58 protein-coding genes, 1 other RNA gene and 1 riboswitch (2 of these 60 cut by a window edge) are annotated in these 57671 nt (G+C 48.3%); of the genes, 15 read left to right on the top strand and 44 right to left on the bottom strand.

The window, feature by feature from the left end; all coding sequences use genetic code 11:
- Positions 1 to 123 carry the 5' portion of a hypothetical protein gene (locus tag LPW40_RS03210; RefSeq protein ID WP_230820781.1) on the bottom strand. The gene continues 63 nt to the left of window position 1, outside the view, so the window shows 123 of its 186 coding nt (coding positions 1-123); its start codon is at positions 121 to 123; its stop codon lies off the left edge, out of view.
- A gap of 256 nt (positions 124 to 379) precedes the next feature.
- Between LPW40_RS03210 and pepF the strand changes: the two genes are divergently transcribed.
- Positions 380 to 2185 carry an oligoendopeptidase F gene (gene pepF / locus LPW40_RS03205; protein WP_230820780.1) on the top strand — a complete coding sequence of 602 codons (1806 nt, stop codon included), beginning with the start codon at positions 380 to 382 and terminating at the stop codon, positions 2183 to 2185.
- A 135-nt stretch (positions 2186 to 2320) separates the two neighbouring features.
- Positions 2321 to 3784 carry an MDR family MFS transporter gene (locus tag LPW40_RS03200; protein WP_230820779.1) on the top strand — a complete coding sequence of 488 codons (1464 nt, stop codon included), beginning with the start codon at positions 2321 to 2323 and terminating at the stop codon, positions 3782 to 3784.
- Between the two features lie 99 nt (positions 3785 to 3883).
- Here the strand turns inward: LPW40_RS03200 and LPW40_RS03195 are convergent, their stop codons facing one another.
- Both LPW40_RS03195 and LPW40_RS03190 read right to left on the bottom strand, forming a co-directional pair.
- Positions 3884 to 4747, bottom strand: a complete 864-nt coding sequence (locus LPW40_RS03195) for a CvfB family protein (protein ID WP_230820778.1) — start codon at positions 4745 to 4747, stop codon at positions 3884 to 3886.
- A 23-nt stretch (positions 4748 to 4770) separates the two neighbouring features.
- Positions 4771 to 5496: an NAD-dependent protein deacylase gene (locus tag LPW40_RS03190; RefSeq protein ID WP_230820777.1), complete on the bottom strand. Its 726-nt coding sequence runs from the start codon at positions 5494 to 5496 to the stop codon at positions 4771 to 4773.
- An 82-nt stretch (positions 5497 to 5578) separates the two neighbouring features.
- Between LPW40_RS03190 and LPW40_RS03185 the strand changes: the two genes are divergently transcribed.
- The 8 genes from LPW40_RS03185 to lysA all read left to right on the top strand — a co-directional run bounded on the left by LPW40_RS03185 (position 5579) and on the right by lysA (position 14321).
- Positions 5579 to 7183, top strand: a complete 1605-nt coding sequence (locus LPW40_RS03185) for an ABC-F family ATP-binding cassette domain-containing protein (protein ID WP_230820776.1) — start codon at positions 5579 to 5581, stop codon at positions 7181 to 7183.
- Between the two features lie 47 nt (positions 7184 to 7230).
- A riboswitch (Lysine riboswitch) is annotated at positions 7231 to 7411 on the top strand.
- Between the two features lie 92 nt (positions 7412 to 7503).
- Positions 7504 to 8484 carry an aspartate-semialdehyde dehydrogenase gene (locus LPW40_RS03180; protein ID WP_230820775.1) on the top strand — a complete coding sequence of 327 codons (981 nt, stop codon included), beginning with the start codon at positions 7504 to 7506 and terminating at the stop codon, positions 8482 to 8484.
- An 18-nt stretch (positions 8485 to 8502) separates the two neighbouring features.
- Entirely contained in the window at positions 8503 to 9393 is an 891-nt protein-coding gene (gene dapA, locus LPW40_RS03175; RefSeq protein WP_230820774.1) for a 4-hydroxy-tetrahydrodipicolinate synthase, read from the top strand.
- Positions 9390 to 10115 (top strand): 4-hydroxy-tetrahydrodipicolinate reductase, encoded by a 726-nt coding sequence (gene dapB / locus LPW40_RS03170; protein WP_230820773.1) that lies wholly within the window; start codon positions 9390 to 9392, stop codon positions 10113 to 10115. The genes dapA and dapB overlap by 4 nt, the downstream gene beginning before the upstream one ends.
- Before the next feature lie 3 nt (positions 10116 to 10118).
- Entirely contained in the window at positions 10119 to 10835 is a 717-nt protein-coding gene (dapD, locus tag LPW40_RS03165) for a 2,3,4,5-tetrahydropyridine-2,6-dicarboxylate N-acetyltransferase (RefSeq protein WP_097039055.1), read from the top strand.
- Positions 10828 to 11970, top strand: coding sequence for a M20 metallopeptidase family protein (locus LPW40_RS03160; RefSeq protein ID WP_230820772.1), 1143 nt, complete (start codon positions 10828 to 10830; stop codon positions 11968 to 11970). The genes dapD and LPW40_RS03160 overlap by 8 nt, the downstream gene beginning before the upstream one ends.
- A 10-nt stretch (positions 11971 to 11980) precedes the next feature.
- A complete protein-coding gene (locus LPW40_RS03155; RefSeq protein ID WP_230820771.1) occupies positions 11981 to 13054 on the top strand; it encodes an alanine racemase in 1074 nt (357 codons plus the stop codon).
- Entirely contained in the window at positions 13044 to 14321 is a 1278-nt protein-coding gene (gene lysA / locus LPW40_RS03150) for a diaminopimelate decarboxylase (protein ID WP_230820770.1), read from the top strand. Before LPW40_RS03155 ends, lysA begins: the two co-directional genes overlap by 11 nt.
- A 140-nt stretch (positions 14322 to 14461) precedes the next feature.
- On the opposite strand, the gene cspA is transcribed toward lysA, so the two are convergent.
- Together cspA and LPW40_RS03140 are read right to left on the bottom strand one after the other, a co-directional pair.
- Positions 14462 to 14662 (bottom strand): cold shock protein CspA, encoded by a 201-nt coding sequence (gene cspA / locus LPW40_RS03145; RefSeq protein WP_017548994.1) that lies wholly within the window; start codon positions 14660 to 14662, stop codon positions 14462 to 14464.
- A gap of 150 nt (positions 14663 to 14812) precedes the next feature.
- Positions 14813 to 15124, bottom strand: a complete 312-nt coding sequence (locus LPW40_RS03140; RefSeq protein WP_230820769.1) for a DUF1033 family protein — start codon at positions 15122 to 15124, stop codon at positions 14813 to 14815.
- Positions 15125 to 15230: 106 nt separating this feature from the next.
- Between LPW40_RS03140 and LPW40_RS03135 the strand changes: the two genes are divergently transcribed.
- The 3 genes from LPW40_RS03135 to LPW40_RS03125 are packed head-to-tail and all read left to right on the top strand — an operon-like array spanning position 15231 to position 17455.
- Entirely contained in the window at positions 15231 to 15500 is a 270-nt protein-coding gene (locus LPW40_RS03135) for an acylphosphatase (protein ID WP_230820768.1), read from the top strand.
- A 19-nt stretch (positions 15501 to 15519) separates the two neighbouring features.
- Positions 15520 to 16278, top strand: coding sequence for a 5-bromo-4-chloroindolyl phosphate hydrolysis family protein (locus tag LPW40_RS03130; protein ID WP_230820767.1), 759 nt, complete (start codon positions 15520 to 15522; stop codon positions 16276 to 16278).
- A complete protein-coding gene (locus LPW40_RS03125; RefSeq protein ID WP_413775981.1) occupies positions 16262 to 17455 on the top strand; it encodes a toxic anion resistance protein in 1194 nt (397 codons plus the stop codon). The genes LPW40_RS03130 and LPW40_RS03125 overlap by 17 nt, the downstream gene beginning before the upstream one ends.
- A 49-nt stretch (positions 17456 to 17504) precedes the next feature.
- Here LPW40_RS03125 and LPW40_RS03120 read toward each other — a convergent pair whose 3' ends face one another.
- The 34 genes from LPW40_RS03120 to LPW40_RS02955 form a co-directional block, all read right to left on the bottom strand.
- Positions 17505 to 18437, bottom strand: coding sequence for an AEC family transporter (locus tag LPW40_RS03120; protein ID WP_230820766.1), 933 nt, complete (start codon positions 18435 to 18437; stop codon positions 17505 to 17507).
- A 133-nt stretch (positions 18438 to 18570) separates the two neighbouring features.
- Positions 18571 to 19884 carry a branched-chain amino acid transport system II carrier protein gene (brnQ, locus tag LPW40_RS03115; RefSeq protein WP_230821064.1) on the bottom strand — a complete coding sequence of 438 codons (1314 nt, stop codon included), beginning with the start codon at positions 19882 to 19884 and terminating at the stop codon, positions 18571 to 18573.
- 124 nt (positions 19885 to 20008) lie between these two features.
- Positions 20009 to 21760, bottom strand: coding sequence for a vWA domain-containing protein (locus tag LPW40_RS03110; RefSeq protein ID WP_230820765.1), 1752 nt, complete (start codon positions 21758 to 21760; stop codon positions 20009 to 20011).
- A gap of 10 nt (positions 21761 to 21770) precedes the next feature.
- Positions 21771 to 22562, bottom strand: a complete 792-nt coding sequence (locus tag LPW40_RS03105; protein WP_230820764.1) for an ATP-binding protein — start codon at positions 22560 to 22562, stop codon at positions 21771 to 21773.
- 1 nt (position 22563) lies between these two features.
- Positions 22564 to 22770 (bottom strand): DUF6501 family protein, encoded by a 207-nt coding sequence (locus LPW40_RS03100; RefSeq protein ID WP_230820763.1) that lies wholly within the window; start codon positions 22768 to 22770, stop codon positions 22564 to 22566.
- Between the two features lie 88 nt (positions 22771 to 22858).
- The gene (gene odhB / locus LPW40_RS03095; protein ID WP_230820762.1) at positions 22859 to 24151 is read right to left on the bottom strand and encodes a 2-oxoglutarate dehydrogenase complex dihydrolipoyllysine-residue succinyltransferase; all 1293 of its coding nucleotides are present in this window, start codon (positions 24149 to 24151) and stop codon (positions 22859 to 22861) included.
- 2 nt (positions 24152 to 24153) lie between these two features.
- A complete protein-coding gene (locus LPW40_RS03090) occupies positions 24154 to 26937 on the bottom strand; it encodes a 2-oxoglutarate dehydrogenase E1 component (RefSeq protein WP_230820761.1) in 2784 nt (927 codons plus the stop codon).
- 92 nt (positions 26938 to 27029) lie between these two features.
- Entirely contained in the window at positions 27030 to 28385 is a 1356-nt protein-coding gene (locus tag LPW40_RS03085) for a HAMP domain-containing sensor histidine kinase (RefSeq protein WP_230820760.1), read from the bottom strand.
- A gap of 11 nt (positions 28386 to 28396) precedes the next feature.
- On the bottom strand, positions 28397 to 29071 hold the full coding sequence (locus LPW40_RS03080) for a response regulator transcription factor (protein ID WP_230820759.1): 675 nt from the start codon (positions 29069 to 29071) through the stop codon (positions 28397 to 28399).
- 75 nt (positions 29072 to 29146) lie between these two features.
- Entirely contained in the window at positions 29147 to 29767 is a 621-nt protein-coding gene (locus LPW40_RS03075) for a GNAT family N-acetyltransferase (RefSeq protein WP_230820758.1), read from the bottom strand.
- 100 nt (positions 29768 to 29867) lie between these two features.
- On the bottom strand, positions 29868 to 30491 hold the full coding sequence (locus LPW40_RS03070) for a phosphatase PAP2 family protein (protein WP_230820757.1): 624 nt from the start codon (positions 30489 to 30491) through the stop codon (positions 29868 to 29870).
- Positions 30488 to 31570 carry an undecaprenyldiphospho-muramoylpentapeptide beta-N-acetylglucosaminyltransferase gene (locus LPW40_RS03065; protein ID WP_230820756.1) on the bottom strand — a complete coding sequence of 361 codons (1083 nt, stop codon included), beginning with the start codon at positions 31568 to 31570 and terminating at the stop codon, positions 30488 to 30490. The genes LPW40_RS03070 and LPW40_RS03065 overlap by 4 nt, the downstream gene beginning before the upstream one ends.
- Positions 31571 to 31664: 94 nt before the next feature.
- Positions 31665 to 33230 (bottom strand): S41 family peptidase, encoded by a 1566-nt coding sequence (locus tag LPW40_RS03060; protein WP_230820755.1) that lies wholly within the window; start codon positions 33228 to 33230, stop codon positions 31665 to 31667.
- Between the two features lie 123 nt (positions 33231 to 33353).
- Complete coding sequence (gene deoD, locus LPW40_RS03055) at positions 33354 to 34067, bottom strand: purine-nucleoside phosphorylase (RefSeq protein ID WP_230820754.1); 714 nt, start codon at positions 34065 to 34067, stop codon at positions 33354 to 33356.
- 18 nt (positions 34068 to 34085) lie between these two features.
- A complete protein-coding gene (locus LPW40_RS03050) occupies positions 34086 to 34307 on the bottom strand; it encodes a YozE family protein (RefSeq protein WP_230820753.1) in 222 nt (73 codons plus the stop codon).
- A complete protein-coding gene (locus tag LPW40_RS03045; protein ID WP_230820752.1) occupies positions 34307 to 34810 on the bottom strand; it encodes a PTS sugar transporter subunit IIA in 504 nt (167 codons plus the stop codon). Before LPW40_RS03045 ends, LPW40_RS03050 begins: the two co-directional genes overlap by 1 nt.
- Positions 34811 to 34824: 14 nt before the next feature.
- Entirely contained in the window at positions 34825 to 35253 is a 429-nt protein-coding gene (gene msrB / locus LPW40_RS03040) for a peptide-methionine (R)-S-oxide reductase MsrB (protein ID WP_230820751.1), read from the bottom strand.
- Complete coding sequence (msrA, locus tag LPW40_RS03035) at positions 35250 to 35774, bottom strand: peptide-methionine (S)-S-oxide reductase MsrA (protein ID WP_230820750.1); 525 nt, start codon at positions 35772 to 35774, stop codon at positions 35250 to 35252. Before msrA ends, msrB begins: the two co-directional genes overlap by 4 nt.
- Positions 35775 to 35791: 17 nt before the next feature.
- A complete protein-coding gene (locus LPW40_RS03030; RefSeq protein WP_230820749.1) occupies positions 35792 to 36340 on the bottom strand; it encodes a DUF2140 family protein in 549 nt (182 codons plus the stop codon).
- An 11-nt stretch (positions 36341 to 36351) separates the two neighbouring features.
- On the bottom strand, positions 36352 to 36831 hold the full coding sequence (locus LPW40_RS03025; protein ID WP_230821063.1) for a dihydrofolate reductase: 480 nt from the start codon (positions 36829 to 36831) through the stop codon (positions 36352 to 36354).
- A gap of 11 nt (positions 36832 to 36842) precedes the next feature.
- Complete coding sequence (locus tag LPW40_RS03020; RefSeq protein WP_230820748.1) at positions 36843 to 37796, bottom strand: thymidylate synthase; 954 nt, start codon at positions 37794 to 37796, stop codon at positions 36843 to 36845.
- Positions 37797 to 37982: 186 nt separating this feature from the next.
- Positions 37983 to 38420, bottom strand: a complete 438-nt coding sequence (locus LPW40_RS03015; RefSeq protein WP_230821062.1) for a BrxA/BrxB family bacilliredoxin — start codon at positions 38418 to 38420, stop codon at positions 37983 to 37985.
- Between the two features lies 1 nt (position 38421).
- Positions 38422 to 39228 (bottom strand): virulence factor, encoded by an 807-nt coding sequence (locus tag LPW40_RS03010; protein WP_230820747.1) that lies wholly within the window; start codon positions 39226 to 39228, stop codon positions 38422 to 38424.
- Positions 39229 to 39245: 17 nt separating this feature from the next.
- Entirely contained in the window at positions 39246 to 39533 is a 288-nt protein-coding gene (locus LPW40_RS03005) for a NifU N-terminal domain-containing protein (RefSeq protein ID WP_230820746.1), read from the bottom strand.
- Between the two features lie 11 nt (positions 39534 to 39544).
- A complete protein-coding gene (locus tag LPW40_RS03000; protein ID WP_230820745.1) occupies positions 39545 to 39718 on the bottom strand; it encodes a zinc-finger domain-containing protein in 174 nt (57 codons plus the stop codon).
- Between the two features lie 60 nt (positions 39719 to 39778).
- Positions 39779 to 40174: a ribonuclease HI family protein gene (locus tag LPW40_RS02995; RefSeq protein ID WP_230820744.1), complete on the bottom strand. Its 396-nt coding sequence runs from the start codon at positions 40172 to 40174 to the stop codon at positions 39779 to 39781.
- A 9-nt stretch (positions 40175 to 40183) separates the two neighbouring features.
- Positions 40184 to 41056, bottom strand: coding sequence for a 5'-3' exonuclease (locus LPW40_RS02990; RefSeq protein ID WP_230820743.1), 873 nt, complete (start codon positions 41054 to 41056; stop codon positions 40184 to 40186).
- A gap of 12 nt (positions 41057 to 41068) precedes the next feature.
- Positions 41069 to 41896, bottom strand: a complete 828-nt coding sequence (locus LPW40_RS02985) for a sulfurtransferase (RefSeq protein ID WP_230820742.1) — start codon at positions 41894 to 41896, stop codon at positions 41069 to 41071.
- Complete coding sequence (locus LPW40_RS02980; protein ID WP_230820741.1) at positions 41897 to 45271, bottom strand: dynamin family protein; 3375 nt, start codon at positions 45269 to 45271, stop codon at positions 41897 to 41899.
- The gene (locus LPW40_RS02975) at positions 45272 to 46393 is read right to left on the bottom strand and encodes a THUMP domain-containing class I SAM-dependent RNA methyltransferase (RefSeq protein ID WP_230820740.1); all 1122 of its coding nucleotides are present in this window, start codon (positions 46391 to 46393) and stop codon (positions 45272 to 45274) included.
- 99 nt (positions 46394 to 46492) lie between these two features.
- Positions 46493 to 46881: RNase P RNA component class B (gene rnpB / locus LPW40_RS02970), an RNA gene on the bottom strand.
- 11 nt (positions 46882 to 46892) lie between these two features.
- A complete protein-coding gene (gene gpsB, locus LPW40_RS02965; RefSeq protein WP_097038985.1) occupies positions 46893 to 47219 on the bottom strand; it encodes a cell division regulator GpsB in 327 nt (108 codons plus the stop codon).
- 11 nt (positions 47220 to 47230) lie between these two features.
- Positions 47231 to 47773 carry an SLOG family protein gene (locus tag LPW40_RS02960; protein WP_230820739.1) on the bottom strand — a complete coding sequence of 181 codons (543 nt, stop codon included), beginning with the start codon at positions 47771 to 47773 and terminating at the stop codon, positions 47231 to 47233.
- A complete protein-coding gene (locus tag LPW40_RS02955; RefSeq protein WP_230820738.1) occupies positions 47770 to 48096 on the bottom strand; it encodes a hypothetical protein in 327 nt (108 codons plus the stop codon). Before LPW40_RS02955 ends, LPW40_RS02960 begins: the two co-directional genes overlap by 4 nt.
- A 92-nt stretch (positions 48097 to 48188) precedes the next feature.
- Here LPW40_RS02955 and recU point away from each other — a divergent pair, with 92 nt between their 5' ends.
- Together recU and LPW40_RS02945 are read left to right on the top strand one after the other, a co-directional pair.
- Positions 48189 to 48797, top strand: coding sequence for a Holliday junction resolvase RecU (gene recU, locus LPW40_RS02950; protein ID WP_230820737.1), 609 nt, complete (start codon positions 48189 to 48191; stop codon positions 48795 to 48797).
- Positions 48797 to 51316, top strand: coding sequence for a transglycosylase domain-containing protein (locus LPW40_RS02945; RefSeq protein WP_230820736.1), 2520 nt, complete (start codon positions 48797 to 48799; stop codon positions 51314 to 51316). The genes recU and LPW40_RS02945 overlap by 1 nt, the downstream gene beginning before the upstream one ends.
- Positions 51317 to 51363: 47 nt before the next feature.
- Here LPW40_RS02945 and nth read toward each other — a convergent pair whose 3' ends face one another.
- The 5 genes from nth to LPW40_RS02920 form a co-directional block, all read right to left on the bottom strand.
- Positions 51364 to 52044: an endonuclease III gene (gene nth, locus LPW40_RS02940; RefSeq protein WP_230820735.1), complete on the bottom strand. Its 681-nt coding sequence runs from the start codon at positions 52042 to 52044 to the stop codon at positions 51364 to 51366.
- Positions 52037 to 52654, bottom strand: coding sequence for a DnaD domain-containing protein (locus tag LPW40_RS02935; protein ID WP_230820734.1), 618 nt, complete (start codon positions 52652 to 52654; stop codon positions 52037 to 52039). Before LPW40_RS02935 ends, nth begins: the two co-directional genes overlap by 8 nt.
- Positions 52655 to 52731: 77 nt before the next feature.
- Positions 52732 to 54021, bottom strand: coding sequence for an asparagine--tRNA ligase (asnS, locus tag LPW40_RS02930; protein WP_230820733.1), 1290 nt, complete (start codon positions 54019 to 54021; stop codon positions 52732 to 52734).
- Between the two features lie 2 nt (positions 54022 to 54023).
- A complete protein-coding gene (locus LPW40_RS02925) occupies positions 54024 to 55211 on the bottom strand; it encodes a pyridoxal phosphate-dependent aminotransferase (protein ID WP_230820732.1) in 1188 nt (395 codons plus the stop codon).
- 43 nt (positions 55212 to 55254) lie between these two features.
- Positions 55255 to 57671 carry the 3' portion of a helicase C-terminal domain-containing protein gene (locus LPW40_RS02920; protein WP_230820731.1) on the bottom strand. 97 nt of this gene lie beyond the right edge of the window, so the window shows 2417 of its 2514 coding nt (coding positions 98-2514); its start codon lies off the right edge, out of view; the stop codon is at positions 55255 to 55257.

Genomic DNA, 57671 nt, shown 5'->3' with positions numbered 1-57671 from the left:
CATGAAAGTCAAAATCGTCACGACGATCGATAAGACTGTCAGGAACACGGCATAGCCGACCTGCGGCTGCCAGCTCAGTTCGTCATAAAAGTTCGGGAGGATGAACCCTGTGAGAGTCATCATGATCAATGTTGTAAGCGGGATAAACCACCATAGCCTCATTCTTATGAACGGGACCAAAAAAGATAAAATAATGACTATAAGAATACTGAACACATAAAACCAGACATTTTCAATCATTTCATCACCTCATTTACTGTTTATATATCCTTAATCAAATGGCTGAAACAAATTATTTAAGTTTGTGTGTTTTATCAGAATATTCATGTATAATGGCTTTATACTTCGGTTTCCGAAATTATAAAAGGAGTGGATTTCAATGGGAGAATTGAAGCAAAGACATGAAGTGGATCAGCATTATACATGGGATTTGACGCCCCTGTTCGAGTCGGATGCAGTCTGTGAAGATGCCATAGAGCAGATCAATGGTGAAATATCCGGTTTCGTCGAAAATTATGAAGGCCGCCTCGGTGATGTGGATACAGCGGTCAAGGCCATTGACGATTACAGGCAGCTTGTGGAAAGGCTCGTGCCGATCGGTACATATGCAGGCCTGCGTATGTCCTCCGATCAGGGGGATGCCGGGGCGCAGAAATTGAACGGCAAAGTCAACAATGCCTCGGCCAGGTTCAGCACGGCGACGAGCTTTCTGAAAAGTGACCTGCTTGCACAGGATGAATCCTTCCTGGAATCGGTCAAGGAACAAAATGCCGAATTCGAGGGCTTCATAGACACGTTGCTGCGGGATAAGCCCTACCAGCTGGATGCGGAAGTCGAAAAGGCACTTGCAGCATATTCGAATGTGTTCAACGGCCCTTACAGCCTGTATCAGAAAACGAAGCTGCTGGACATCGACTTCGGTACATTCGAAGCGAACGGTGAGGAGATCCCGCTGTCATACCTCGCCTATGAAGGGGAGCTTGAAAGCCACGAGGATCCTGAAGTGCGCCGCAACGCCTATAGGAAGTTCTATTCGAAACTTAAAGAATACGAGCACACCACTGCCGGCACGTATGAAATACATCTGAAGCAGGAAAAGACGACCGCCGATTTGAGGGGCTTCGATTCGGTGATTGATTATCTCCTCCACAGCCAGGAAGTGGACAGTGAGCTCTATCACCGCCAGATCGACCTGATCATGAAGGATCTTGCGCCCCATATGCGGAAATATGCAAAGCTTCTGCAGAAAGTGAACGGTCTGGATGAAATGCGCTACGAGGATTTGAAGATTTCATTGGACCCGGCAAGCGAACCCGAAATCAGCGTCGAAGATTCACGCAAGTATATACTGGATGCCCTCAGCATAATGGGTGAGGATTACACGGAGATGCTGAACCGTGCTTATGATGAGAGATGGATCGACTTCGTGAAGAATAAAGGGAAATCGACCGGTGCCTTCTGCTCAAGCCCTTACGGCTATCATCCCTTCATTCTTATATCATGGACGTCTCTGATGACGGAAGTATTCGTGCTGGCCCATGAGCTGGGTCATGCGGGACATTTCTACAATGCCAACCGTGAGCAGAATGTGTTCGATGCGAGAAGCAGCATGTACTTCATAGAAGCGCCGAGCACGATGAATGAAATGCTGATGGCGAATCACCTGCTTGAAAACTCGGATGACCCGAAATTCAAGCGCTGGGTCATCAGTTCGATCATTTCGAGGACTTACTACCATAACTTCGTCACCCATCTGCTGGAAGCGGCTTACCAGCGTGAAGTCTATAAGAAGGTCGACAATCATGAAAGCATCAGTGCAGCCGACCTGAATGCCTTGAAGCGTCAGGTCATCGAGGAGTTCTGGGGTGATGATGTCGTCATCTCGGAGAATGCCGAACTGACATGGATGAGGCAGCCCCACTATTATATGGGACTGTATCCTTACACCTACTCCGCCGGCCTGACGATTGCGACCCAAATGGGCAAACGTGTATTAAATGAAGGCCAGCCGGCCGTGGATGACTGGCTGAAGGTCCTGAAAGCCGGCGGGACGAAACCGCCTGTGGAACTCGCACAGATGGCCGGCATCGATGTGAGGACCGATCAGCCGCTGAAGGATACGATTGCTTACATCGGTGAGCTGGTGGATGAACTCGAGAAGCTGACCGGGGAAATAGAAGAATAGAAGATGAAATGCATGGCGTGTGCCATGCATTTTTTATATGTAAAATTACCTGGTTCAATTGATTGCTTTAAATATTTTTTCTGTGGTATGCTCCTTCTTGCGCTTCGCAGGTTTTACAACAAAAGGAGAAAAAATATGAATAATGAGAATTCCTGGGACTTACCCCAAAAAGATAAGGCACTGATGATTGCAGCTCTGCTGACAGGTGCGTTCATGGGCATCATCAACGAGACTTTACTTGCCACGGCCCTCCCTTCCATACAGGCGGCCTTCAATATCACACAGGCTGAAGTCCAGTGGATGACGACCGCGTTTCTGATGACGAACGGCATCATGATCCCCATATCGGCATTTCTGATCGACCGCTTTTCCACCCGGGGACTATTCCTCACAGCAATCGGCCTTTTCGGTCTCGGGACGGCAATCGCTGCGACGGCCCAGATTTATCCGGTGCTCCTGTTTGCGCGTATTGTACAGGCGTCCGGTTCCGGCATCATGCTGCCATTACTGATGACTGTGCTGCTTGCAATCATCCCGGTACATAAACGCGGCACCGCAATGGGTCTGATCGGTATCGTGATTGCTTTCGGTCCGGCGATCGGCCCGACACTCTCAGGCGTCCTGCTGGAGTTCTTTTCATGGCGGTCATTATTCATCACGGTGCTCCCGATCGTTGGAATCACGATGGTGGTTGCCCACCTGTTCCTCCGTAACGTGACGGATCTCAGGAAACCGAAGATAGACGTCCTCTCGATCATCCTGTCCTCGACAGGATTCGGTTCATTCCTGTACGGTTTCAGCATCGCTTCAAACCAGGGATGGACAAGTCCGGTGGTCATCACCACCCTCCTCCTAGGCGTGCTCATCATCGGCATGTTCGTGTGGAGACAGCTTATATTGAAGACACCGATTCTTGAATTCAGGGTCTTCAAGTTTAAAATATTCACGCTCGCCATCCTGATTTCCATGACGGTGATGGTATCGCTCATCGGGGCGGAGACGCTGCTGCCGCTGTTCATGCAGAACGTCCTGGACTTTTCACCGCTTGAATCGGGCATGATGCTCCTGCCGGGCGCAATCGTCATCGGCCTCATGTCCCCTGTCACGGGACGGCTGTATGACCGTTACGGTGCCAAGTATCTGGCGCTCACAGGACTCGGCATCGTGACGGTGACGACATTCATGTTCACCAACCTGTCCCTGGAGACGACATTCACTTATCTGACGGTGATTTATGCAGTCCGCATGTTCGGTTTGTCCATGGCACTGATGCCGGTGGTGACGTCCGCACTCAACCAGCTGCCGCCGAAATGGTATTCCCACGCTTCCGCGATGACGAATACCCTCCAGCAGATATCTGCAGCCATCGGGACGGCAATACTGATCACACTTGTTGCCATGGGAGCCGGAAGCTTCACCCCGGATGGCGCCGTATCTGAATCGGTTGCAGTAGATATGGCGCAGGTCGTCGGTTTTGAATGGGCGTTCATGGGCAGTACACTGCTTGCATTCACCGCCTTTATACTGGCACTGTTCATGAAGAAGCCGAAAGAGGAAAAAGAAATCATCCGCAGGCTGCATGGAAGCGGCTCGGAATAATGAGTCACTTAAAAATATATAAAAATCCCGCACATCCGTCTCTTTTGGAGAAGGTGTGCGGGATTTTCATTTTATGGTTATAGTCTTCCATATTTGAATCTACTTCAAATATGTATTGCCGTCTTTCTGCTCCACGCGGCCCGCCTTCATCAGGCGGCCGAGTGCACGCTTGAATGCGCCCTTCGACATGTTGAATGCCTCTTTGATGTCTTCAGGATCCGATTTATCGGAGAGCGGCATCATGCCGTCATTTTTGCTGATGTAATCGAGGATCTTTTCAGCGTCATCGTCCATCCTCTTATACGCCTGCTGTAAGAATGAACCGTTGATCTCGCCTTTTTCATTGATGCCGATTGCCCTGAACTTCACCAGCTCACCGAGCCTCGGTTCTTTCTCCCTTTCGGATTCATGGACGAAAACTTTATGCCCTTCCTCCGTCAGCAGGAATGTTCCGATCCTCAAAAGCCTGTACGGTCTTGCTTCGAACCATTTGTTCTTGATGGCTTCAAAGCCGTCCTGCGCCACCGGGGTGAACCGTTCTGCCATTTCTTCTTCTGAAATCAGTTTGCCGTACAGCTGGTTGTCGGATTCCGCCCGCAGCTGTGTGTAGACCTTATCGCCGGGTTTCGGCCATACTTCCTTCACTTTTGGCAGATCCACCCACGGGATGAGGATGTCCCTCGGGGAGCCGATGTTGATGTATGCCCCGTCCCTGTTCACTTCCGTCACTTCCGCAAAGCCGAATTTCCCCACTGCGACGTCAGGCACCATCGGCACAGCAAAAAGCTCGCCACTTCTGTTCGGATAGATGAACGCGCTGATTTCATCGCCGATGCCGAATTCCTGATCGGTTGCCGATGCATTCATCCGGATGAAGGTATTCTTCTCATATACCAAATGATATGTCGAACCTTCTTTTTTGATCACTTCTAAAAATTGTACTGTTCCTGATATGTTTTCCATAGCTCTGTCCCCTATAATTCAAGTCATCTGATTGCGTTAATTACTTCCGTCATGTCGTCATTGATCACGAGTGTCGCTTCATCATCGAATGGTGTGCTGTCCTTGTTGATGATCACGAAATCATCACCTCTGAAATAAGTGGTAAGGTAGGCTGCCGGATTGACCACGAGCGATGTCCCGAGGACGATCAGCGTATCCGCCTTCTGCAGTTTAGCCATTGCACTCATCACCGTCAGTTCATCCAGTGCCTCCCCGTACAATACGATGTCCGGCCGCACCACCCCGCCGCATCGGCAGTAGGATATATCCTGTTCGATGATCTCCGCCTTATGGTATGTTTCCCTGCATTCTATGCAGTAAAACCGGCTCAGTGAGCCATGCAGCGCGTCGACTTTCTTACTGCCGGCATCCTCATGCAGGCCGTCGATGTTCTGGGTGATGACACCTTCCGATCTGCCTCGGGCTTCAAGATCCGCTATGAATTCATGCACGGCATTCGGGGATTTATCGGCAAGCAGCAGGCGCTTCTTATAGAAACGGATGAAGCTGTCCGGGTCATCCTCCAGATGGTTGATGCTGAGCAGATATTCCGGAGAGCGGCCTTCTTTTGAAATTTCATCGAACAGGCCGCCCATGCTTCTGAAGTCCGGGATGCCGCTCGCCACAGAAACTCCCGCACCCGTGAAAAAAACGACATTATCAGATTTTTCAATGATATCGGCCAGTTGCTGATATTCCTGTTTCATCATATTGTCTCCTCTTACTAAGTTATTTCAATGGTACCATATTTGTGGTATTATCGCTTAAGGAATATATTTAAGGAGAATGTGTATGTTACAAGTAAGTGACGTAAGTTTACGTTTTGGTGACCGTAAGCTTTTTGAAGATGTGAATATCAAATTCACACCGGGGAACTGTTATGGACTGATCGGGGCGAATGGTGCAGGAAAATCGACATTTCTTAAAATCCTGTCCGGGGAAATGGATGCCCAGAGCGGCCATGTGTCGATGGGTAAAGATGAACGCCTTGCCATCCTCAAGCAGGATCACTACGGTTATGAAGATGAGAAGGTCATTGATGTCGTCCTGATGGGACATGAGCAGCTGTACAGCATAATGAAGGAAAAAAATGAGATCTATATGAAGCCGGACTTTTCCGATGAGGACGGGATCCGCGCCGCCGAGCTTGAAGGCGAATTCGGCGAAATGGGCGGATGGACTGCGGAAAGTGATGCAGAAAGCCTGCTCCACGGCCTCGGTATAGATTCCTCTCTTGTGGATAAGAAGATGTCCGAGCTTGAGAACAATCAGAAGGTGAAAGTGCTGCTTGCACAAAGCCTGTTCGGCAACCCTGATGTACTGCTGCTTGATGAGCCGACGAACGGTTTGGACATCGAAGCGATACAATGGCTCGAAGACTTCCTGATCAATTTTGAGAACACGGTAATCGTCGTTTCCCACGACCGTCACTTTCTGAATAACGTATGTACACATATTGCGGACCTCGATTATGGAAAGATTGAACTGTATGTAGGAAACTACGATTTCTGGTACCAGTCAAGCCAGCTTGCACTGCAGATGGCACAGGATCAGAATAAGAAAAAAGAAGAAAAGATCAAGGAACTCCAGGATTTCGTCGCACGCTTCAGCGCAAACGCGTCCAAGTCCAAGCAGGCGACAAGCCGTAAGAAGACGCTTGAGAAAATCGAGCTTGAGGATATCAAGCCGTCTTCCAGGAAATATCCGTTCGTCAATTTCACACCGGAACGGGAGATCGGCAATGAGCTGTTGTATGTGAGCGGCCTCACGCATTCCATCGGCGGGGAAAAAGTGCTTGATAACGTGAGCTTCACGTTGGATCCGTATGACAAAGTCATACTGATCGGCCATACGGAAATCGCCCGCACCACCCTGCTCCGCATCCTTGCAGGAGAAGTCGAGCCCGACGAAGGCGAAGTCAGATGGGGCGTGACGACCTCGCAGAGCTACATGCCAAAAGACAACTCTGAATACTTCGAAGGTGTCGATACGAGCCTCGTCGAATGGCTGCGCCAGTATGCACCGGAAGATGAGCAGACGGAAACGTTCATCCGCGGCTTCCTCGGCAGGATGCTGTTCAGCGGTGAAGAAGCGAAGAAAAAGGCAAGCGTCCTGTCCGGCGGGGAAAAGATGCGTGCGATGCTGAGCAAGATGATGCTGTCGAAAGCGAACGTCATTTTGCTGGATGAACCGACGAACCACCTTGACCTGGAGAGCATCACATCCGTGAACGAAGGGCTGAAGAAGTTCAAAGGCTCCATCATCTTCACCTCCCACGACTTCGAATTCATCAATACGATCGCCAATAAAGTGCTTGAGATCAAGCCTGAAGGTGCAATCGTCAAAGAATCGACCTACGAGGAGTATTTGAAGGATAAAGGCGTTTTGAAAGTTTAAGGTTTACTTTATCACAATCAACGTGTATAATGACATTTAATAATTAAATAGCGAGATGAGGCGCATCCATCATCAGTAACTTATTAGTCAGTTGATTCCCGGGAATCATATAAGTGAAAGGGTAAGATGCCGAAATGGTCCATTCTTCGGGGAATGGGCTGTTGGGCCAGAAGGTTAAGAGCTACTGGCTTGTCATTATTTTAAAGATAATGGAGTGCATCACTTGTATATAACACTTTAAACAAGTCCGGCACACCGGGCTTGTTTTTTTATTATCTTGGATGATCTCGTTCTTTAATACTATATTAGGAGGAATTTTGATGGTAAGTGTTGCAGTTGTCGGAGCTACCGGTGTTGTAGGCAGTAAATTGATAGAAATGCTGGAGCGTTATGAAATAAAATATGATGAGTTGGTTTTATTTGCCTCGAAACGTTCTGCAGGCAAAGAAGTCGAGGTCGGCGGTGAAACTTACACGATTCAGGAATTGACCGAAGAAGCGGCAAAGGAAAAGTATGACTATGTTGTCATGAGTGCCGGCGGTTCAACGAGTGAGAAATTTGCCCCTCTGTTCGAAGAAAGCGGCGCAATCGTCATCGATAACTCGAGCTTCTGGAGAATGAAGGAAGATATCGACCTGATTGTTCCTGAAATCAATAAACCGAAATTCAAGCGGAACATCATCGCCAATCCCAACTGCTCTACAATCCAGTCGGTTGTGGCATTGCAGCCCCTGCAGGATAAATTCGGGGTGAAACGCGTGCACTATGCAACCTACCAGAGCGTTTCCGGTTCGGGTGAAGGCGGCATACGGGACCTCGAGGAAGGTGCCAAAGGCGCTGAACCGACCACTTACCCGCGTCCAATCCATAATAACGTCTTGCCGCATATAGATGACTTTTTGGATGACGGTTATACAAAAGAAGAGAAGAAGATGATCGACGAGACCAAGAAGATCCTTGAGGATGATTCGATTGAAGTCACTGCGACATGCGTCAGGGTTCCGATCATGAACAGCCATGCAGTCCAGATGAACGTCACTCTGGGCAGAGAAGCGAGCGTTGAAGAAGTCAAGCAGTCATTTGAAGACCATCCGCATATCGTACTGATGGACAACCCTGCCGAAAACGAATATCCGACACCGCTTGATGCTGCAGACCGTCCTGAGATCTTCGTCGGCAGGATCCGCAGGGACCCTACTCTTCCGAATACATTCCATGTATGGTGTGTCGGCGACAACCTGCTCAAGGGTGCTGCACAGAACACGGTTCAGATCCTGAAATCAATCATGGATGATAAATAATTAATAGGAGTGTTATATATGAATCCGATTTTTGAAGGTATCGGCGTTGCAATGACGACCCCGTTCAATAACGACGAAGTGGATTACGACGCATTCAGAAGACATATAGAATTCCTTATAGAAAACGACGCGCAGGCATTGATCGTGAACGGCACCACCGGTGAATCCCCGACCCTTACAGGCGAGGAAATCAGAACATTGATCAAAGTGGGTATCGATACCGCTGCAGGACGCGTGCCGGTCATCGCAGGCACAGGCACCAATTCCACCAGGAATTCCATCGAGCTTTCAAAATATGCGGCAGATGCCGGCGCCGACGGGGTGATGCTCATCACGCCGTATTACAACAAAGCCAACCAGAGAGGGCTTATCGCCCACTTTACCGCAATTGCGGATGCAATCGACATTCCGGTGATCCTCTACAATGTCCCGGCACGCACGGGCATGACGATCGAACCGGAGACCGTGGTCGAGCTGAGCAGTCACCCGAACATCGTCGCTTTGAAAGATGCAGTCGGGGATCTGAACTATACAATCAAACTTATGAATATGATCAACCAGGAAGAGTTCTCCCTGTACAGCGGCAATGATGATAATTTCGCAGATTTCATTCAGATCGGCGGCAAAGGGCTGATCAGTGTCGTCGGAAACGTCATCCCGGGCGAGCTGCAGGACGTATACACGAGAATGACGAAGGGCGACCATAATGCAAGACACACATTCACAAGCCTCATGCCTTTGATTGAAGCCGTACAGGTGGATGTGAACCCGATTCCGATCAAAGTGCTGACAAGCGAGCTCGGGTTCGGCAACTATGAACTGAGGCTGCCACTGCTTCCTGCGGAGGAAGAAATGCGCACGGAAATTGTGGAAACTTATGAAGCATTCAAAGAGGGATCGAAAGTATGAAGGTGTTACTCATCGGCTACGGCGCAATGAATCAGATCACCGAACGTCTGCTGCTCGAAGCAGGTCATGAAATTGCCGGTGTGATTGCCCGTAACAACAACTCAGATTATCCCGCGTTTGAATCCATCGATGAAGCGGAGGCGGATGTCGCAATCGACTTTTCAAATCCCGAACTCCTCCTCCCTCTGATTGAGGAAGATTTCAAAACGCCCCTGGTCGTTGCGACGACAGGTGAAAAAGATACAATCGTCGAGACATTGAAAGCAAGAAGTGAAAGCGCACCGGTGTTCTTCAGCGCGAATATGAGTTATGGTGTACATGTGCTTAATAATCTTCTGGCCAGTGCACTGGAACAGCTGGAAGATTTCGATCTGGAATTGATCGAAGCGCATCATAACAAAAAAGTCGATGCCCCGAGCGGCACCCTGGTGAAGCTTCTGGATACAGCACTTGAACACCGTAGCGACAGTCATGCAGTGTATGACCGCTCAGATGTCTATCAGAAGAGGGACGCCAAAGAAATCGGCGTTTCAGCCATCCGTGGCGGCACCATTGTCGGCGACCACACCGCCCTGTTTGCCGGCCTGGATGAAGTGATAGAAATCAGGCACCGCGCCCAGTCGAAGGAGATTTTCGCAAATGGTGCGATCAAGGCGGCAGAGGTGCTTCAGCACAAGGCCAACGGCTTTTATGATTATAATAATTTGTTCAAAGGAGAATAATTAATGGAAAAGTTTACAGCAGAGGAAATCATTCAGTACATCTCGGATGCGAGGAAGGAAACACCTGTAAAAGTATACGCAAACGGCAATTTCGGGGATGTCACATTCCCTGAAAGCTTCAAAGTTTTTGGATGCAAGAGCTCAAAGACGATATTTGCCGATTATGAGGAGTTCAAGGAATTCCATCAGCAGAATGAAGATATTTTTACGGAGATTGAAATTGAGCAGGATCGCAGAAATTCCGCTATTCCATTAAAAGATCTTACAAATACAAAAGCACGAATCGAACCGGGTGCATTCATCCGTGAGCATGCCGTCATCGAAGATGGAGCAGTGATCATGATGGGTGCAACGATCAACATCGGCGCAATCGTCGGTGAAGGTACTATGGTGGATATGAACGCTTCACTCGGCGGACGTGCAACAACAGGCAAAAATGTCCACGTTGGTGCAGGTGCAGTGCTTGCAGGCGTCATCGAGCCGCCAAGCGCGTCACCAGTCGTCATTGAAGATGATGTGCTGATCGGTGCAAACGCAGTGATACTTGAAGGTGTCCGTGTCGGCAAAGGCGCGATTGTTGCAGCAGGCGCCATCGTGACCGAAGACGTACCTGAAGGTGCAGTCGTCGCAGGCACGCCGGCCAAAGTCATCAAACAGGCAAGCGAAGTTTCCGATTCCAAAAAAGAGATCGTTTCGGCGCTAAGGAAGCTCAATGACTGAACTTGAATTTGTCACCGGACATCGCAGACATCTGCATGAAAATCCGGAGCTCAGCATGAATGAGTTCGAAACAACATCTTATATCATAGAGGTTCTTGAATCTCTGGGTGTCACCTATACGCAACCACTCCCTACCGGGGTGGTTGCGTATTTAAAAGGTGAAAGTGACATCACGCTTGGGTTCCGTGCAGATATTGATGCTTTGCCGATACATGAAGAGAACGATGTCCCCTACAGAAGCAGAAATGACGGTGTGATGCACGCATGTGGGCACGACGGGCATACAGCCGCCCTGCTCCTCTTTGTAAAGCGGTGCAAGTCTTTATATGATGAAGGGAAACTCCCCCACAGCTGCCATTTCATTTTCCAGCCGAGCGAAGAGACGATGGCCGGTGCAAAGCAGCTGATCGACAGCTGGCCCGCTAAAAAAGAGATCGATGCCATATTCGGCATACATATGATGCCGGATGAAAAGACCGGTCTCGCCCTTTTCAGGGACCATGAAATGACGGCAAGTGCCACGGAGTACCGTTTTTACATCAAAGGTGAATCCGCCCATGTTGCCAGTAAGCACAACGGTAAATCGGCCATAGAGGCACTGATGTTCACCACCCGTGAAATTTCGCAGATACAGCAGTTCCACCTCGACGGCCTGAACCGGAATATCATCCATCTCGGGCAGATGAATGCCGGGGAAGCGATCAATACAGTACCGTCAAACGGTTATCTCGAAGGGACGATCCGCACCTACGAAGAAAATGATCTCGCGTTGATCAAAAGCCGGATGGAAAAGATCAGGGCGGGTGTGGAAAACCTTTATGGCTGTAAAGTCGAAGTGACATACAATGAAGGTTATCCGCCTGTCAAAAATGATCCGGTATTGAGGCCCCTTGTCCATCAGAGCCTGGAAGCCTCCGGGTTCGAGCCGGTGATCAAGGAGAAACCTTATCTCTTTGGAGAGGATTTCAGCTTTTACAGTGAAGTCGCACCGACGTACTTCGTCTTCATCGGTGCCGGAAATGAAGAAAAAGGGTTCACGAGCAGCCTCCATACCCCGACGTTCAACTTTGATGAAGCAGTGCTCCTCCGTGTGGCGGATTACTATGAAAATATATTGAAGAACTACAAGTTTTGAGGTTAAAGATATGAGCGGAATACTGACTATAGACAGAAAACAACTGGTTTCACAGGCTGTCCGGGTCCGGGAGGGCATCCCGACCATTGCGGTCGTCAAGAACAATGCCTACAACTTCGGCCTCGAGCTTGCGGTGGAAGCATTCCTGGAAGCAGGCATCAGCGCTTTTGCAACAACATCCTTGAAAGAGGCGGAAGCGATCAGGAAAATGACTGATGATTCGATGGTGTTTTTACTCAATCCCACCACTGAATTCGCCAGCGTGAGAAGGCTCGATCTGAGCATCACCCTCCCCTCCCTCGCATATTATGAAAAGTACCAGGAGGAACTTGCCGGCATCAGTGTTCATATCGAATATGCCGGGTTGTTCAACCGGTCGGGCTTTGACAATTTTGGAGAAGTTGAACAAGTGCTGCATCATCAGGCCCAAATGGATGAAGCTGAACGTTTCTTCCTCGAGGGATTATGGTGCCATTTCGGCTATGCGGATGAATTTGACGGCAATTATGAAATAGAACGGAAAAACTGGCTCGGGTTCCTGGCGGGATTTGACAGGCTCGATATCACTCCGGAATTTGTACATTCCCAGAATACCGCAAGCTTCGTCCGGGACGGTCTTCTTCCGGGCCATACACATACAAGGCTCGGGATCGGTTTATACGGCTCCAAGCCCTACTCCGGTTTGAATGATGAGATGTTCGTACAGCCTTTCGAACTTTATTCCTCGGTGGTGCAGATCAGGGATATGGATGAGAATATGCCGATGGGCTACGGCGGGTCTTTTGTCGCAGGGCGCAGGACCAAAGTTGCGATCGTCGATATCGGATACGGCGACGGTGTGCTCAGGAAACGTGCGGAATACGACTGCCTGATCAACGGGCGGCGCTACCCCATCGTCAGTCTGATGATGAGCCATATGATCGTCGAAGTGGATGAGACAGTCGCAACCGGCGACAGAGTATATATTTACCACCCTGAAATGCGCCTTGATGAATATACATTCAAAGGTGTCGGTGCAAATTCGGAACAGCTCGCGACCTTGAATTATAATACTTTAACGAAGGAGATCACAAATGAGTCTTGAATACCATAATGATAAACTGCAGTTTGGCGGCCAGGACGTCACAAGTCTCGCTGAACGTTTTGGCACACCGCTCATCATCTATGATGAAGCCCATATGAGGGGGATGATGAGAAGTTACCACACAGTCCTTTCATCACATGTGGAGCATTACTCGGTCTCCTATGCTTCGAAGGCCTTCACTTCCCTTCAGATGATACAGCTGCTGAAAGAGGAGGATATGGAAATCGATGTGGTTTCCTCAGGGGAATTATATACTGCCATCAAGGGAGGCATCGATCCGGGGAAAATCAAATTCCACGGTAACAATAAGACACCTGAAGAGCTGGAATTTGCCCTAGCCCAGGGGGTCACTTTATTCATCATTGATTCACTCGACGAAATCGCCCTCCTCGATGATATTGCAGATTCACCTGTGAATGTCCTGCTCAGGGTCAATCCGGGTGTCGATGTGGACACGCACGAATTCATATCCACGGGACAGACCGACAGCAAATTCGGCTTGTCTATTGCAGACGGCACGGCGCTGAAAGCTGTGAAGGAAATGGAAAAAGTGGAAAACCTCGATTTCAAGGGCATCCATTACCATCTCGGTTCGCAGCTGTCCGACCCGGCCCCGTTCGTCAATGCACTGACGGCCGTCTACGACTGGCTGAATGACCATGGGATAGAGATTGAAATCCTCAATATGGGCGGCGGCTTCGGTGTGCGATATACAGATGAAGATATCAGGTTCCCTGTGGAAGAAGGGTTTGATGAAATCTTCACCCGGCTGAAAGAAGTGACGTCGCAGTACGGCTTCAGCATGCCGCATGTCATCATCGAACCCGGCCGCTCGATAACAGCTGAAGCGGCGATTACGGTATATGAAGTCGGCACGGTGAAGGATATACCGGGCGTCAGCCGCTACGTCTCTGTAAACGGCGGTATGAGCGACCATATACGCACCCCGCTCTACGGGGCCGAATATGATATCATACCCGTTAAACAGCGTCCGGACGACTCAGGGGACACTCTTGCGAATGTCGTCGGCAAACTCTGCGAGTCCGGTGACATCATAGGCAAAAATAAACCCCTGCCGGCGAATATAAAGCGCGGGGATCTTGTGGCTGTCAAAACGACAGGCGCATACCATTATTCGATGGCTTCGAACTATAATCAGATGCTGAAGCCAGCCGTAGTCTTCATTGCAGCCGACGGCGTCAAAGAAGTCATCAAAAGACAGACCCTCGATCAGCTCATACAGAATGATGTCCTCATGGAATATTGAAGATGGAACATAGAAACCCCCGTCCATTTGCTCTTTGAGCCGATGAACGGGGGTTTTTATTCATTCAAATAAATAACTCCGCCACTAACAGTGACGGAGTTCAATTGACAATTTATGACAATCGTTGACTATTTTTTTAATTATAGTTTAACAACGTTTGCAGCCTGTGGACCGCGGTCGCCTTCAACTACTTCGAATTCTACTGATTGACCTTCTTCAAGAGATTTGTAGCCTTCTTGATTGATTGCTGAGAAATGAACGAATACGTCGTTTTCTCCTTCAATTTCGATAAAGCCAAAACCCTTTTCTGCATTAAACCATTTTACTGTACCTTGTTTCATTGATTGTTCCTCCAAAAGACTATATTACAATAGCAAATAAAATCATAGTCCTGAAAAAGTAGAAAATCTAGTCTTTCCTAAACATGTTTCTATTGCTTATTGATATGTAAAGTATACTAAAGATAGTACACTTTTGCAAACACAAATTCATTAAATATTCATATTTGTCCGGACTTCCAGGAATTCTCTGTCTTTAAGACAAAGCGGAGTATAATAAATCTGCAGATCCTCTTCGCACTCTTCGCAGTATTCCAGTTCACATGCATTGAAAAAAGCGCAGAGGCCATACTTGCCTTTCTGACAGGAATGAAATTCCGCGGTCATTTCTTCCACAAGCTGTCTGTAATACCGGATCATGGCATCCTCGGAATCGAAATTCCTGATGTCGGTCAGATCTTCCTGCCATCCTTCAAATAGCCACCAACCTTCATAATCAGCTTTTAAAACGGCCACTTGATACATTTTTAAAACTCCTAACCGGTTCATTAAGATAATAGTCATATTATATACGCGAATAATTAGCAATATCAAGCAGAAACTTTTATAATTGTTAATAAGAGGTGGGAACATGGAAGCTAGATTGATTACTTTAAGTGGAAGAGTACAGGGTGTCGGGTTCAGGTACCACACTAAAACCATTGCTGATCGATACGGGATAAAGGGATATGCCAAAAATTTGACGGCGGATGTCGAAGTGTTCGCACAAGGAGAAGTCTCGTCTCTTGAACGGTTCATTGATGAGGTGGTTGACGGTCCTGCGCCTGCATCCCGTATAGAAGAGTATACAGTGAATTCTGCAGAACCGGAAGAGAAATACACTGACTTTAAAACTTTATGATGATTGCAGGTGTTAACATATGAAATTCAACATTTCACGTTGGACTGCAGCCTTAGTCGCCATACCGACTTCAATCGTGACCGGTCTGGCATCAATGCTTGCTCTGGATCTTCATCTGTTCTTTGACCTGCTGGTCGGTACAGGTGGATTTTTTGCAGCTTACTTCCCCACCCAGTCTGTCAGTTTCAACAGGCAGCTGAGGGAGTACGGTTTGAATAAAAGTGAGTATAAGTATATACGGTCCCAACTGAAAGAAGCAAAAGAAAAGATGAACCGTCTCAGGCAGAGCTACTACAATATACGTACGTTGAAAGATGCAAAGCTCATCTTCGATATCAACCGCATAGTCAAATCCATCGTCACTACAGTCGAAGATGATCCAAAAGTCTTTTACAATGTACAGCAGTTCTTCCATTCCAATCTGGACTCGGCGGTGAATACCATCGAACAGTACTTGTTCTTATACAGGATGCCGGGGAAATCCAAGGAGGAAAAAATCAAGCTGCATGAGACGAGGTTGTCCATGCTCGAGCTGAAGCGGACGCTGCAATCCAACCTCTCCCATATGAACCGTCCGGCTTACCAGTCACTGGAAGTCGAAAAGGACCTCATCAGCCTGAACAGGAAACGGGCCGGCAGGAACATGCAGCTCGAAAACAAAATGGATGAGCAAAAGGTGAATATTTCTGACCAGGAACGGGAAGAGGTCAGCATCCCCAGACAGGAAAGGGAAAAAGTAAAAGTGTTTAGGAGTGACAATAATGAATCAGAAAAATGATAATGATTTGAAGGATCAGCTTCTGAGTGATCCGTTTAGCACGGCGTCAACTTCAGAGTACCCTGCCCTGCAGCCGGAAAAGGCAGAAACCGGCGGGGAGAGGGAAAACAATGTATTGACCACTTTCAAAGAACAGTTCAGCGAAGAAGATATGAAGCGCATCCAAGATATAAAATCAAAGATCGAGCCTCTCGACAATGATGCACTCATCACCTATGGTTCCAACGCCCAGCAGGCGTTGTCCAAGTTCTCCCATCAGATGCTGAACGAAGTCCAGTCGAAAGATGTCGGCCCCATCGGCGATACACTTGAGAACCTGATGAAGAAGCTGAAAGAGATTGATCCCGATGAGCTGACGAATGAGAAAAAGAATATAGTCAGCCGTCTGTTCGGCAGAATGAAAAAATCAGTCAATGAACTGATTTCGAAGCATCAGAGCGTCGCTTCCCAGGTGGACCGCATCAGCATACAGCTGGAACACGCTAAAGAAGTGCTGATCAAAGATGTACACATGCTTGATAATTTATATGATCAGAACAAAGATTATTTCGACGCGATAAACATCTATATCGCAGCGGCTGAGCTGAAGAAGGAAGAAATAGAATCAGAAGTTCTGCCTGCATTGAGGGCGAAGGCGGATGAATCCGGAAATCAAATGGATGTCCAGGACGTCAATGACATGATGCAGTATTTGAACCGTCTTGAAAAAAGGATTCATGATTTGAAACTTTCAAGGCAGATCACCCTGCAGTCGGCACCACAGATCAGGATGATACAAAACATCAACCAGACACTCGCCGAAAAGATACAGAGTTCCATACTGACAAGCATTCCTTTATGGAAAAACCAGATGGCGATTGCACTCACCCTGCTCCGCCAGGAGTCTGCATCGAAGGCACAGCAGGCAGTGACCAACACCACCAATGATCTGCTGACTAAAAACTCAGAGATGCTGAAGCAGAATTCCCTGCGCACAGCGCGTGAAAATGAACGGGGTATCGTGGATATAGAAACACTGAAAACGACTCAGGAAAACCTTGTCACAACCATCGAAGAGACACTCCAGATCCAGGCAGAAGGTTCCCAGAAACGTAAAGAAGCGGAGACAGAACTCGTTCAAATGGAAGAAGATCTGAAGAAGAGACTGCTGCAGCTGAAGGAAGAACACAGGTACTGACCAGAAAAACGGTGCATCCCACAATGGGATGCACCGTTTTTTTATCGTTTTAGAACAGCTGCATCGAAAGGAAAATGACGAATGTCACTGTGATGCTGCTCAGCAGTGTACTGTAAAGTACAATTTGGGCATGGAGTTCAGGTTCAACATCGTATTCCAGTGCAAGGGTTGCTGTATTCCTGGACGTCGGGAAGGCACTTGCAATGAACAGTGATTGTGCGATGACACCATCAAGCCCTATCGTGAATATTAAAATCAGCGCCACAACCGGCCCGATGACCAGGCGTCCGAAAAGGCTCCAGGGAATCACTTTATGGAATGTGCGGATCTTTATGCTTTCAAGCTGTGCACCGAGCAGAATCAGGGCGAGAGCGGCGAATCCGCCTGCCAGCTGTTCAATCGGCACAAGCAGGAAAGTTGGTATCGGTGCATCGAATATTTTAAACAAAATCGCAATCGCGAGCGCATGTATGATTGGCAGTTTAAGCAGATCACGGAGCAGCTCGATGATCGATTTTGAAGCGGAAATCAAGTTATAAAGCCCGTAAGTGAATGTAAGCAGGTTCTGGACAACAAGCACGATGATCTGCACCGAGACGCCGAGCGGATTCGAACTGAAGACCAGCTGGCTGACCGGCAGTCCGTAGTTTCCGGAGTTCATGAGGGAAATGCTGTTTTTAAGGGCGGTCGCTTCCCCGTTTTCCAGGTTCAACAGACGGCTCAAAATATTGCTCAGTATGATCAGAATGCTGATGAACAGTGATAAATAAAGGAAGAGCTGGATAACCAAAGAGAAATTGATTTCTGCATGATAAATATTGATGAAGACCGCGGCGGGCATGAAGCAATATGTGACGAGATTGGCGATCGGTCTCAGCCTGAACTGGAATTTCCTTTGAAGCAGAAGGCCAATCCCTAGAAGTATCAAAATGGGGACGATGACGTCCATAAAGACGGGAATGATATAATTCAATCCGATCATCTCTTTTCTATATCATAAGATAATCTTATTATATCATGGATAAATCATAAGAAATAGTATTGTGATGATACGAAAAACTTATAACTCACAATAAAAAAGCGACGCACAATATGCGTCGCTTAAAATATTTTAATCAAGTATATGTCACTCTCGGTTTCTTCATTCCAATCAGATAACCGATAATGTATCCGATGATCACGAGAGGAATCCATTCAAATGAAGCATTGAACAGCGGCAGCGCTTCAAGGAATGGCATCTCAGCCCATCCATTCCGGTGCACCACTGCCAGTATGCTTGTGATTAGAACCAAAACAACCGGTATTTGAAGCGCAAGACGCGGCGTCGGTACAAAATAACTGACAATCAATAATAATACGGATGTCATGGCAATCGGATAAATGATGGACAATACAGGTACACTTGTCGTTATAACCTGATCCAGTCCCTGGTTTGCAAGTCCGAATGATATCAATGTGAAGATGACTACAAACACTCTGTAAGGCACTTTAGATACTATGCTGTTGAAATATTCACTTACGGCTACGATTAGACCCGCACCCGTAGTGATACATGCGAGTAACACGATCAGACCCAGTAAAATTGCCCCGAACCCGCCATATGCATCGGCTGATATATATGTCAGCAGGAAGGTTCCGAGATTCTGCTCATCAGGTGCTGTACCTTCAAGGTTGACCCGGTTACCGAGCCAGCCCAGTGACACATAAACAAGACCGAGGAGCAATGCTGCCAGTGAAGCAGATTTGATCGTACCGAATAACAGTGCTTTCCTGCTTTTGACTCCGGTGTCGCGTATTGCATTCAGGACGATGACGGAAAAGGCGATCGCGGCGATTGCATCCATCGTCAAGTAACCTTCCGTAAAGCCTGCTGAGAATGGCGCTTCCGTATTGAACCCTTCCCCGGCAGGATTCACAGGGTTGGCTATGTACATTGTAATCGCTGTAATCACAAGCAGTGCAATCGAGATCAGCAGTAACGGCGTAAGTATTTTACCAATGCTGTCCGCAATGGATCTCGGATTCCAGCTCAGTGCAAACACGATTATGAAGAACAGGAGTGAAAATACAAGAAGCGATACCCCGCTCGGCGAATCCAGGAATGGAATCACGCTCATTTCATATGCTGTCGTTGCAGTCCTCGGTATGGCGAAGAACGGTCCGATCGTCAGGTAAATGACCACGAGCAGCCCGACGGCAAAAGCCGGATGGATTGCTTTCAGTGATTCTTTATAACCTTCTTTGGAGATCGACCCCACGATGACACCGAGTAAAGGCAGCCCGACGCCTGTGATGACGAAGCCCAATATTGCGAGCCAGAAATATTCACCACTTACAAAGCCGAGACCCGGTGGGAATATTAAGTTACCTGCACCAAAGAACATTGCAAATAACATGAAACCTACTATAAAAACATTTTTCGTACTCATTTTTGTATCCATGTGTGAGCCCCCGTATAATCTGAAATTATAGAACTATTCTATCTCATTCAATCAATAAAGTCCATAAGATTTTAAACTTTCAGATTTCAGACTATATTTCAATTGATGTAAATTAATTTATAAGCGACAACAATATCTTTTTAAGCGTATTGGCGACTGCATGTGCCATTTCATGGGCATGCGCCACCAGGATGGTGTTGTTGCCATATATATTCCTGATGGATTCAATGGTCTGTTCATCGCTTTCCTCACTGATGAAGACATTGACGATATGAATGTTCTCCCTTTTTGCGATATTGACCGCCTCATGCGTATCTACTATACCACTCTGGTTATAATCCTCTGCACTTGGCAGACCGTCGGAGAACATGATGATGAAACGGTCGCTTTCACTTCGCGCCCTCAATAAGGAAATTTCATGCTTCAATATGAAACCATCCCTGTTGTCACCGGATGCATCGATATCCAGTATGGATACAGGATGATAATAATTGGATTTGTCAAAATCCATATGCTCATACACCCTGTTCGGAAAGTTCTCCGGACCGACCTCAAAGGTGTCTTCGTGATGTGAAATGATCCTGTGCTTTATATTCAGTGATTTCAAAATGTGATTGAAGACGATGACACCCGAAATCGCATTTTCCAGGTGGGGTTCCATTGAAAAGGACCGGTCGACAACGAGTGTGAAGACGGCATCAATTTCCCTCGACTCCGAACGCTCTTTGACGAACAGTTTATGACTCCCTTCGACAATGGGCATCGTCGGGTTTTTCATCAATTTTCCGTTCGATTGGTTCATGCGGATTTCGTTCTGCTTATGATTCAAAAGCTGCTGGAGGTCGCCGACCGCCTGCCTGGCCACACCTGTATACTGATTGTAAAGTTCCCTGTACTTCTGGTAGTCGCTCAGATTGATCTTTGGGGTGATTTTTTCCAGTACGGCATGGCGGTTTATCGAAGCTTTGTCCCTGAAGGTGTTATCCCCGCGGTTGCTTCCAAAACCTTCAGTGTAGTCATCGACCTCATCGTCATACATGTTCACCTGCCTGCTTTTGGACCTCCGGGCATTGGCAGCATCCTGTACTTCGCCTAGGACAGTGGCATCCTTCACCGCCCCGCTCGTCTTTGTATCGACCGTGCTCTTTTCATCCTCATCGACCTGATCATTTTCCGAAGACAGCACCCCGGGGTCTTTCCTGAAGTCATTGCTTTTAATGAAGGCATCGATGTCGCTGAAGGAAATATCATGTATCGGGGTGAAACTGGAAGTATCGAGACCCGGTGTTTTGGTTATCTTATCGTAGAATGTTTCCGCTTTGATGATGCTTTCTTCAGTGGAGTCCGACTTCATATCAAAAGGGATGCCCGAATATTCAAAGGCATCCTCGTACTGCAGGATCTTCAGGTTCATATGGCGCAGGAAATCATCGGCTGAATTCTCTGTGTGCTTTGAATAATGCTGTCTTAAAATCCCGTCACCTTCCTTTAAGAGCCTTTTGATGACCGGTCTTTCATTCACAGCACTTTTCCTCAACCTGAAGTATTCAATTGATAAAAATATCTGCCGTAAATATCCGTCACGAGTCATCATTTCAGCATACTTGGAATAATCCAGAGTTCCCGGTGCAGTGAAGTGCGTGTAGATATCATGTTTGAAGCCGTCAAGTTCAGTGATATCATTCCTATGCTTCCAGAACATACTGAAATTCAGGACATTCTTATACGGATTGAAGTAGGAATACTTCTGCACATTCACGGTCAGTTCCCCGTTCCTGAAAAGCAGGCGCGCAAGATCAGTCAGTTCCATCATATTTCTGGAATCGACCAGTTCATCGTTGAATTTGATAAAGGAATACGTCATATTTTAATCACTACTCAAAATGTAATTTAAAAGCATTGTATATCGCCGTCTTCTCCTGGTCATTGTCCAGCTTATCTGTGACCGTCCGCTGCAGGGCTCTGTCTGGAGGAATCAGGGTGCTTAAATCTGAAAGGTCCAGCAAACTCCTCACACTGGATGACTCCTTTGATATCTGGCCCTGCCTGGTCATCGTCACGAGATCTTTATGGAAGTCGGTCAGTCTCCTTAAAATGCCAGGATCATCCTGAAGACTTTGATTTTCCAAAATTTCCAAAAGCGCATCATCGGATACATAGTCGATTTCCACGACATTGAAGCGGTTGAGCAGCGCTTCGTTCATGGGCATGGTGCCGGCGTAACCGATGTTTACCGCGGCAATGACGATGAAATCCTCATCGGCAGTGATCTCCTCCCCGGTCAAGGGGTTCATCAACGTCCTGCGGTAATCAAGGGCCGCGTTGAGTATCGGCAGCACTTCCGGTTTGGCCATGTTGATTTCATCGATATAGAGTATATGACCATTCTTCATTGCACGCACAACCGGTCCATCGACGAAGACGATCTCCTGCTGACCTTCTTCATACTCAATCGTCTTGAAACCGAGCAGGGATTCCATGTCAATATCGACAGAACAGTTGATGCTCACCATCTCACGCCCGAATTCGACGGCAAGGTCATCTGCAAGGCGGGTTTTCCCCGCCCCTGTCGGCCCTTTCAAAAGCAGATTTTTGCCGAGTTTCAGGATATTGAATGAATCGTGGTGAATCGCCTCATCTTCATGCCTGAATTTAGATCCGGCCATTTCACTCATCCGCATCTTCGAAGTAGGTCTTATAGTAACCGCCGACTTTGCCTGAATTATCTTTTACGAATATATACTCTTCGGTCTCGTTGACCACGGTATAAGTTTTGCCTTCAGTCAGCATATCGTTGACTTTATATTTCTCGGCATCCGTATGTCTGACCTTCACTGTCCTCAAATTATTATCCTGCCATGTTTCATGTAACATCATTCATTCTCCATTCATTTATTAAAGTCTCTATATTTTAACATAATAAAAACAAGATACTGAAAATAGTATCTTGTTTTTATTGATTTTAACCTTCAAGTAAAAGATCTTCTGGATTTTCAATCAATTCTTTGATGGTTTTGAGGAAATTCACTGAATCTTTACCGTCGATCACTCTGTGGTCATAGCTCAGCGCGATGTACATCATCGGACGCACTTCAATGGATCCATCCGGCATTGCCACAGGGCGTTTCTGGATGGTGTGCATACCGAGGATGCCGGCCTGTGTACCGTTCATGATCGGTGTTGATAAGAGTGATCCGAATACACCACCGTTCGTAATCGTGAACGATCCTCCGGTCATTTCATCCAGGGATAGTTTTTTATCAATCGCCTTCGTTGCAAGGCCGGCGATATCTGCTTCTATTTCTGCAAAGGTTTTACGGTCACAGTCCCTTACAACCGGTACAACGAGCCCTTCCTCCGTAGAAACTGCAATACCGATATCGTAGAACTGTTTGTAGATCATTTCATCGCCGTCGATTTCCGCATTCACTGCAGGGAACTGTCTCAGGGCGGCCACTGAAGCTTTGGTGAAGAATGACATGAAGCCGAGTCTTGTGCCGTCATGCTTCTCCTGGAATGCTTCCTTTTTACGCTTTCTGAGTTCCATGACATTCGTCATGTCCACTTCGTTGAAAGTCGTCAGCATTGCAGTATTCTGCTTCACTTCGTGCAGGCGCTTGGCAATCGTCTGACGGCGTCTTGACATCTTCTCCCTGATGACAGGTTTTTCAGGCTGTGCATTGGCCTGCTGTTTCTCGGGCTTGCTTTCAGATTTTTTGCTTTCTGCTTCTTGATTCTTTTTGGAAGCCTCATGGTTCTCGACATCCTGGGAACGGACATGGCCTCTTGGATCTCCTGCACTGATCTCCTTAAGCGAGAGGCCTTTCTCACGTGCCAGTTTCCTTGCAGCAGGTGAAGCGACGATGCGGTCGGAACCTTCGTCTGAAGCCTCCCCACTTTCTTCTTTCTTCTCTTCTTTTGGTTCGTCTTTCTTTTCATCTTTGGAAGGGGCGTCCTTTTCTTCGTCTTTGGATTCGGAAGGTGTGCTCTCCTCTTTTTCCTCAGATGATGAAGCTTCACCGCTTTCATCAACGACAGCGACGACCTGTCCTACTTCAACAGTGTCTCCTTCTTCTGCCCTCAGCTCTGTAATCACACCGGATTCTTCACTGATCACTTCGACGTTGACTTTATCCGTTTCAAGCTCAAGTATGTTTTCTCCTTTTTCTACGGAGTCACCCACACCTTTCAACCAGGACGCAATCGTCCCTTCTGTAATCGATTCAGCCAGTTCTGGAATTTTAACTTCTGCCATTATTAATCCTCCTGCACTTTCATTGCATTTTCTATGATATTTTGTTGTATCCTCTTGTAAGTTTCAGCATCGCCTTCAGCCGGTGATGACGATACCGGACGGCCGACATAGGAGCGCTTTACATTCTCCGGTAAAATGTCGAGTATCTTCGGTAAAACGGAGCTGTATGCACCCATGTTCTTAGGCTCTTCCTGGACGAAGCGGACTTCATCGAGATTTTCAATGCTTTCTAGCAGTTCTTTGATCTCTTCATCAGGGAACGGATAGAGCTGTTCAATCCTTACGATCACCACTTCATCGGATGGATTGTCCCTGTGGTGCAAGAGCAGATCCACAGCCATTTTGCCATGTGCCAGGACGACCTTCTTCACTTTGGACTTGTCATGCTCTTCAACGATGACCTCCCTGAAATGGTTGCCGATGAAAGCGTCCAGTGGATCGCTGACCATCTGGTTTCTGAGCAGACTTTTCGGTGTCATGATGACAAGCGGACGCATCTTTTCAGTGTTCAAATACTTTGCCTGCCTTCTCAACAGGTAGAAATAGTTTGCGGTGCTCGTCAGATTTGCGACGGTCATATTATAGTTTGCACATAAATGAAGGAATCTCTCAAGCCTTGCGCTCGAGTGCTCCGGCCCCTGCCCTTCCTGTCCGTGAGGGAGGAACAGGGTGAAACCACTCGTCTCTCCCCACTTTGCATTTCCGGATGACATGAAGTTATCAAAGTAAACCTGCGCCATGTTGGCAAAGTCACCGTATTGGGCTTCCCATATGACCATGGCTGCCTTGTTCTCCACGTTGTATCCATAGTCGAAGCCGACGACTGCTGCTTCGGACAGAGGTGAGTTATGGATGTCGAATGTGGCTTTGGCACCAGGGACATGGTGCAGCGGAATGAATTCCTCCCCGGTCTCGGAGTCATGGAGCACGGCATGCCTGTGGGCAAACGTCCCCCTCTGGGAATCCTGACCGGTCAATCTGATCGGCGTGCCGTCCTGATTGATCGTTGCAAATGCCAGCGCTTCAGCATGCGCCCAATCGACCAGTGCCGAATCGTCCTCGAAAGGCAGCTTGCGGCGGTCAAGCACCTGCCTCAGCTTCTTGAACACGGTGAAGTCTTCAGGATAATCGAACAGGGCCTCATTGATCTCCTCAAGCCTTTCACGGGTGATCTCCGGCTCTTCTTCATTTGAAAGGCCTTCCTGGAATGCTTCCGGCGCCTCGATCGAGGATTTGATAACGGTATCATTTTTATCTATCTTATCATGCGCTTCACGCATTCTTTTGAAGGCGTTGTCGATGATATCCTCTTTTTCCTCTTTGGAAATGACCTTTTCTTCAATGAGCTGGTTGCCGTAAATGTGCTCTATCGTGTCATGCGCTTTGACTTCCCTGTACAGCATGGGATTCGTCGTACTCGGTTCATCCATTTCATTATGGCCGAAACGGCGGTAGCCGATTAAGTTTATGACTGCATCCTTGTTGAATTCCTGACGGTACCTGAAGGCAAGTTCCATCGCCCTCATCACGTGCTCTGGTTTATCCGCATTGACATGGAAGACAGGCAGGTCAAAACTCAGTGCCGCTGCAGATGCGTGATCCGTCGAGCGGGCATCAAACTCCTCGGTGGTGAAACCGATACGGTTGTTCGCGATGATGTGTATGGAACCGCCTGTTCTGTAGCCGTCCAGATTCCCAAGGTTCAAAGTTTCAAAAACGACACCCTGCGCTGCGAAAGCGGCATCACCATGGACCATGACGGCAAGTGAACGGTTGAAGTCGAGCTCAGGAAATCCATTCCGGTCCGTCGTTTCCTGTTCAGCCCTCGTCTTACCCTGGATCACAGGGCTGACGACTTCGAGGTGGCTCGGGTTGTTGGCCAAAGTGATCTGCTGCTCTATACCTTTGTCAGTCCTCTTTTTGGAACCGCCGAGGTGATATTTGACATCTCCGACCCAGCCTGAAGTGAGGGTCAGTGAATCATCTTCAGGCAGGAACTTCATCGGGTCTGTATGCATGAATTCGCTGAGCATCATTTCATAAGGCTTTTGAAGGACATGTGTCAAAACGTTCAGGCGGCCCCTGTGAGCCATACCGATTTGAAGATTTGGAATTTCTTTCTCGGCCATAAGGGCGAGAAGATGATCGAGCATCGGTACTAAAGTATCCAGTCCCTCGATGGAGAATCTCTTGGCACCGACAAAATTTTTGTGCAGATATTTTTCAAAACCTTCGACTTTGGACAGCAGTTTAAAAAGTTCGATTTTTTCTTCGGAACTTAAACTGACTTCATCCTGGTTCTCAATTGTCTTTTTCAGCCAGGTTCTTTCTTTTGAATCGTTGATGTGCATGAACTCATAGGCAATCGGGCCCGTATAGACTTCATACAGATGATTGAATGCCTCATTCGCATTCTCGTAGAGTGAACCAAGGTGCGGGCTCACGAGAGATGCAGGTACATCTTTCAAAAGTTCTTCAGAAATACCGTGCGATTTGAAATCAAGAGCGGGTGCATTCTTTATATCAGGCTTGTAGACAGGATAGATATCCGCCTTCAAGTGTCCGAATAATCTGATTTCATCAAGCAGGCGAAGCATCCCCTTAACATTCTGCTTCGCATTGTCATCCAGGCCACCACCTTGTGATGTTCCAAGACTTTCGAACAATGTGCGCATTTCTTCGCTGACACTGTCCGGATTTTCCAAATAAGAATCGTGAATATCAAGAATCAAACCTAAATTCGTTCCAAATCTGACTGGCGCCTCTTCATAGGCTTTCCCTTCCATCTTTGCAGCACCTCTTTAGTATTATGTGTTTTAATTATTATACATTTACCATTTTAGCACTATACATTAGTATTTTAAAGACGCTTAATTTATCATTTATCTTTATTCAGCGGGAATCTGATAATAACTTTTGTAAAATTACCTTCTTCGCTTTCGAACCATACCTGCCCATCATAATTTTCAATCAGTTTTTTTGCGATGGATAATCCCAGACCGTGGCCGCCCTGCTGTCTGCTCCTCGATTTATCCACCCTGTAAAATCTGTTGAAAACATTTTCAAGATCCTCCTCAGGAATCCCTATACCATGATCTTTGATCATGATATCAAAATGGTCATCATGTTTTTCCGTACTTGTAATGATATATTTATGCTCTGTATCATATTTAACAGCATTATCAAGGAATATCAATAAAAGCTGTTCAAAATGATGGTTGTTGATCTGGAACATTATATCATCATGTGTATGTTCGACCGCAAAATGGTAATCCGGATGTATCTTCTTCATGCTGCTGACGCGCGAATTGATTTCATCGACGATGTTGATCGATTCAATCTCCTCAAGCTGCTTCGGGTTATTCTTCGTCAACAGCAGCAGTTCCTCCACGAGCTTGTTGATGCGGTGCAGCTCATCAATCGAGATCTGCAGGGATTCGTTTAAGACTTTAGGGTCATCCTTCCCCCAGCGGTTGATCAGCTTCAGATGCCCCTGGATGATCTGGAGCGGTGTCCTGAGTTCATGGGATGCATCCTCGACGAACTGTTTCTGCTGGTTGAATGACTCCTCCAGTGAATCCATCATGTTGTTGAATGAAGTCACCATATAGTCCGTCTCTTCGGTATCGGTCTTCAAAGATAACCTTTCCGATACACCCTCCCCTTCTATCCTCTTAAGCTGATTGGCGATGCTCCTGATCGGCTTGACCATCTGGGTCGAGAAGAAATAGCTGACGATCGATGTGAATAATATAGACAGGAATCCGATCAATAAAGCGATCATGACCATTGTACGGATGATCAGGTAATAGTTGTCAAGCGGATGGATGACGGTCAGGTAACCGTTCCAATACATCGAATCGATGTTTGAACGGCCGACCAGATAGTTGCCGTCCTCGGTTTCAAGGGATGTGATGACATCATCCCCCACCGGAATGAAGTCGACCGGCAGGTCGGAAAGATCATTGGTGGGTTCGGTGCTGACGATATTCCCGCTGCGGGTGTAGAGGATCATCGTCTGTTCATCATAAAGGCTGGTAAGGATATCATTCCTGGATATCGTATTGATCGGCTGGGATTCATATATATGCTGCAGTTCATCCATGCTCCGGTCAAGGGCCCTTTCTTCAAGATCGCGCAGGTACAGGCTGGTGAAATATATCAGCAGCGTACTGAAGATCAGGTAAGTGAAGGAGATGATCAGCGTTGACAGCCTCAGCCATTTGTATTTCAATGAGTTTCTGTTCATGATCTCACCACATACCCCACTCCTCGCACGGTCTCGATGATCTTATGTTTATTGAAAGGTTTGAGCTTGTTCCGCAAGTACCTTATGTACACGTCAACGACATTCGTCTCCACCTCACTGTCATACCCCCACACATGCTCAAGTATCTGCTCCCGCCTTAAAACGATCCCTGCATTTTTGCACAGCAGATATAAGAGCTCATATTCTGTTTTGGTGAGCTCCAGTTCCATATCATCGATCGTCACCCTGTAGGCGGATATATCTATGGAAATGCCGTGGAGGGAAAGAATTTTGCTGTGATTTTCTGATGCATCCCCCCTTCTCAGCATCACTCTGATCCGTGCGAGCAGTTCTTCTATTTCAAAAGGCTTCACTATGTAATCATCGGCACCGTAATCCAGACCGACGACCTTGTCGTACGTTTCCCCTTTGGCGGTGATCATGATGATCGGCGTATTTTTCGATTTGCGTATTCTTCTGCACACTTCAAGTCCGTTCAGCGCAGGCAGCATCAGATCGAGGAGTATGCAGTCGAAATCATTGTTCAATGCCTTATCCAGTCCGTCCTCACCATCTGCACTGAGTGTCACGGCATATCCTTCATGCTTCAATTCAAGTTCTATGAAACGTGCCAGATTCAATTCATCTTCTATGACGAGCACATGCTTCATCTAATCACATCCTTTGATTTATCATACCATTATCATATATATGAAAACAAAAAAACACATAATATGAATTATGTGTCAGCTTGCTGATATTTCTGGTGTATTCATCATGTAACTCTGCTGTTTAATCAATAAATTTTTCTTCACTTCAGGCCATTCATCATCAATGATCGAAAAGATGATGAGATTTCTCGGAACACCGTGCAATGCTCTTTCTTTTCTGAGCACGCCTTCCTTCGTGAAGCCGAGACGTTCGACTGCTTTGGCGCTGCGTTCGTTCCTCTCATCCACCCGGACCTGGACGCGCATCATATTCAGCGTTTCAAAACAGAACTCCAGGAGCAGGTACTTGCTGTCTGAATTCACAAAAGATCTTTGAGCTTTCGTGCCGAACCATGTAGCACCGATTTCACAGCTCTGCTTCTCATAGTCGATATGCTGGATTCTTGTACTGCCGACGACTTCGCCGGTGGTCTTCAATACCACCGCAAACGGTATACTTTTCAACTGGTTCCTCAGTTCGATGGCACTTTGGATCCATTCATTCATTAATGGAAGGGTGGTCGCCTGGAACAGCATATATGACCAGATGTTTTCATGGTTGATTGCCTGCAGTTCATCTGCATGGCTTAACTGCAGTGGAATGAGCTTGATCCTCTCATTTTCGAGTGTGATGGATTCATATAAATTTACAGCCATTCGGAGTCACCCGCCTTGTCTTTATATTGTGCAGATTAATTATAATTGCGGCAATCGAAAATGGCAATGCAAATTTTTTTGCATTGCCATCTAAATCTTTTCATATATAACTGCTTCTTTTGAACTTGTTGTGGAGAAGATAACTTGTGCCCATGACGACTGCAGTGCCGATGGTGATGCCTGCGATCACATCCGTCGGATAATGCACGCCGAGGTACACCCGTGATGAGGAAATCATCAATATGAAGAATCCACACAGCGCATACAGTATGCCTTTGTTGTTCAAAGAAGTTTTTTGAATGATTGCCATCAGCGACCCGAAAAATATCGAAGAACCCGTGGCATGGCCGCTTGGGAAGCTGAAGCCTGAAATGTCGATCAGACGGAGCAGTGACGGCCTCTCCCTGTCAAAGGCATTCTTCATCACAGGAATCATGATGCTGCTTGTAAGCATGGAGATGACAAGGAAGAGTGTATGGATCTTCAGTTTATAGAGCATCAGTATGGCGATCATGATCAGAGACAGGATGATCATGGAAATCACTTCACCAATCTGGGTGAATCCAAGCATCAGGGCGGTGGTGATGAAGCTTTCCGAAGCATAGATGAACTCATACACTTCCCGGTCGATCCACTGCCCGGCCCTGGATTCATGGAATACGGCAATGACGCCGAATATCAATGTGAAAACTAAAAACAGGGATAATTTCTTTGCACGGCTCACTCCACTTCCTCCTCCTCCAGCAGCATTTCAACCAGCATCGCCGGTTTGAAACCTCCATCATACTGCTTCATTTTCCTGATGATTTCGTCACGGTTCCTGTTGATCATCTCCATTTTCTCCTGGAAATTATGAAGCGTCAAATCTTCTTCGGGGATCACCTCGGCATATCCCTGGCCGGAAAAGTATTCGGCATTTTCGATCTGGTCCCCTCTCGACTGGCTGAGCGGCAGAGGAACCAGAATCATCGGCTTATGGTTGAGAAGCAGCTCATAGATGGCGTTGGAGCCACTGCGTCCGATCACTATATCCGCGATTTCCATCAGGTGTGCGAGCTCCTCACCGGCAAATTCGAACTGGATATAATTTTCACGGCCGTTCAAATCTTCATCGGCGTTGCCTTTCCCGCATAAATGGATGATTTGATGATTTTTTGTGAGGGCTTCGATATTCTCGCGGATGAACTGATTGATGGACCTTGCCCCGAGGGAGCCGCCCATGAATAAAAGAACCGGCCTGTCGTCTGTAAAGCCCGTAATGGCGTAGCCGGCAGCCCGGTCTCCCCCGGACAGCTCCTCCCTGATCACCGGGCCGAGGAGTTCGGTCTTATCCGCCGGCAGATAATCCATCGTCTTCTCGAAAGTCACGAAACATTTCGTCGCAAACTTCGTCGAGATCTTATTCGCAAGCCCCGGCGTCAGGTCGGACTCATGGATATAGACCGGAATGTTCAACGATTTGGCTGCAAGCACCACCGGCACGCTGACGAATCCGCCTTTTGAAAATACAAATTCAGGTTTCTCTTTTTTCAATATTCTTCTCGCATCAAAGATGCCTTTAGTCACTTTGAAGATATCCTTCATGTTTTCAAAAGATAAATACCGCCTTAATTTTCCGCTGGAGATTGAATGGTACCTGATGGATGCCGGGCTGATCATTTCCTTTTCGATGCCATCTTTTGAACCTACGTAAACCGGCTCTACATTCCGGCTGATGAACTCCGGTATCAGCAGTTTATTCAGCATGACATGGCCGACAGTCCCGCCTCCGGTTAATATTGCTTTGCGTCGTGAAGATTTCATGGCAACCTCCGTAATATGTTTATGCTATAACTTTAAACCATTTGATGATTTGAGACAATAAAAGTCGCACAAAATTTTGTGCGACTTAAGTTTATCATTCGGTTGAGTTTTCTGATGCATCTTCCCGCAATTCTTCAAGAGTCGGGATCTCGATATGACGGGCATTCTCTTCTGCGATTTCTTCAATTTCCCCGGCCTCATGTTCACCGGTGATATAACTGATGAGATACTCGAGCTGCGCATCATTTTCATTGATGTGATTCCTCAGTTCCGACATGAGGAGGCGGGATGTTTCCCCTGTGACGTTGCCGTCGGCTTCAAGGTCATGATCCTCCTGGAAGCTCTCGACCGCTGAAGTCAGGGTTTCATCGAAGACTTCATTGATCGTCCCCACATCGTAACCCAAAGTTTCCAGGGCGACTTTTATGGAAACGACGGTCTCGCTCTCCTGGTCTTCAGTGTACACATCATCTTCATTCAATATCTCCACCCTGTAGTAATCGGGGTTCACGAGTTCAAGATCAGGGGTGATGCCTTCGTTATGGATCCAACGGCCTTCGGGTGTCAGCCATTTCGTGTTGGTGTATTTGAGCATGGAGTCATCACTGAACTCCTGTGTCTGCTGCACGACACCTTTACCGAACGATTGTGTACCGGCAATGATGACATCTTCGAAATGGTCATCCAGTGCGCCTGCGAAAACTTCCGATGCACTTGCAGACCCCTCATTGATGAGGATATGGAGATTCATATCTTCCGTATTTTCGTTGTGTGGGCCTTCCGTCATCAGCGGCATCTGTTGCCCGTCACTGTCTTCCAGAAGCAGTGCAATTTCATCTTCCGGGATGAACTGGTTGATCAGTGTCACTGCTTCGGAAAGCAGCCCGCCCGGATTATAACGGAAATCCACGATGATGTCTTCGATTCCATCCTCGGCCGCCTGATTGATGCTCTCCTCGAATTCTTCCGTCGTACCCTGCTGGAACCTGTTGATGCTGATATGACCGACACCGTCGACTTCTTCATAAGTCACGCTGTCGATATGGATGGTGTCCCGTGTGACGGTGATGTCCATCGGCTCGCTTTCCCCGCGCACGATCGTGAGGACGACATCCGTCCCCTTCTCGCCGCGTATGAGCTGGACTGCTTCGGTCGTGTTCATCCCTTCCAGGCTTTCCCCGTCCACAGCTATGATCTGATCGCCGGGTTCAATGCCTGCAGCTTCCGCCGGTGAGCCTCTCATCGGTGAAGTGATGATGATGCGGTTGCCTTCCTGTATGACCTCTGCACCGATACCTTCAAAATCCCCGGTGACCGTCTCCTGGAATGCATCCGTTGCTTCCATATTCATGTATTCACTGTATGGGTCATCCAGACCCTGCACCATACCGTCAATCGCGGATTCAATCAGTTCTTCATTGTCGACTTCATCATAAAAGTCGGTGGAAATGGTGTCATACACACTGTACAGCTTTGAAAATTCACTTCTTGTGTCGGTACCTACATTGACCGCCTTTTCAGTACCGGCCTCCAGGCTGAGTGCTGTGATCACACTGGATAATATCACTGCAGCCAGTATGGTGATGATCAACCAGAAAGGGTTGATGCTTATTTTCTTCGATTTGAAATTCGCTTCTTTTGGATCATGGTTTTCATTCAAATTACCCACACCTTATTCCTATTGGCATAATATTTATATTCTATCAGTAACTTACCAATAATTAAAGAAAAAGAACAGTGGGGCACCCCACTGTTCTGCTGCAGTTCTTAAAGTTGTCGAATACTATTCACCGGCGAACGGCAGAGCTGCATCAAGTGCGACTTCAATCATCTCGTTGAAAGTCGTCTGACGCTCTTCACTGGATGTCGCTTCGCCCGTCAGTACGTGATCGGATACCGTCAGTATGGCCAATGCACGTGCATCGAATTTTTTACTTATGGTGAATAATGCCGCTGATTCCATTTCGAGCGCCAGTATGCCATATTTCGCCATCATTTCAACATCGCCTTTTTCATCATAGAAGGAATCAGCCGTAAATACGTTCCCCACTTTGACTTCGAGACCTTTTTTCTTCGCTTCATTATAGCTTGAAAGAAGCAGTTCAAAATCCGAAGTCGGCGCATATTCAAAATTGCCGAACAGCTTCCTGTTCTGGAAGGAATCCGTGGATGCACTCTGGGCGATGATGACATCACGCACTTTCACATCTTTTTGGATGGCGCCGCATGTACCGACACGGATCAGGTTTTTGACGCCGTATTCTTCCATCAGTTCATGGACATAAATGGAAATGGAAGGTACCCCCATGCCCGTGCCCATCACGGAAATGCGTTTTCCTTTATACCTCCCGGTGAAGCCCAGCATGTTACGGACTTCATTGAAGCAGGTCACATCTTCTAAAAAGTTTTCAGCGATGTACTTCGCTCTGAGGGGATCCCCAGGTAAAAGGATTGTATCGGCGATATCGCCTTTTTGTGCATTGATATGAATACTCATTATTGGAACTCCTTTTTCTTAGTGGTTTAGCCAGTCTTGATAATCCCGGTAAGTTTCATCAAACGTGGTGAGGGTGATATCCGGATAAGGGTTTCTTTCCAGATACTCACTGAGTTTCTGGTAATCGGTTTCCTGTTTCGGGAACATGGAGTCATTCTTTATGAAGTCACTGAGCGTTCCTGCTTCGGACTTCTCATCCGTCCGTGTCTTCATATACTGGTAATAGGAATAATCTTTCATCAGCTGATCTCCGCAGAGGCGACGACGGTCTGTCCGCCGGCCACTTCACCTGTCTCGAGGATATCGAACGACTGAAGGGCATCGCTGTTGGTGATGATGACAGGTGAAATCGTGCTTTCTGCTTCTTTTGTCACCAGGTCCATATCGAAGCTTACGAGACTGTCGCCTGCCTTCACGTTATCGCCTTCACTGACATGTCCTGTGAAGCCCCTGCCGTCCATCGCGACGGTTTCAAGGCCGATGTGGATCAGCAGTTCTATGCCGTTTGCAGCTTTGATGCCGACGGCATGATTGGTGGGAAAGACCTGCATGATTTCCCCGTCGATGGGTGAGACGACTTCACCGTCTGACGGTTCTATGCCGAATCCTTCCCCCATCATCTTTTCTGAAAAAACAGGGTCGGGAATATCTTCGATTTTGACATATCTGCCATTCATCGGACTTTTTATCTCGAGCAGTTTGTCGGCAGGTTCTTCTTTCTTCCGAAATAGATTCTTAAACATTGAACCAACTCCCATTAGTCATTAAAGTAGTCTACGTATTCCTCATACCCTTTTTCTTTGAGCTCATTCTTCGGAATAAAGATCACAGCTGCTGAATTGATGCAGTAGCGCAGCCCCCCGAGTTCTTCAGGACCGTCTTCGAATACGTGGCCCAGATGACTGTCTGATGCCTCGCTGCGGACTTCGGTGCGCCTCATGCCGAAAGAATCGTCGAAGTGCTCGGAAATATCTTCAGAGATGCCTTTGGCGAAACTCGGCCAGCCGCAGGATGAATGGAACTTGTCCTTTGATGTGAAAAGAGGCTTGCCGCTGAGTTTGTCGACATAGATGCCTTCTTCAAAATGATCCCAGTATTCGTTCTGGAAAGGCGTTTCGGTGCCCTGCTCCTTCATGACTTTATACTCTGTACGGGTAAGATCTTCAATATTTTTTTTAACGCTCATTCTGATTCACTCCAATGATTTTCTAAAAATGATTTACGTCCGGAACCTTTATAATATGCATTATAATGTCCCTTGTTCTTCTTATAGAAATCCTGGTGTTCCTCTTCTGCCTCATAGAAGCTCTTGAAAGGCAGTACCGGTGTGTTGATCGGTTTGTCGAAAACGTTGCTGTCGTCAAGCTCTTTTATCACTCTTTCGGCAGTCTCTTTCTGTGCTTCATTGTGGTACAGTACCGCAGGCATATACTGGCTGCCCCTGTCGCCGAACTGGCCTTCTACATCTGTCGGGTCGAAAGTCTTGAAGAAAATCTGCAGAATCTCTTCGTAGGAAATCACATCTTCATCATAATCGATTTGAACGGTCTCGATATGACCGGTCGTCCCGGTACTGACCTGTGCGTAGGTCGGATTGTCCACTTCTCCGTTGGAATACCCTGAAATGACGCTGTTGACGCCGTCCCACTGGTCGAATGGTTTAACCAGACACCAGAAACAGCCGCCGCCTAATGTCGCTTTTGCCAAAATTCTCACCTCATAAGTTAGTATTCAAAAGAAAAATACCATGCATTGTTTTGATAATCAATCTCTTCGACATCAACAGACAAGTCTGTAAACTCATCAAAAAGAGTTTTATCTATCACCAGGGCCCTGGATTCTGTGCTGAACGCCATACCTTCTGGAAGGTCCGCCCCGGTTCTGATCAACGTATATGCCATATCCTCGGATAATGGCAGCCGCCCGATTGAAATATCACTGATTTCAAAAATCAGATCCGTCTCGGTGATATACGGCTCCAGGTTGAATATTGTATCAAAGTTCATGTTCAAATACTCGTTCTCCGCCATCAGTTGTATATCTTCCTCATCTATTGCGACGGTGATATCATATGCGCCATCCTGCAGGAACGTGTTCAAAAGAAACTCAACGGTATGGTTTTCAAGGATGATCACATGTTCAGTCTGAGTACCATCCGGCGCTTCAATTGAATCCAGTTCCCCATAGTCGCCTGATAGGAATATGAAAAGGCCTGCCAACACTGCTGCATTGATGACAAGCAGTCCTATGAATAACCATTTCCAGATATTCATGAGCGTCTCCCTCAGAGATTTCTTCTGAGGTGCAGGAATTCATGCGGATACTTATTCTTCTCGTCCACGACGCCCGGTGTGATGTCCACGATTTCCCATTCTGATATATCATAGTCCGGGAAGAAGGTGTCGCCTGCAAATGTTTCATGAATCCTTGTGATATACATTTCATCGACCATATACATCGTCTGCTCATATACGGCCGCCCCGCCGAAGATGAAGACTTTCCCTTCAAGATTTTTAATCTCCTCGATGTCATGGATTACTTCCACGCCTTCGGTGACAAACTCCTCGTTGCGCGTCAAAACGACGTTCTTACGGTTGGGCAGGGGTTTTCCCAATGTATCGAGTGTATTCCTCCCCATCACGATCGTATTGCCTTCCGTCAGGCTTTTCAATCTCTTCAGATCAGCGGGCAAGTTCCACGGCATGTCGCCCTTGAACCCGATGACGTTCTGATTGGCATGCGCCACAATTAAAGATACCATAATGTTCCTCCTGTCTATACTGCAATCGGTGCTTTGATATAAGGGTGTGACTCATAGCCGACCACTTCAAAATCTTCATAATCGATCTCAAAAATTGATGCGTCACTGTTGATCTTCAAGGATGGGGGCGCAAAGCTGTTCCTCTCGAGCTGTTTGTCGACTGCTTCGATGTGATTTGCATATATATGAGCATCCCCCATCGTATGGACGAAGTCACCTGCTTCAAGGCTGCATTCTTTAGCAACCATCAGAAGGAGCAGTGAATAACTCGCAATATTGAAAGGTACACCGAGGAACACATCGGCACTCCTCTGATAAAGCTGCAGGCTCAGCCTGCCATCCTTGACATAAAACTGGAAAAAGGAGTGGCACGGCGGAAGTGCCATCGTATCGATTTCTGCCGGGTTCCAGGCTGTGACAATATGACGCCTTGAGTCGGGGTTCGTTTTGATCGCCTCAATCACGTTTTTCAGCTGGTCGATGGATTCACCATCCGGTCCGATCCAGTCCCGCCACTGTTTTCCGTATACATTTCCGAGATCGCCGTATTTACGGCTAAAATCGTCATCGGTGAGGATCCTGTCCTTAAACTTCTTCATTTCATCCTGGTAGATGGAGTTGAAGTCTTCGTCCTTAAGCGCACGGCGGCCGAAATCGGTCATATCCGGGCCGTCATACTCCTCAGATTCGACCCATTTCTTGAACGCCCATTCATTCCATATATTGTTGTCATACTCAAGGAGGAACCTGATGTTCGTATCACCCCGGATGAACCAGATCAGCTCGGTGGCGATCATTTTGAACAAAACCTTTTTCGTAGTGAGCAAAGGGAATCCTTCAGACAGGTCGAAGCGCATCTGATGGCCGAACACCGAATACGTACCCGTTCCGGTCCGGTCATCCTTGAAAGTGCCTTCCGATCTGATGCGTCCGAGCAGATCATGGTAGACTTTGTCGAAATTATTCATACTACCCCTCTTTTCTTTTTCAAAGGACTTCTATATAATTGACTGTGATAATAAAATGATTATTTGGAGTGTTGATTATGGAACTCGTCTTTTCAATCGGCCTCGTTCTGATGGCAGCATGGTTTGTATCACTGTGCATAACAGAATAGATTAAATGATAACCAGGAATATACATTCCTGGTTTTTTTATGAGATATTTTCATCGAATGATTCTTTTATGTCCATCATCAGGTCGTTGATGTCACGGCCTTCGATATGTTCGCGCGGCATGAAATGGACAAGTTTGCGTCCTTTGAAAAGTGCGTATGAAGGACTTGATGGCGGCTCGCCGATGAACTCCCTGAGCCTTGCCGTCGCCTCCCTGTCCTGACCTGCAAACACCGTCGCCTTGTGCGTCGGTTTCTTCGGGTTCTGCTCTGCGACCGTCACCGCAGCCGGACGCGCAAGGCCTGCTGCACATCCGCATACGCTGTTGATCACCACAAATGCAGTCTCATCCTCATCCAATGAGTTCATGAACTCATCCACACTGTCCGGCGTCGTCAAATCTTTGAACTCACGGTTCGTCAACTCTTCGCGCATCGGTTTTGCAACTTCTTTCATATACTCTTCGTACGGGTTCAAATCATCGCTCCCTTTCCTGAATCTGTTTCCATACACTGCCCATTGCCGCTTCACCCTTCTCTATCCGGGCGATGGCCATCTCTTTCTGGAGCCTGACGTCATACTGCGGGTCTTCCTTATACTCATACAGGTGAGGCAGGCTTTCTTCATCACCGACTTCGTAGATGAACATCGCAGCACGCCAGCGCACAATCGGGCTTCTGTCATCCAGCAGGGGATACATGTCCCGCAGCCCTTCCTTGAAACCGAGGTCGCTGTATCCGTCCCCGGCGGTCCTTCTGACCGGCACGGCCTTATCCTGGAGCCCGATGTTCAAATACTGAAGCGTCTCCCTGTCCTCGATCATGGCAAGCAGATAGACGGCGGTCCTGCGCACCTGCATCTTATCATCCTGCAGTGCGAGTGAGAGCACTTCATAGTCATCCTTGCCGGGATTCTCCATATGGTCAAGGAGGTTCAGCCGCTCTTTCCAGTCGGCGGCCGCCTTGAATTCCGCAACACTCACCTTACGGTATTCCTTCGGTTTCGGCGGCTGTTTCTGCTTCGCTTCAGCAACCATCTCCTTCAAAGTCTCATCATCATATAAAGCGTTGATCTCTTCGGTCACTTCCGTGAACACTTCTTCAGGTGTGCCGTAACGCGTTGAGCTCTGCTCCCATTTGCGCCCCATGATGATGTTATCTTCAGGCAGTGTCGCTTCGGCGACGGCATTGACGAATCTGTCATCCAGCTGGCGCCTGTGCTCTTCCCCGTCATTCAGCTTGATCTGGTAAGGAATGCCTTTGAATGTCAGGACCTGGACATTCACTTCACCGTAGGTATTATTTACTGGTTTTTTTTTACTTCCGAATCGTCACTGCCGGAATTGAATGTGCTTTCTATCTTAGGGATGAGTGTTTCCCAGTCGGCTTTCGGCGATTTATCCACCGATATGAAATCCATTGCATGGAATACACTTGTCACATCTTCAAGTTCGAGCACTTTATTGATGAAATCAGGATTCTCATCAGAAACTTTTCTGTATGTTGCTGATTTCATATCCCCTTTTTCCTCACTCACAGTGATTTTCATTGTGTTCGGACTCGGTGTCGGTTCGATTCTTACGATTTCCATTGATAATCCTCCTATTGTAGTTGGTTTCCATGGCTGCGGATCTTGAGCCCGACCGAGCATTCCGTAATGCAGAATTTATGTGCGCTCGCCCGGGTGCCCTCTTCCCTGTTCAGCTTTTTGAGCAGGCAGCCATGGCAGTATTTTTCTTCAAGTTGGTTGATTTTAATTAAGGTTTTTTCTTCCATGTTCAACCTCCTTAATCAATTATACAGAAAACGCCAGGATAAAAAAAGGAATGACTTTCATCATCCCTTCGTATACTTATAAAGCGCTTCTTTGGCCAGGTTGTCGGCTGATTTGTTCCTCCCCCTCGGGGTGTGGCTGACCAGAAACAAATCAAAGTTTCCGAGTTTCGATTGGATATTATTGTAGTGGATCTGATATTTCTTATTTTTCACGAACTGTTTGTCGAAGCTGTCTGCGATGATTTTGGAATCCGTATGGATGATGGCGGATCTGATGCCGTGCTCAACCGCCTTGTCGAGTGCATGGTCCAGTGTCGCCCATTCCGCTTCGTGATTATCCATCTCCCCGAGATCGAAAGTGAACTCAAGCCTGCCGTTTTCATCTTTTATGACGGCGGCACCGGCGGCGTACACCGGATTCTGCCGGGCTGCCGCATCAATGTAAATTTGCGCCATGACGTCCTCCTATATGTCCAATGTGTGCAGATACCTGCGGGTGATGCTCAGGTCGTGCCGGATGAGGGCGTCTTCGATCTTCCCTTTATCCAGTATGAGCCTGCGGTGATTCAAATATTCATCATGCGAGAAGTCGACGTCCGTGATGATTTTGGCGAGCCTGTATGACATCTGCAGGGATGACATATCATTCAGGACCTTGGTCCGTATGCCCTTGCTCAGCGAATCGATATTTTGAATCATATTGTCAATGCTGCCATATTCACGGATGAGTTTCAGCGCGGTCTTCTCACCTATGCCCTTCACCCCGAAGTATCCATCACCCGGGTCCCCCATCAAAGCTTTCACGTCGATGAACTGCTGCGGTGTGATGGCATATTCTTCCTTGAAGACGGACTCTGTATAATGATTATATTCCGAAAACCCCTTTTTTGTCAGCCATATTTCATTGCTGCCGCCGAGCAGCTGGAGGAGATCCCGGTCCCCGCTGACGATGAGGAGGTCATCGTAATTTTTCGCGAGGGTGCCGATGATGTCATCCGCTTCATAGCCATGGATGCCGAGCTGATATATCCCCATGTCATGGATGACTTCTTTCACATAGTCGAACTGGGGGATCATTTCTTCAGGCGGCGCCTCCCGGTTTGCCTTATACTCCGCGAACCATTCATTGCGGATCGTCTCCTTGCCCATATCCCATGTCACGACAAGATTTTCCGGGCGCGTCAGCTCGATGAGCTTGAACGTATGCCTGATCATGCCCTGGATGCCGTTGGTCGGGAGGTCCTTGTCATTATGCATGAACTGGTTGCGGAAGCTGGTGGCATAAAAATGGCGGAACAAGAGGGCCATTCCATCTATTACAAGTGTTTTTTCAGTCATTTAACCAAGTCCTTAAAGTGTATTTGGTGCAGTTTCTATCGTGTTGGAATCATCAGTGATCCATTCCGAAAAGCTGCCGGCATATAGTTTTGCATTGATGCTGTTGTGGTGCAGCAGTGTGAACATCGGGGTCGCACTCATGCCGGACCCGCAGTAGACGATGACTTCTTCATATGTCCTGATCTTTTCCATGACATCATCAAGTGCATTGAAGTCGATCACACCATCTGCATGGATCTTCCCGTTCGGTATGTTGACCGCCCCCGGGATGTGTCCTTTTTTATAGTCCACCGGTTCGGATATGCCGAGATACCTCTCCTCACTCCTGACATCGATCAGCAGTACATTGGCATCCAGGCGCTCATGAACCTCTTCCATCGACCGGTAAATGTCTTCTTTGAATGATGACTCCGTTGATTCGAACTGGATCGGAAGCTCGACATCGACCTTCCGGAATTCCTCCGCCATATCCTTCAGGGCAGCCAGGTCATCATTGTATAAATAAGCTTTATGACCATAGAGCAAGAACAGGTAATACAGGCGGGTATGGAAGAAGCTGTTTTCATCTGCAAACAATAAAACATCATACCGTCCGCCTTCGGTGAGGGTCTCATACAGTGCATCCACCACACTCATCTCAGGGACCGGGTGCCTGCCTTCATTGAGGCCGTCGAACTTGAACATATACGGCATCTGGGGGATGTGGACGGCGTGTTCCACCGCATCCCTTTGAACAAGCCTTTTTGATTCATCAAACTGGTCCATGATATTGCGGCAGTCCAGGATTATGGTTTCCTGCCTGTTCAGTTGTCCAATGGTTTCAAGATTTATAATAGTCATTTAATCATCCTTTAATCTGCTTAATGATTCGAGCAGCATCTTATCCGCTTCATAGTCACTCTCTTCAATGACTTCAGGCGGTGTTTCGAGGGCACTTTCTATTTCGGGCTTCTGGGCGCTGATATCATCCTGTATGAGCGTCAAATAATCGTTCACGAGATGCTTCATCTGTTCTTCCAGACGGTCGATGTCGAGGCGGACACTGATATCTTTTGCGAATTCCAGAAGCGCGTCCCTGAAGGCCTTATGATCATTCCTCGATTGATGCAGCAATCTGGAATATTCCCCGAACCCGGCTGTCGTTATATTGATTTCAGGCTCCTCTTCCGACGGTCTGTTGAATGCGAATGTCCGGCTGACGCTGGCATCCGAGAGCCTTTCATTGAACTGGGTGATGCCATGCAGCATTTCCGCTTCAGCCTGCCGGTAGACGGCATTGAACACCGTGCTGACTTCAATGGTCAGGAACTGTTCGATATTGCTCTTGATCAACGATTCCTTTTTTACGAGGAACCGTTTGTCCTGTGCATCGGATACCGTGATCATGCCTTTCAGATGATCATAGAGCTGCAGCTCGAACCGTCTGCTGATGAATGCGAGGAGCACGCCGATTTCCTGGTGCAGAGGACTTTCCAGGCGGAATGCGCTGAAGTCCGCGAGGTCACGGAGGAGCGACTGTCTTGCGGATTCAATCCTCGTCCGCTCAAGATCCGCATTCTCGTACTGGCGTATATTGCTTTTGATGTTCGAGGCGAGCTGGCGTCCGGCTTCCCTCAAGGACTGTACCTGCACCGACATGGAGAGCTGATCCGTGATGTCGAATATATTCTTCTTCGCCTCTTCGAAATCTTCATCATGGGACTGCAGTGCCTGTTTGCTTGAGACCGGGAAAATCATATTCGTGATGCCGAGGGAGATCAGCGAGTCCGACATGTAATCGATGACCTTCTCCTTATCCGCTTCATTCTTCATGAGGTCCACGGCATTGATGATGAAGATGATCGGGAAATCCTCACCCTTGATCGATTGGATATATTTTAAAAACGTTTCATCGCTTCTTGAGAAGACATGGTTGTAATACGAGACATAAATGATCAGGTCACTGCCTGAGATGATGTTCCGTGTCTCCTTCGTATGCCTCTGGTTGATCGAATTGATGCCCGGTGAATCGATGAGGGTGTATTTTTCGGTGATGTCATTTTCAAGCGAGACATATGCCTTATGGATGAAGGTCGCATCCTCGTCGGAACTCACCCTGCTGATCAGTGCGTCGGTGCCGATGTCTTTCGTCGTCCCGAGATCCGCTTTATATTCCCCGTATTTGTTCAATATGCCGTCAAGGAACGGTTTATAAGTTTCCGGGACATTGCTGCGCTCTTTCTTTATCCATTTGAAATAGTCTTCGACATCATCATAATGGAGATTCGACAGCATGCCCAGGGTGTCCGTCAGCTCTGATTCGTTTTTATAAGTGATTGCACTGGAAGGTGCATCATTGATTTCAGTGATCGTCGCCGTGGTCGGGTTCGGGCTCATCGCAAGATGCGCCTTATTCATCAGGGCATTGATGAAGGTCGTCTTACCGGCACTGAATCCGCCGAATACACTGATGTTTGCTTTCCCTTCCTCTATGCGGGCAAGCTTATCTTTGATGATGGCATGGAAATCATTGTACCGTTCATTGCCTTCAATCAGTGCCGCAAGCTTATGATAAAACCCGAGGTCCTCTTCGTCTGCGCCCTTGAACTTGTAACGGCCTGAGTCCCCGGCTGCTTCAGGTGCACTGACGCTTCCGCCTTCAAGCTCCACTGCCTCTGTCAGGTTCAGTTTTTCGATTTCATCATCCAGGTGTATGAAGAAATGGCGGTAGCTTTTCGTTTCGATGGAATCGATCAGGCTGAGAAGCTTAAGTATCTCCTCGAATCTCCCGAGGGCCTCTTTCAATGCTTCTTCCTCCTGCGCGGAGCCGGTGCCGGATTTTTCGAGTTTCGGCATATGGCTCTGTGCTTCTGCGCTCACATCATTTACGATGGATGCTTTCAATTTGTCCATGTAGTTCAGTATGAACTGATTATTCAGATGGCTGATCTCCTCTTTGATGAGAAGCGCCTCTTTGAAGCTGTACCTGAAAGGCTCACCTGTCAGTCCGAGTCCCGAGAAGAAGCTGTCGACGGGTGCATTCACTTCGGTCTTGAAGACCGCATCGAATTTTTCCCGGATGTCATCCACCGCTTCCCGGATCATCGCTTCCTCTTTTTTCTTTTTGCCGAACAGTCCCGGCACCTTCACTTCACCGACAAGGATGTTCAAGTAATGTGTGATCGCCTCCTTGACTTCGTGCGGGAATATATAACTGTCCCTGACGATCTTCCTGACCGCTTCCTTGACGTGGCTGTTCAGCGTTTCATCATCACTGTGGAGGGCCTCCACCTTCGCCTTCTCGATTTCACCGTTTAAAAACCGGATATGCGACTTCACCGCCTCCACGTCTTCGATATCGACATCCTCCCCGGGGACTTTCAGCGCATCGAGTGCTGCACCGAGATACTCGAGCTGCTCATTTTCTATCGTCCCGGTGATCCTTTCAAAGTATGCATCCAGCACCTGTGCCCTGTCCGCTTCCCGGCTGTGGATGAATGCTTTCAGCTTATCCACCTCATTATGTTCGCATGGATATATGCTGGTCGTGAAAATGTCATCGGGTGCGATGTTCCAGTCTTTCAAAGTGTTCTTTATCCTGGAGAGGAATGTATCCATGGATATTTCCGCATCATCATGTTTATCCACCTGATTGATGATGAGTGTCAGCGGGATGTTCATCATGGACAATTCCTTTAAGAGCGACATGTTGTGCTCGCTCTCCACGTGGTTATATTCCACAGTGAAGAATATGTGGTCGCTGTTCAGTAGGAAACGGTTCGTGGATTCGCGGTGGCTGTCCGTATTCGAGTCCACGCCCGGTGTATCCTGGAGCACCGTATTCTTTTTGAAGTCTTCATGCGCCACATCGATATTGATCGCACTGATGTCGATGTCGCGTGTGTTCAGCTCACGCAGGCCTGCATAGTCTTCAACCGGCACATACTGATACTGGTTCAGGAATGCCCTGATCTCCTCCCCGTCCCCAATCTGGACGGCGACGGTGTTGCTCGTCGTCGGGACCGGCGAGGACGGCAGTATCTCCGTTTCAAGCAGGTGGTTGATCAGTGAAGATTTGCCGGCCGAATAGTGGCCGATGAATGAAAAGACGAGCTGATCCTTATAAGTCTTTGAAATCGCATGGTCGATCTGCGAGACGAGGTTCTCATTATCCGATTTGAGTATTTCTTTTTTGAGCTTGTACAATACATCCAATGTCTTGAAGTCTTCACTCACTTACCGCTTCCCCCAGTACTGGTAAAAAGTCGTCTCTATATAGCCGTTGAACAGTTTCCTGCGCTTCGTCGCCTTTTTGCCGACGATATGCTCAAACTCCTTGTTTGAAGTCATCAGATACATGCTCAAGTCGGGATTCCGGGCCATCAGCCTGCCGACCGTGCGGTACATCTCCTCGACTTCCTTCGCCTCCCCGATGCGCTCCCCGTACGGCGGGTTGGTGACGAGCTGGACGTTGTCATGTGAAATCGTCAGATCATGGACATCCGTCACGGCAAGCTCTATATTATCCTGCAGGCCGATTTCGAGGATATTCGTCTTTGCGACTTCTATCATATGCGGATCGATGTCGGAGGCGCGTATAACGACTTCCCTGTCGTACAGTGCCTCCTCCTCGAGCTGCATCCGCATCTCCTCCCACATTTCTTCAGGGATGATGTCCCACCGTTCGCTGTCGAAGGTCCGGTTTGCGCCCGGTGCGATGTTCAGCGCCATCAGCGCCGCTTCGATCGCAATGGTGCCGGAACCGGCAAACGGGTCATACAGCGGCTTCGTCCCGTCATAATTGGCAAGCTTCAGCATGCTCGCAGCAAGCGTCTCTTTGATCGGGGCCTCCCCCTGCTCGCGCCTGTATCCTCTCTTATGCAGTGCATCCCCGCTCGTGTCGATGGTCAGCACAGCACGGTCCTTCAGTATATTGACATCGATCTTATAGCGCGCACCCGTCTCACTCAGCTTGCCGTCCAGGCTGAAGGCGCTTTTAAGATGTTCGACGACCGCCTTTTTGACGATCCTCTGGACGTCCGGCACGCTGTACAATGTGGACTTATGGGAGCGTCCCGTCACGGGGAATTCCGCATCCGGGCCGAGTATGTCGGACCACGGCAGCGCCTTCGTCTTTTCAAACAGGTCATCGAACGTCGTCACATTGAAATCCCCGATGATGATCCGTATACGGTCCGCCGTCCGGAGCATCAGGTTCGATCTGACGATCGCCGTCTCGTCCCCTTCGAAGTAGACCCGGCCGTTCTCAAGCGTGGTTTCATAACCCAGTGATCCGATTTCATCCGCGACGACCCTTTCAAGGCCCATCGGTGTGTTGGCTAGCATTTTAAAATTCATAATTTGTCCTCCGCATGACTCATGATATATTTCTGTCAATTTGATTATATAAAATAAAAGCTCTCCATCAAAATGGAGAGCTTGTTTCTAGTCCGGTATGTCTGTAAGCCATGTTCTGTACCGCTGTGCTCCAGACGTGTACTAGTCACACTCGCACATTGGTGATAATCATCTGTCTATATTACATTTGTAATATCTCCCGTCCGGTTGAATTTCCGTCGGGGAGTGCTCCTACCTTGTTTGGATTGCTCACTCGAGGGGTTTACCGCGTTCCACCTTACCACTTTCATGGTAAGCTCGTCTCTGTGGCACTTTTACAGCTAATCTAACCTTATATGCACTTAGGTTATTTCACAGCCGTCAGCCGTTATTCACGAACTGCCCTGACTTATTGTTTCGTCAGGCACGAACACTACGCCCGTCTCAGGTGCGTGTGAGCATGGACTTTCCTCTATACCTTTTTTCAGGCATAGCGATTATCCGACATACCGTATTTCGATTAGTTCACTTTCGACTGGCCGAATACTTTCTTCTCCAGGTTGGACAACCTTTTTAAAATATCGATCTGATGATTTTGACTCTGGTTATCCTGTGACCGGGAATTGGTTGCCAGTCTTATCCTTAAATCCTCTACTTCTTTCTTCAAGCGGGCATTTTCTTCTTCCAGCCGCTTCAGATTATTGTTCATATCCGCCATCTTTTGATAATCGCTGATGACATCATCCAGGAAGCTGTCCACTTCGATCGGTTTGAAACCTCTGATGGACTTTTCGAATTCTTTTTCAAATATGTCTTTTGCGGACAATTTCAAAGTTGTCTCACTCATTGCCTCACCTCTTAATTATCAAACCCGGAATCGATAAAGCTGTTAATCTCGTCAAATTGTATTCTTTCAATATTATACGGATTTTCCCCGGAGAATTCAAGTATTGCGTTATAGAGGAAGCGCACTTTCGCATCCGCCTCCTCGTCGAAGAAGATCAGTGCCCCATCGGTGTTGGAGATGAGGAAGCGGTTGATATGTTTGAACATGCCGGGGTTCGAGTACGGCTGTTTATAAATATAATCTTTAAAGTCGCTCTCTGCAAGCACTTTCTGCAGCAGGGCCTGATCCATTTCATTGTACCGGTCGTCAAACTGGTGGAAAGGCATGAGCACACCGAGACTGATGTCATAGTGCGCCTCTTTGAGCCTGATGATTTCTTCGGCTGCATACAGTTCGATTCCGGTATATCCCTGGATGATGAACCATTCAGCCCCCTCGTCGATATATTCGAGCAGCTTGTTCCTGATGAAGGCCTTCAGCACCGTCACTTCCTTCTGATCGGGTTTGAAGATGCCGATTTCATACGGCCTGTAGCCGCCGATGAGGATCCTCACATCAATCCCTCCTTCTCGGCATGCTTAAGCCACATATTGATGAATTTATATTTCTCGTAGAAGTGCCTCTCCCTGAACTTCGGCGAGTGGCATGCCATGAGCAGCTCCATCAGCTCTGCTGACATTTTTTCACGCGTGCTGTCATGAAACCTTGCATCCGTGCCGAAATCCAGTATCTCCATGGCCAGAACCTTTTTCTCCTCCAGGAACGGTTCGATCTCGGTCTTGAAGTCGAATTCATATCCGGACAAAGCCTTCTGGTAACGGCCGTATATCTCATCCATAAGGTCAAAATAAGAGGCATTGTTATGATTTCTTGACAAAAATGTCACACTCCTTATAATAATTGATTGGTTTCCCGTATGCTAATTAATGTATAATATTATGACATATATTATAATGAAAGGCGATGTACATGAAATATCCCAAAGGCGTCAAGCCGAGACAATATCGGAACACCCGCAGGGCAACCGGCAAAAAAGTGAAGTACGGTCAGCGCGGCATGACCCTGGAGAAGGATCTCGATGTGACGAACAGTTACTATTTGAGCATTTCACGTGCCGTCATCCATAAGAAACCGACGCCGGTCCAGATCGTCAATGTCGATTACCCTTCAAGGAACCGTGCAAAGATCGATGAAGCCTATTTCAAGACGCCTTCCACAAGCGACTACAACGGCGTCTACAAAGGCAGGTACATCGATTTCGAAGCGAAGGAGACCAAAAACAAGACACGCTTCCCTTTGATCAATATACACGCACACCAGGTGGAACATATGAAGCAGTGCCATGATCACGGCGGCATCGTCTTTCTGATCATACGCTTTTCAAGCCTTGAAGAAACTTATCTGATGCCGATTGAAAAGTTCATGGTGCACTGGGAGCGGTTTTTGAGCGATGAAAAGAAGTCCGTCTCTCGGGCGGACATCATGGCTGACAGCCATCAGCTCAAAGAAGGCTTGAATCCCCGGATCGATTATTTGAATGCGGTGGATGAAATTTATTTTCGGAATGGAGAATTTTAATGAAAGATAACTATAAAAGAAGTGCAGGTACGAAGAACAGCAAGGGGAAACGGGGACAGAACCAGAAATTGAGCAGGAAATCGATCATCAAACGCGTCCTCATACTCACCGTCCTCATCGGTCTGATCTTCCTCGTGCTGGGCTCGATGCTGTTTGCCTATTATGTCTCTCAGGCACCGGCATTCAGCGAAGAGAAATTGCGCGATCCCGTGCCTGCCCAGATTTATGACCGTAACGATGAACTCGTGACGACGGTGTATCAGGGACAGAGGCGTGAATCGGTGGATATCGAGGATGTGCCGGACCACGTGGTGGATGCCGTCCTTGCTGTGGAGGACAACCGCTTCTACGAGCACGGCGCCATCGACTTCTGGAGGCTCGGTTCAGCTGTCCTGAGCAACATCTTCGACGGATTTGGAAGTGAAGGTGCGAGTACGATCACTCAGCAGGTGGTCAAGCGGACCTTCCTGACGGACGATAAATCGATCGAGAGGAAGGCCCAGGAGGCCTACCTCGCCTACAGGCTGGAACAGGAATACTCGAAGGATGAGATCCTCGAGATGTATTTGAATAAAATCTATTATTCCGACGGCATATACGGCATCAGGACGGCAAGCCAGTATTATTTCGACAAGGAGCTCGATGAGCTCAATCTGGCGGAAGCGGCCTACCTTGCCGGCCTGCCCCAGCTGCCGAACAGGTATAACCTGTATGTCGAGGACAACCGCGGCGTCGACCGTGCACAGATCGTCCTCAGGCTGATGCATGAGCACGAGCGCATTTCGTCGGAAGAATACGAAGAGGCGCAGAACCATGACCTCTACGCAGGTCTCGTGGAGCGGAGCGATGAAGAGAGGGCTTCCACCGAACCTGAAAATCCGGAGTTCGCCTCCTACATCAATTTCATCAAAAATGAAATCTCCGCACATGACAGTTTCAGAAATGTGGACATCAGCGAATTGATGGCGAGCGGTATAGAGATTTATACGAACATGGATGCAGGCATCCAGAGGAACCTGCAGAATCTCACGGACAACAGGGATTATTACTATAATCCGAAATTCCAGAGTGATGATTTCGACATCGCATCGACGATACTGGATACACAGACCGGCGAACTCGTAGCGATTTCGGGCGGACGGGACTACCAGGAAGTCGTCGACCACAACCAGGCGCTTGTGCCGAGGAACGTCGGTTCGACGATGAAACCGTTCCTCGCATACGGCCCGGCGATCGAAGAGCTGGAATGGCGGACGGATCAGACGATTGAAGATGAGTATGAATATTCCCCGGAAGGCATCGACCACATCAGCATCTACAACTATGATATGCAGGACCATGGCCAGGTGACGATCCGCGAGGCGCTCAGCCGCAGCTACAACATACCGGCGGTCAAAGCCTACGAAATCGTGAAGGATGAAGCAGGCGGAGATGCGCCGCGTGAATTTGCAGAAGAGATCGGCTTCGATTACAATGCAATCGGTGAAGGCGATTATGAAGTGTCATTCAATGATGTGCTCGGCGGCAGGGACTCCGCATTCACCCCGCTGCAGATGGCGGAAGCCTATTCCGCCCTCGGCAACAACGGTGAGTATAATTCAGCCCATGCAGTGAGGCATGTCGTCACCAATAACGGCGACACCGTCGAATTCGAACATGAGTCGGAGCAGGTGATGGAAGATTATACGGCCTATATGCTCACGGATATACTCAAAGACACGTTTGAACCGTACGGCAGTGCCGACTATATATACATGGACGGCTTGAACATCGCTGCGAAGACGGGCACCACATCCTATTCGAGGGAGCTCAGGGAAGAGCAGAACCTCCCCGACAATGCAGCCAAAGACGCCTGGATCGTCGGGTACACGCCCGAATATACGATGAGCGTCTGGACCGGATTCACTGCAACGGAAGAAGGCGGCGAAACTTCATTTGTAGGTACGGATGAGCATATCACCCCGCAGTGGTTCTTCAGGGATATCATGCAGAGCATCAGCACCTACAACGGACAGGACTTTGAGCAGCCCGACAGCGTCATACGTCTCAGCAACGGCGAACTCGCCGTCCAGGGCAGCGAGGACTTCGAAGAGTATGAAGAATCCGGTTCATCAGGCGGCACGGGCAGCGGCGGCAGTGACGGAAGCAATGGAGACAACGGTGATGGCGGCAGCAGCAACACCTGGAACTGGAGCTGGGGTGACGGCGGCGATGATGAAAGCGACAGCAATGACGGTGACGGTGGATCTTCGGGTCAAAATGGCGGCCAGCAGGATGAGACCATCGAGGAGACTCCGGTCACCGGGGACCCTTCAACCGGAGGAGAAGTGAATGAGGAGCCGGTTGAGGAGGAACCTGCCGAGGACGAGTCAGGGAATGGCGGTACGGAACAGGAAGAGAACACCACTGAAGATGCAGAAACCGTTCCCGACGACTCCCCGCCTGAAGAGACAGACGGTGCGACAGATGAAGCTCCGGAGAGTGAACCAACAGAAGAAGCAGATGATGATGCTGCTTAAACAAAAAAGGACAGGATCCGCAAAAGCGGTCCTGTCCTTTTTTCATATCATTCTTCATTTTTTTCTGCAGTTTCCGTTTTCAGCTTCCGCTTCATGCGTTTCTGCCCTTCCCTGCAATCATCGAGGAGCGGGCACGTGCCGCATTTTGGATTCCTTGCCGTGCAGTGGTACCTGCCGAAGAAGATCAGCTGATGGTGCGCCTTGCTCCATCTGTGTTCCGGTATCTTCTTCATCAGCGTTTCCTCGACCTGAGTGACATTATCCTTATACCTTGCGATGCCGAGCCGTTTGCTCACCCGCTCGACATGTGTGTCGACTGCGATGCGGGGCACATCGAATGCAACGGAGAGCACCACGTTCGCCGTCTTCCGCCCCACGCCTGCAAGGCTGACGAGGTCCTCATAGTTACCGGGCACCACGCCATCGAACTTGTCTATCAGGTCCCGGCAGAGTTTTTGGATATTTTTTGCCTTGTTCCTGAACAACCCGATCGTCCGTATATCATTCTGCAGCTCTTCAAGGGGGACCGATACATAATCTTCAGGGGTCTTATATTTTTTAAACAGCTCTTTTGTGACTTTGTTGACGTGGTTGTCCGTTGCCTGTGCAGACAGCAGCACGGCAATCGTCAATTCAAAGTTGTTGCTGTAGACGAGTTCCGCTTCCGCATCCGGGAACATCCCGTCGATGACGTCCAGCATTTCAACGGTCTTCTTACCACTAATCATCCAGATCTTCTCCTTTCAGCCAGTTCCTGACCGGCGGACGCTCCCTTTGCGGCTTGAGCGGCGTGCGGTTCAGGTTGTTCAATATGCGTTCCACATACTGCAGGGATGTGATTTGATTTTTATAGGCGAGGTTTACGGATTCCTTGATCATATCGACAGAATAGCCGGAATCCGCAAGCCAGCTGTTCATCCGTTCAAACTCACTCGGTGAGAGCGCCCTGCCGTACAGGTTTTCGACGAAAGAGAACAGCTCCTGTATCTGGTGTTCATCTTTTACGCCCTTTTTGCCCGAAGATATGAATTCGGCAAGCTTCCGGTATGCCGGCTCCACGCTCAGGACTTCTTCCTTGCCGCCTTCACCGGTGCCATGGGAGATTTCAATGAACGATTTGCCGATCAACTGCTCCATGATCATGTTGAGGGACTTGCCGGAGAGGGTCGTCCCTTCGGTGAGCTGGGTGATGTCGGGCAGCGGCCTTGAATCTGAATGATGCTCCATCAGTTTGATCAGTATGATCACTTCACTTTCATCGAGGCCGAGGTCACTGTAATGGTCAAAGAGGATTTTATTGACCGGGAAAGTGATGTTGCGTATATATTTCTCCAACACTGTACTACCTTCCTTCCAATAAACAGCAGTGTGCACAATTGGATTGCAACACACTGCTGTCAGACTGACATTTTAAATTATGGGTACAGGCGGTTCAAAAGTCTCGGGAACGGTGAAGTCTCCCTCACGTGCTGGACGCCTGACAGCCATGCGACCGTCCGCTCCAGTCCGAGGCCGAAGCCCGAGTGCGGCACGCTGCCGTATTTTCTGAGGTCGAGGTACCATTCGTAATCGTCGGTATTGAGTCCTGAATCCTCAATACGTTGTTTCAAAGTCTCATAATCGTGGATCCTCTCACTGCCGCCGATGATTTCACCGTAACCTTCCGGTGCGATCAGATCCGCACACAATACCGTCCTTGGATCGTCTGGGTTCTCTTCCATATAAAATGATTTGATTTCTTTCGGATAGTTGACGATGAAGACGGGCTTATCATAATGATTGGCGATTTCCGTCTCATGCGGGGCACCGAAATCATCGCCCCACTCGATGTCATCGTAACCTTTTTCATGAAGCAGTTCGACTGCATCTGTGTAGGTGATGCGCGGGAAAGGCGCTTTGATCTGCTCAAGCACGGAAGTATCCCTTCCAAGGGCTTCAAGATCAAGCCTGCAGTGCTCCAGCACATTCTGAACGACATACTCGACATACTGTTCCTGGACTTCCAGGCTGTCATCATGCTCGTAGAAAGCCATTTCCGGTTCGATCATCCAGAACTCGATCAGATGACGGCGGGTTTTGGACTTCTCCGCCCTGAACGTCGGCCCCATTGTGAACACTTTACCGTGCGCCATCGCTGCAGCCTCGGCGTACAGCTGACCGCTCTGTGAGAGGAAAGCATCCTCATCGAAGTATTTCGTATGGAACAGTTCAGTCGTCCCTTCCGGGGCACTGTTCGTCAAAATCGGCGAGTCGATTTTCTTGAAGCCATTGTCGAAGAAAAAGTCATGCGTGCTCTTGATGATCTGGTTCCTGATGTTCATGACGGCATGCTGTTTTCTTGAGCGCAGCCACAGGTGGCGGTGATCGAGCAGGAATTCCGGTCCGTGCTCCTTCGGCGTGATCGGGTAGCCCTCTGCTTCATGGATGATGTCTATTTTGGAAACTTCCATCTCATAGCCGAAAGATGAACGTTCATCCTTTTTGATCATTCCGGTGACATACATCGATGTCTCCTGGTTCAGGCCTTTGGCAGTTTCGAACAATGCTTCGTCATTCGCCTTGACGACGACGCCCTGCATAAAGCCCGAGCCGTCCCGGAGCTGCAGGAACTGCAGCTTTCCGCTGCCGCGTTTCTGCAGCAGCCAGCATCCTATGGTGACTTCCTGTCCTTCATACTTCGGTGATTCTTTTATTGTGATCTTCATTCTTAAACTCCTTCTAATCTTTCAGTAACAAAGTTTTTAATGCGTTCCATGGCCTCGGTCATCGCTTCCTTGCTTGTCGAATAGCTGATGCGGATATTATCCTCAAGTCCGAAAGCAGAGCCCGGGACGACGGCGACATGCGCCTTCTCCAGCAGGTCCTTGACGAAATCATCGACCGTCGCATAACCCATCTTGTCGGTGCATTCCCTGAAGTTCGGGAACAGGTAGAAGGCACCTTCAGGTTTGATGCAGGTAGTGTGCGGTATTTCCTCAAGCAGAGCATGGGCATGGTCCCTGCGCTCCCGGAACGTCTCGTTGAATTCCTTGAGGAAGGCTTCATCCATCTCATAGGCGGCCACGGCAGCCCATTGCGACGGCGAGGCCGGGTTGGATGTCGACTGGCTTGCAAGGCCTGTGAGGCCTTTGATCAGCGCTTTGTCGCCGCATGCATAGCCGATCCTCCAGCCGGTCATTGCGTGTGATTTGCTGACGCCGTTGATGACCACGGTGCGGGCTTTCATCTCCTCGCTCACCGAGGCGATCGAGTGATGGCCGACATCATAGACGAGCACTTCATAAATTTCATCTGCCACGACGATGAGGTCGTTTTCGACGACGACCTCGGCGAGTCCTTCAAGCTCCTCTTTTGAATAGACCATCCCTGTCGGGTTGTTCGGTGAATTCAGCATCAGTATCTTGGTTTTTTCTGTAATGTTTTCTTTCAGAAGTTCGGGTGTCAATTTAAAAGAAGTGGACTCGTCTGTATGGACGAGCACCGGCGTGCCTTCTGCAAGTTTCACCTGCTCGGTGTAACTCACCCAGTATGGTGACGGGATGATGACTTCGTCCCCTTCATCGACCAGTGCCTGGAAGACGTTGTACAATACATGCTTTGCGCCGGATGCAACGAATATTTCGGACGGCTCATACTCGAGCTGATGGTCTCTCATCATCTTCTCCGAAATGGCCGATTTCAGTTCCGGTATGCCGGCTGCCGGTGTATATTTCGTCGCACCGTTCTTCACGGCCTCGAAAGATTTTTCAATGATTTCATCCGGGGTGTTGAAGTCGGGTTCGCCTGCACCGAGTCCGATGATGTCGACACCCTGGGCTCTCAGTTCAGCCGCCTTGGCTGTGATGGCCAGAGTCTGGCTTGGTGTTAAATTTTGAACACGCTGGGATAGTTCCATAATTCTGCTCCTTTTAAAAACATATTATATTAGATCATACCAATTATAAATCACTCAGGTAGTGTTTAAAAGCCTTCCGCGGGCCGTTGATGATATTTTCTTCGGGGAAATATTTCAGGAATGCATTTCTGTACGGCTTGTACATGATCCTTTTATCAAGCAGCAGCACAAGCCCTTTATCGTTTTCATTCCTCTTGACCCGCCCCGCCAGCTGCCTGAACTGGAACACTGCCCGGGGGAGGTCGTCCGTATAGAATGATTTGAAGTCATCACCCTTCGGCACCGGGAAAGGCAGTTTTGAGATCATGATGCATTTATCGTCCGTGCCCTCGATGTTGATCCCTTCGCTGAAGCTCGAAGTCGCAAGCAGCAGCGCCTTATCAAGCTGGTTGTACTGCATCAGCAGTTTATCCGGGGAGACGGAGCGGTTTTGCCTGAGGACGATGAAATCATTGAACATATCTATTTCCTTCGTCATCTCATACACTTTGTGCAGCAGTTCGTAGCTTGAGAATATGACGAGCAGCTTCCCTTCGGTCTCGCTCAGATACATCGCGATATAGTCGAGGAGCGCATATACATACTCGTCATCATTGTGGTCATAATCGGGTATATCATCAGGTATGAAGAGCTTCGTATTGCTGAATAAAGACGCACTGCTGATGATATCCGTATCATAATCCTCCCCGTTGAACAAATCCTTCAGATGATCGAACGTCCCCTTGACCTCGAGGGTCCCGGACATCATGATCAGGGACTCTATGCCGTGTGCCTCCCCGAGCATTGAAAAGGGCGGCTTTGTCACGATGAATTTCAGCCTTTGGATGTTCCTGTCATGTTGGATGGTGTAATTGCCGTTTTCAATGGCATTGGAAAGTTCGGTCAGGGTCATCGAAAAATAATGCATATGATTGTAGAGCGCCTGATACTGATGCGTCCCCCGTATCGTCCCGAGGAATATCGAACAGAATTCCAGGGCGCGCCGGATGATGCTGCCGGCGCTTTCCATGTTGCCCGCCTGGATTGCATTGAAGAGCATGTCGACATGCTCATTGAGCTTCTCCATCAGCTCCTCAAGCAGGTAGGCCTGTCTGAAGTCATTATTTTCAATGTATGAGCTGAGCAGCCGGTTCTGCCTCGGCGTGCCGACCTGGCCTACGAAGAATTTCATATCATGATATGCATATTCCGTTTCAGTCCGCTGGTCGAGTGCATTTTTCAGCTGGTGTGCCTCATCCACGAGGATATGCTTCACGTCCAGATGCTCGAGGCAGTCCTGTATGAAATAATGGTTGGTGAACACGATCGGCGCACGCGATGCCCTTTTGAGCGCCAGGTCGAAGTAATAATGGCTGTCGTTCTTCCCGGTCTGGATGAGCATCGTTTTGTAATAGGCCTGTTCCGGCCCCCTGAGCCCCAGTTCCGACAGATCACCCGTCACGGTTTCGAGCAGCCAGGTCAGTATCCTCATCTTGAGGAGGACGATTTCAGGATTGTTGTCCTCCGTTTCAAGAAGTGCACTCACCGCGTTCAGGTCAAGATAGTTTTCCCGCCCCTTCAGATTGACGAATTCCAGATTCAAATCAAGTGCCCGGGTGAGCTTCTCCAGTTCGATGTTGACCATCTGGTTCTGAAGGATTTTCCTTGAGGTGGAGACGAGGACCTGCTCCTCATACAGGGAATAAAAACTTACGGCCGCAATCAGCAGGGCGCCGGTCTTCCCTATCCCGGTATATGCCTCGACCGCAAGGTGCCTCCCCTCTTCAAAATGGCTGAAGATTTCATTTGCAAGCTTCAGCTGATCCGCCCTGTACGCCGCACCTGTGCCGGCAATATAGCGTTCATAAAGTTCTTCGACCGTATACTTGGGCAGGTCATGGGCGGGAAGCAACGTCTCGTTGATATAGAAGCTGTCATAGCGCTTCAAGTGATCCGGCGGATGTCCGAGATCCGCTTCAGACAGTATGCTGAAGATCAGGTCCGCGAGGCTGAACCTCAAATTTTTGGACAGGTGATACAGCTGCTTCAATGTCTCACTGTTCGTGTCCATCATTTTTTTGAATAAATGAAGCAGCAGCCGGGCTGTGGCGAGCGCATCCTCATCCGCCCTGTGGGCATTGGACAGCTCTATGCCGGCGCCGGAAGCGATATCCGCCAGCTGGAAACTGTTTTCAGCCGGCAGGAAAATCTTTGACAGTTCCACCGTATCGAGTGTCAAATACGGGGAATAATGCAGCCCGCAGTGGCTGAAATGGTTTTGGAGGAACGTCAGGTCGAAATCGACGTTATGTGCGACGAAGACGTGGTTTTTAAGCTTATCATATACCTCATGCGCGATGTCTTTGAAGGCGGGTGCGCCTTCAAGCATGTCTGCATCTATATTGGTCAGCTCCTGGATGAACACGGACAGTTCAGTCCTGTCACTTAAAAACGTCGTATACTGATCAATGATTTCCCTTT

Origin of the sequence: Salinicoccus halitifaciens, assembly GCF_021026095.1 — a bacterium.
Lineage (GTDB): Bacteria > Bacillota > Bacilli > Staphylococcales > Salinicoccaceae > Lacicoccus > Lacicoccus halitifaciens.
The sequence above is the reverse complement of the archived record's forward strand: the minus strand, read 5'-3'. Positions and strand labels throughout refer to the sequence as shown.

Excerpts from the sequence above, each read along its gene's own strand:
- LPW40_RS03135 (WP_230820768.1), top strand. The coding sequence starts at position 15,231 with ATGGAAGCTAGATTGATTACTTTAAGTGGAAGAGTACAGGGTGTCGGG.
- LPW40_RS03180 (WP_230820775.1), top strand. The coding sequence starts at position 7,504 with ATGGTAAGTGTTGCAGTTGTCGGAGCTACCGGTGTTGTAGGCAGTAAA.
- LPW40_RS03125 (WP_413775981.1), top strand. The coding sequence starts at position 16,262 with ATGAATCAGAAAAATGATAATGATTTGAAGGATCAGCTTCTGAGTGAT.
- LPW40_RS03195 (WP_230820778.1), bottom strand. The coding sequence starts at position 4,747 with ATGGAAAACATATCAGGAACAGTACAATTTTTAGAAGTGATCAAAAAA.
- deoD (WP_230820754.1), bottom strand. The coding sequence starts at position 34,067 with ATGAGTATTCATATCAATGCACAAAAAGGCGATATCGCCGATACAATC.
- dapD (WP_097039055.1), top strand. The coding sequence starts at position 10,119 with ATGGAAAAGTTTACAGCAGAGGAAATCATTCAGTACATCTCGGATGCG.
- cspA (WP_017548994.1), bottom strand. The coding sequence starts at position 14,662 with ATGAAACAAGGTACAGTAAAATGGTTTAATGCAGAAAAGGGTTTTGGC.
- LPW40_RS03005 (WP_230820746.1), bottom strand. The coding sequence starts at position 39,533 with ATGGAAATCGTAAGAATCGAACCGACACCGAGTCCGAACACAATGAAA.
- LPW40_RS03080 (WP_230820759.1), bottom strand. The coding sequence starts at position 29,071 with ATGAAGCATGTGCTCGTCATAGAAGATGAATTGAATCTGGCACGTTTC.
- LPW40_RS03185 (WP_230820776.1), top strand. The coding sequence starts at position 5,579 with ATGTTACAAGTAAGTGACGTAAGTTTACGTTTTGGTGACCGTAAGCTT.
- LPW40_RS03100 (WP_230820763.1), bottom strand. The coding sequence starts at position 22,770 with ATGTTACATGAAACATGGCAGGATAATAATTTGAGGACAGTGAAGGTC.
- LPW40_RS03050 (WP_230820753.1), bottom strand. The coding sequence starts at position 34,307 with ATGAAAGATTATTCCTATTACCAGTATATGAAGACACGGACGGATGAG.
- brnQ (WP_230821064.1), bottom strand. The coding sequence starts at position 19,884 with ATGAGTACGAAAAATGTTTTTATAGTAGGTTTCATGTTATTTGCAATG.
- LPW40_RS03130 (WP_230820767.1), top strand. The coding sequence starts at position 15,520 with ATGAAATTCAACATTTCACGTTGGACTGCAGCCTTAGTCGCCATACCG.
- LPW40_RS02995 (WP_230820744.1), bottom strand. The coding sequence starts at position 40,174 with ATGGCGCAAATTTACATTGATGCGGCAGCCCGGCAGAATCCGGTGTAC.
- lysA (WP_230820770.1), top strand. The coding sequence starts at position 13,044 with ATGAGTCTTGAATACCATAATGATAAACTGCAGTTTGGCGGCCAGGAC.
- recU (WP_230820737.1), top strand. The coding sequence starts at position 48,189 with ATGAAATATCCCAAAGGCGTCAAGCCGAGACAATATCGGAACACCCGC.
- dapA (WP_230820774.1), top strand. The coding sequence starts at position 8,503 with ATGAATCCGATTTTTGAAGGTATCGGCGTTGCAATGACGACCCCGTTC.
- LPW40_RS03065 (WP_230820756.1), bottom strand. The coding sequence starts at position 31,570 with ATGAAATCTTCACGACGCAAAGCAATATTAACCGGAGGCGGGACTGTC.
- LPW40_RS03105 (WP_230820764.1), bottom strand. The coding sequence starts at position 22,562 with ATGGCCGGATCTAAATTCAGGCATGAAGATGAGGCGATTCACCACGAT.
- LPW40_RS02945 (WP_230820736.1), top strand. The coding sequence starts at position 48,797 with ATGAAAGATAACTATAAAAGAAGTGCAGGTACGAAGAACAGCAAGGGG.
- LPW40_RS03110 (WP_230820765.1), bottom strand. The coding sequence starts at position 21,760 with ATGACGTATTCCTTTATCAAATTCAACGATGAACTGGTCGATTCCAGA.
- pepF (WP_230820780.1), top strand. The coding sequence starts at position 380 with ATGGGAGAATTGAAGCAAAGACATGAAGTGGATCAGCATTATACATGG.
- dapB (WP_230820773.1), top strand. The coding sequence starts at position 9,390 with ATGAAGGTGTTACTCATCGGCTACGGCGCAATGAATCAGATCACCGAA.
- LPW40_RS03200 (WP_230820779.1), top strand. The coding sequence starts at position 2,321 with ATGAATAATGAGAATTCCTGGGACTTACCCCAAAAAGATAAGGCACTG.
- LPW40_RS03160 (WP_230820772.1), top strand. The coding sequence starts at position 10,828 with ATGACTGAACTTGAATTTGTCACCGGACATCGCAGACATCTGCATGAA.
- LPW40_RS03155 (WP_230820771.1), top strand. The coding sequence starts at position 11,981 with ATGAGCGGAATACTGACTATAGACAGAAAACAACTGGTTTCACAGGCT.
- LPW40_RS02975 (WP_230820740.1), bottom strand. The coding sequence starts at position 46,393 with ATGAATTTTAAAATGCTAGCCAACACACCGATGGGCCTTGAAAGGGTC.
- LPW40_RS02925 (WP_230820732.1), bottom strand. The coding sequence starts at position 55,211 with ATGGAACTATCCCAGCGTGTTCAAAATTTAACACCAAGCCAGACTCTG.
- asnS (WP_230820733.1), bottom strand. The coding sequence starts at position 54,021 with ATGAAGATCACAATAAAAGAATCACCGAAGTATGAAGGACAGGAAGTC.
- msrB (WP_230820751.1), bottom strand. The coding sequence starts at position 35,253 with ATGAGCGTTAAAAAAAATATTGAAGATCTTACCCGTACAGAGTATAAA.
- LPW40_RS03030 (WP_230820749.1), bottom strand. The coding sequence starts at position 36,340 with ATGAATATCTGGAAATGGTTATTCATAGGACTGCTTGTCATCAATGCA.
- LPW40_RS03075 (WP_230820758.1), bottom strand. The coding sequence starts at position 29,767 with ATGGCTGTAAATTTATATGAATCCATCACACTCGAAAATGAGAGGATC.
- LPW40_RS03000 (WP_230820745.1), bottom strand. The coding sequence starts at position 39,718 with ATGGAAGAAAAAACCTTAATTAAAATCAACCAACTTGAAGAAAAATAC.
- LPW40_RS03090 (WP_230820761.1), bottom strand. The coding sequence starts at position 26,937 with ATGGAAGGGAAAGCCTATGAAGAGGCGCCAGTCAGATTTGGAACGAAT.
- LPW40_RS03190 (WP_230820777.1), bottom strand. The coding sequence starts at position 5,496 with ATGATGAAACAGGAATATCAGCAACTGGCCGATATCATTGAAAAATCT.
- LPW40_RS03120 (WP_230820766.1), bottom strand. The coding sequence starts at position 18,437 with ATGATCGGATTGAATTATATCATTCCCGTCTTTATGGACGTCATCGTC.
- odhB (WP_230820762.1), bottom strand. The coding sequence starts at position 24,151 with ATGGCAGAAGTTAAAATTCCAGAACTGGCTGAATCGATTACAGAAGGG.
- nth (WP_230820735.1), bottom strand. The coding sequence starts at position 52,044 with ATGATTAGTGGTAAGAAGACCGTTGAAATGCTGGACGTCATCGACGGG.
- LPW40_RS03020 (WP_230820748.1), bottom strand. The coding sequence starts at position 37,796 with ATGAATAATTTCGACAAAGTCTACCATGATCTGCTCGGACGCATCAGA.
- gpsB (WP_097038985.1), bottom strand. The coding sequence starts at position 47,219 with ATGAGTGAGACAACTTTGAAATTGTCCGCAAAAGACATATTTGAAAAA.
- LPW40_RS02985 (WP_230820742.1), bottom strand. The coding sequence starts at position 41,896 with ATGACTATTATAAATCTTGAAACCATTGGACAACTGAACAGGCAGGAA.
- LPW40_RS02990 (WP_230820743.1), bottom strand. The coding sequence starts at position 41,056 with ATGACTGAAAAAACACTTGTAATAGATGGAATGGCCCTCTTGTTCCGC.
- LPW40_RS03045 (WP_230820752.1), bottom strand. The coding sequence starts at position 34,810 with ATGTTTAAGAATCTATTTCGGAAGAAAGAAGAACCTGCCGACAAACTG.
- LPW40_RS03140 (WP_230820769.1), bottom strand. The coding sequence starts at position 15,124 with ATGTATCAAGTGGCCGTTTTAAAAGCTGATTATGAAGGTTGGTGGCTA.